At 55.5% G+C, this 57,671-nt stretch carries 41 protein-coding genes and 14 pseudogenes (1 of these 55 running past the window's edge); 29 read left to right on the top strand and 26 right to left on the bottom strand.

Annotation, left to right across the window (positions count from 1 at the left end; all coding sequences use genetic code 11):
- A pseudogene (gene glpD, locus GM30_RS00680) lies at positions 1-1,086 on the bottom strand (glycerol-3-phosphate dehydrogenase); it reaches 431 nt to the left of the window's first position.
- Positions 1,087-1,286: 200 nt separating this feature from the next.
- On the opposite strand from glpD, the gene glpE reads away from it, so the two are divergent.
- Genes glpE through GM30_RS25830 form a run of 3 tightly spaced genes read left to right on the top strand, consistent with a single transcriptional unit; the run spans position 1,287 to position 3,265 of the window.
- A complete protein-coding gene (glpE, locus tag GM30_RS00675) occupies positions 1,287-1,613 on the top strand; it encodes a thiosulfate sulfurtransferase GlpE (protein WP_049847086.1) in 327 nt (108 codons plus the stop codon).
- Between the two features lie 44 nt (positions 1,614-1,657).
- On the top strand, positions 1,658-2,488 hold the full coding sequence (glpG, locus tag GM30_RS25835) for a rhomboid family intramembrane serine protease GlpG (protein WP_049847090.1): 831 nt from the start codon (positions 1,658-1,660) through the stop codon (positions 2,486-2,488).
- An 18-nt stretch (positions 2,489-2,506) separates the two neighbouring features.
- A complete protein-coding gene (locus tag GM30_RS25830; RefSeq protein ID WP_049847085.1) occupies positions 2,507-3,265 on the top strand; it encodes a DeoR/GlpR family transcriptional regulator in 759 nt (252 codons plus the stop codon).
- A gap of 31 nt (positions 3,266-3,296) precedes the next feature.
- Here the strand turns inward: GM30_RS25830 and malT are convergent.
- The 7 genes and pseudogenes from malT to GM30_RS00625 form a co-directional block, all read right to left on the bottom strand.
- Positions 3,297-5,920 (bottom strand): annotated as a pseudogene (gene malT / locus GM30_RS00660) (HTH-type transcriptional regulator MalT).
- 408 nt (positions 5,921-6,328) lie between these two features.
- Entirely contained in the window at positions 6,329-6,745 is a 417-nt protein-coding gene (locus tag GM30_RS00655) for a DUF1240 domain-containing protein (RefSeq protein WP_162212964.1), read from the bottom strand.
- 16 nt (positions 6,746-6,761) lie between these two features.
- Positions 6,762-7,019, bottom strand: coding sequence for a hypothetical protein (locus tag GM30_RS25825; protein ID WP_049847083.1), 258 nt, complete (start codon positions 7,017-7,019; stop codon positions 6,762-6,764).
- 43 nt (positions 7,020-7,062) lie between these two features.
- Positions 7,063-7,377, bottom strand: a complete 315-nt coding sequence (locus GM30_RS27740; RefSeq protein WP_420802244.1) for a DUF1240 domain-containing protein — start codon at positions 7,375-7,377, stop codon at positions 7,063-7,065.
- Positions 7,378-7,495: 118 nt separating this feature from the next.
- A complete protein-coding gene (locus GM30_RS00640; protein WP_049847081.1) occupies positions 7,496-7,753 on the bottom strand; it encodes a hypothetical protein in 258 nt (85 codons plus the stop codon).
- Positions 7,754-8,229: 476 nt separating this feature from the next.
- Positions 8,230-9,060, bottom strand: a complete 831-nt coding sequence (locus tag GM30_RS00630) for a hypothetical protein (RefSeq protein ID WP_049847079.1) — start codon at positions 9,058-9,060, stop codon at positions 8,230-8,232.
- A 42-nt stretch (positions 9,061-9,102) separates the two neighbouring features.
- On the bottom strand, positions 9,103-9,582 hold the full coding sequence (locus tag GM30_RS00625) for an Hcp family type VI secretion system effector (protein WP_049847078.1): 480 nt from the start codon (positions 9,580-9,582) through the stop codon (positions 9,103-9,105).
- Between the two features lie 307 nt (positions 9,583-9,889).
- On the opposite strand from GM30_RS00625, the pseudogene GM30_RS00620 reads away from it, so the two are divergent.
- Both GM30_RS00620 and malQ read left to right on the top strand, forming a co-directional pair.
- Positions 9,890-12,148, top strand: a pseudogene (locus GM30_RS00620) (maltodextrin phosphorylase); the annotation flags it as partial.
- Positions 12,144-14,034: pseudogene (gene malQ, locus GM30_RS00615) on the top strand (4-alpha-glucanotransferase); the annotation flags it as partial. The pseudogenes GM30_RS00620 and malQ, both read left to right, overlap by 5 nt.
- Here malQ and GM30_RS00610 read toward each other — a convergent pair.
- The 3 genes and pseudogenes from GM30_RS00610 to GM30_RS00600 all read right to left on the bottom strand — a co-directional run bounded on the left by GM30_RS00610 (position 13,982) and on the right by GM30_RS00600 (position 16,669).
- Positions 13,982-15,236: pseudogene (locus GM30_RS00610) on the bottom strand (gluconate transporter). The pseudogenes malQ and GM30_RS00610 sit on opposite strands and share 53 nt — an antisense overlap.
- A gap of 315 nt (positions 15,237-15,551) precedes the next feature.
- Complete coding sequence (gene nfuA, locus GM30_RS00605; protein ID WP_049847077.1) at positions 15,552-16,127, bottom strand: Fe-S biogenesis protein NfuA; 576 nt, start codon at positions 16,125-16,127, stop codon at positions 15,552-15,554.
- 58 nt (positions 16,128-16,185) lie between these two features.
- A pseudogene (locus tag GM30_RS00600) lies at positions 16,186-16,669 on the bottom strand (hypothetical protein).
- A gap of 37 nt (positions 16,670-16,706) precedes the next feature.
- On the opposite strand from GM30_RS00600, the gene bioH reads away from it, so the two are divergent.
- Entirely contained in the window at positions 16,707-17,480 is a 774-nt protein-coding gene (gene bioH, locus GM30_RS00595) for a pimeloyl-ACP methyl ester esterase BioH (RefSeq protein WP_049847076.1), read from the top strand.
- Between the two features lie 123 nt (positions 17,481-17,603).
- The gene (locus GM30_RS00590) at positions 17,604-17,885 is read left to right on the top strand and encodes a YdgH/BhsA/McbA-like domain containing protein (RefSeq protein ID WP_038158800.1); all 282 of its coding nucleotides are present in this window, start codon (positions 17,604-17,606) and stop codon (positions 17,883-17,885) included.
- 34 nt (positions 17,886-17,919) lie between these two features.
- On the opposite strand, the pseudogene feoC reads toward GM30_RS00590, so the two are convergent.
- The 5 genes and pseudogenes from feoC to greB all read right to left on the bottom strand — a co-directional run bounded on the left by feoC (position 17,920) and on the right by greB (position 23,765).
- A pseudogene (gene feoC, locus GM30_RS00585) lies at positions 17,920-18,143 on the bottom strand ([Fe-S]-dependent transcriptional repressor FeoC).
- A 9-nt stretch (positions 18,144-18,152) separates the two neighbouring features.
- Positions 18,153-20,354 (bottom strand): annotated as a pseudogene (gene feoB / locus GM30_RS00580) (Fe(2+) transporter permease subunit FeoB).
- A 29-nt stretch (positions 20,355-20,383) separates the two neighbouring features.
- On the bottom strand, positions 20,384-20,611 hold the full coding sequence (gene feoA, locus GM30_RS00575) for a ferrous iron transporter A (protein WP_049847075.1): 228 nt from the start codon (positions 20,609-20,611) through the stop codon (positions 20,384-20,386).
- 354 nt (positions 20,612-20,965) lie between these two features.
- Positions 20,966-23,190, bottom strand: a pseudogene (locus tag GM30_RS00570) (Tex family protein).
- Positions 23,191-23,291: 101 nt separating this feature from the next.
- Positions 23,292-23,765: a transcription elongation factor GreB gene (gene greB / locus GM30_RS00565; protein ID WP_049847074.1), complete on the bottom strand. Its 474-nt coding sequence runs from the start codon at positions 23,763-23,765 to the stop codon at positions 23,292-23,294.
- A gap of 227 nt (positions 23,766-23,992) precedes the next feature.
- Between greB and ompR the strand changes: the two genes are divergently transcribed.
- Entirely contained in the window at positions 23,993-24,712 is a 720-nt protein-coding gene (gene ompR, locus GM30_RS00560; protein ID WP_001157751.1) for an osmolarity response regulator transcription factor OmpR, read from the top strand.
- Positions 24,709-26,052 (top strand): annotated as a pseudogene (gene envZ / locus GM30_RS00555) (two-component system sensor histidine kinase EnvZ). Before ompR ends, envZ begins: the two are co-directional and overlap by 4 nt.
- 57 nt (positions 26,053-26,109) lie before the next feature.
- On the opposite strand, the gene pckA reads toward envZ, so the two are convergent.
- From pckA to GM30_RS00530, 5 genes are all read right to left on the bottom strand, one after another.
- Positions 26,110-27,729, bottom strand: coding sequence for a phosphoenolpyruvate carboxykinase (ATP) (gene pckA / locus GM30_RS00550; RefSeq protein WP_049847073.1), 1,620 nt, complete (start codon positions 27,727-27,729; stop codon positions 26,110-26,112).
- 398 nt (positions 27,730-28,127) lie between these two features.
- Positions 28,128-29,006, bottom strand: coding sequence for an Hsp33 family molecular chaperone HslO (gene hslO / locus GM30_RS00545; protein ID WP_049847072.1), 879 nt, complete (start codon positions 29,004-29,006; stop codon positions 28,128-28,130).
- Between the two features lie 24 nt (positions 29,007-29,030).
- Positions 29,031-29,432: a ribosome-associated heat shock protein Hsp15 gene (gene hslR, locus GM30_RS00540; protein ID WP_049847071.1), complete on the bottom strand. Its 402-nt coding sequence runs from the start codon at positions 29,430-29,432 to the stop codon at positions 29,031-29,033.
- A gap of 2 nt (positions 29,433-29,434) precedes the next feature.
- The gene (gene yrfG, locus GM30_RS00535) at positions 29,435-30,112 is read right to left on the bottom strand and encodes a GMP/IMP nucleotidase (protein WP_049847070.1); all 678 of its coding nucleotides are present in this window, start codon (positions 30,110-30,112) and stop codon (positions 29,435-29,437) included.
- Positions 30,113-30,172: 60 nt separating this feature from the next.
- Positions 30,173-32,302, bottom strand: coding sequence for an intracellular growth attenuator family protein (locus tag GM30_RS00530; RefSeq protein ID WP_049847069.1), 2,130 nt, complete (start codon positions 32,300-32,302; stop codon positions 30,173-30,175).
- A gap of 322 nt (positions 32,303-32,624) precedes the next feature.
- Here GM30_RS00530 and nudE point away from each other — a divergent pair, with 322 nt between their 5' ends.
- Positions 32,625-33,185 (top strand): ADP compounds hydrolase NudE, encoded by a 561-nt coding sequence (nudE, locus tag GM30_RS00525; RefSeq protein ID WP_049847089.1) that lies wholly within the window; start codon positions 32,625-32,627, stop codon positions 33,183-33,185.
- A gap of 38 nt (positions 33,186-33,223) precedes the next feature.
- Here the strand turns inward: nudE and mrcA are convergent.
- Positions 33,224-35,751: pseudogene (mrcA, locus tag GM30_RS00520) on the bottom strand (peptidoglycan glycosyltransferase/peptidoglycan DD-transpeptidase MrcA).
- 117 nt (positions 35,752-35,868) lie between these two features.
- On the opposite strand from mrcA, the gene GM30_RS00515 reads away from it, so the two are divergent.
- The 11 genes and pseudogenes from GM30_RS00515 to trpS all read left to right on the top strand — a co-directional run bounded on the left by GM30_RS00515 (position 35,869) and on the right by trpS (position 45,289).
- Complete coding sequence (locus tag GM30_RS00515; RefSeq protein WP_049847068.1) at positions 35,869-36,657, top strand: type IV pilus biogenesis protein PilM; 789 nt, start codon at positions 35,869-35,871, stop codon at positions 36,655-36,657.
- Entirely contained in the window at positions 36,651-37,262 is a 612-nt protein-coding gene (locus GM30_RS00510; protein WP_049847067.1) for a PilN domain-containing protein, read from the top strand. Before GM30_RS00515 ends, GM30_RS00510 begins: the two co-directional genes overlap by 7 nt.
- Positions 37,241-37,630 (top strand): HofP DNA utilization family protein, encoded by a 390-nt coding sequence (locus GM30_RS00505; RefSeq protein WP_049847066.1) that lies wholly within the window; start codon positions 37,241-37,243, stop codon positions 37,628-37,630. The genes GM30_RS00510 and GM30_RS00505 overlap by 22 nt, the downstream gene beginning before the upstream one ends.
- Entirely contained in the window at positions 37,551-38,783 is a 1,233-nt protein-coding gene (gene hofQ, locus GM30_RS00500; protein ID WP_049847065.1) for a DNA uptake porin HofQ, read from the top strand. Before GM30_RS00505 ends, hofQ begins: the two co-directional genes overlap by 80 nt.
- Positions 38,784-39,074: 291 nt before the next feature.
- Entirely contained in the window at positions 39,075-39,596 is a 522-nt protein-coding gene (gene aroK / locus GM30_RS00495; protein WP_049847064.1) for a shikimate kinase AroK, read from the top strand.
- A 67-nt stretch (positions 39,597-39,663) separates the two neighbouring features.
- Positions 39,664-40,665, top strand: a complete 1,002-nt coding sequence (locus tag GM30_RS00490; RefSeq protein ID WP_072093981.1) for a 3-dehydroquinate synthase family protein — start codon at positions 39,664-39,666, stop codon at positions 40,663-40,665.
- A 61-nt stretch (positions 40,666-40,726) separates the two neighbouring features.
- Positions 40,727-41,906 (top strand): annotated as a pseudogene (damX, locus tag GM30_RS00485) (cell division protein DamX).
- Positions 41,907-41,985: 79 nt separating this feature from the next.
- Complete coding sequence (dam, locus tag GM30_RS00480) at positions 41,986-42,822, top strand: adenine-specific DNA-methyltransferase (RefSeq protein WP_049847062.1); 837 nt, start codon at positions 41,986-41,988, stop codon at positions 42,820-42,822.
- A gap of 38 nt (positions 42,823-42,860) precedes the next feature.
- On the top strand, positions 42,861-43,538 hold the full coding sequence (rpe, locus tag GM30_RS00475; RefSeq protein ID WP_049847061.1) for a ribulose-phosphate 3-epimerase: 678 nt from the start codon (positions 42,861-42,863) through the stop codon (positions 43,536-43,538).
- A complete protein-coding gene (gene gph, locus GM30_RS00470; RefSeq protein ID WP_049847060.1) occupies positions 43,531-44,292 on the top strand; it encodes a phosphoglycolate phosphatase in 762 nt (253 codons plus the stop codon). The genes rpe and gph overlap by 8 nt, the downstream gene beginning before the upstream one ends.
- Positions 44,285-45,289, top strand: coding sequence for a tryptophan--tRNA ligase (gene trpS, locus GM30_RS00465; RefSeq protein WP_049847059.1), 1,005 nt, complete (start codon positions 44,285-44,287; stop codon positions 45,287-45,289). The genes gph and trpS overlap by 8 nt, the downstream gene beginning before the upstream one ends.
- Positions 45,290-45,350: 61 nt before the next feature.
- On the opposite strand, the gene GM30_RS23390 is transcribed toward trpS, so the two are convergent.
- On the bottom strand, positions 45,351-45,521 hold the full coding sequence (locus tag GM30_RS23390) for a YhfL family protein (protein WP_038158705.1): 171 nt from the start codon (positions 45,519-45,521) through the stop codon (positions 45,351-45,353).
- Positions 45,522-45,842: 321 nt separating this feature from the next.
- Here GM30_RS23390 and yhfZ point away from each other — a divergent pair, with 321 nt between their 5' ends.
- The 8 genes and pseudogenes from yhfZ to GM30_RS00425 all read left to right on the top strand — a co-directional run bounded on the left by yhfZ (position 45,843) and on the right by GM30_RS00425 (position 53,180).
- A complete protein-coding gene (yhfZ, locus tag GM30_RS00460; protein ID WP_049847058.1) occupies positions 45,843-46,748 on the top strand; it encodes a GntR family transcriptional regulator YhfZ in 906 nt (301 codons plus the stop codon).
- A gap of 10 nt (positions 46,749-46,758) precedes the next feature.
- Positions 46,759-47,082: a hypothetical protein gene (locus GM30_RS00455; RefSeq protein WP_049847057.1), complete on the top strand. Its 324-nt coding sequence runs from the start codon at positions 46,759-46,761 to the stop codon at positions 47,080-47,082.
- An 80-nt stretch (positions 47,083-47,162) separates the two neighbouring features.
- Positions 47,163-48,326, top strand: a complete 1,164-nt coding sequence (locus GM30_RS00450; RefSeq protein WP_049847056.1) for a YhfX family PLP-dependent enzyme — start codon at positions 47,163-47,165, stop codon at positions 48,324-48,326.
- On the top strand, positions 48,326-49,555 hold the full coding sequence (locus tag GM30_RS00445; RefSeq protein WP_049847055.1) for a phosphopentomutase: 1,230 nt from the start codon (positions 48,326-48,328) through the stop codon (positions 49,553-49,555). The genes GM30_RS00450 and GM30_RS00445 overlap by 1 nt, the downstream gene beginning before the upstream one ends.
- Positions 49,548-50,423, top strand: coding sequence for a phosphotriesterase-related protein (locus tag GM30_RS00440; RefSeq protein WP_049847054.1), 876 nt, complete (start codon positions 49,548-49,550; stop codon positions 50,421-50,423). Before GM30_RS00445 ends, GM30_RS00440 begins: the two co-directional genes overlap by 8 nt.
- 10 nt (positions 50,424-50,433) lie before the next feature.
- Positions 50,434-50,787 carry a DUF2620 domain-containing protein gene (locus GM30_RS00435; protein WP_049847053.1) on the top strand — a complete coding sequence of 118 codons (354 nt, stop codon included), beginning with the start codon at positions 50,434-50,436 and terminating at the stop codon, positions 50,785-50,787.
- A gap of 12 nt (positions 50,788-50,799) precedes the next feature.
- Positions 50,800-52,069: pseudogene (locus tag GM30_RS00430) on the top strand (YhfT family protein).
- 15 nt (positions 52,070-52,084) lie between these two features.
- A pseudogene (locus tag GM30_RS00425) lies at positions 52,085-53,180 on the top strand (aminotransferase class I/II-fold pyridoxal phosphate-dependent enzyme).
- A 44-nt stretch (positions 53,181-53,224) separates the two neighbouring features.
- Here GM30_RS00425 and cysG read toward each other — a convergent pair.
- The 3 genes from cysG to nirB all read right to left on the bottom strand — a co-directional run bounded on the left by cysG (position 53,225) and on the right by nirB (position 57,611).
- Entirely contained in the window at positions 53,225-54,598 is a 1,374-nt protein-coding gene (gene cysG / locus GM30_RS00420; RefSeq protein WP_049847052.1) for a siroheme synthase CysG, read from the bottom strand.
- A gap of 146 nt (positions 54,599-54,744) precedes the next feature.
- Positions 54,745-55,071, bottom strand: coding sequence for a nitrite reductase small subunit NirD (gene nirD, locus GM30_RS00415; RefSeq protein ID WP_049847051.1), 327 nt, complete (start codon positions 55,069-55,071; stop codon positions 54,745-54,747).
- The gene (gene nirB, locus GM30_RS00410) at positions 55,068-57,611 is read right to left on the bottom strand and encodes a nitrite reductase large subunit NirB (protein ID WP_049847050.1); all 2,544 of its coding nucleotides are present in this window, start codon (positions 57,609-57,611) and stop codon (positions 55,068-55,070) included. The genes nirD and nirB overlap by 4 nt, the downstream gene beginning before the upstream one ends.
- Between the last annotated feature and the right edge of the window lie 60 nt (positions 57,612-57,671).

The following is a 57,671-nucleotide window of genomic DNA, read 5'->3' as shown; positions in this document are numbered from 1 at the left end:
TACGATAGGTCGTCAGCTTACCGCCAAACACTGACAGCAGCGGCGCCTGGCCCTGTTCGTCGTGGATATCCAGCGTGTAGTCGCGGGTCACCGCCTGCGGTGAATCGGACTCGTCATCACACAGCGGACGAACGCCGGAGTAGGTCCAGACGATGTCATTTCTGCCGAGCTGTTTCTTAAAGTGCGCGTTATACACTTTCAGCAGGTAGTTAATTTCGCCTTCGTCGATTTCGACTTGTTTCGGATCGCCGTGGTATTCCACATCGGTGGTGCCGATGATAGAAAACTCATCCATCCACGGGATCACAAAGACAATGCGCTTGTCTTCATTCTGCAGAATGTAGGCCTGTTTTTGCGTATGCACGCGCGGCACCACGATGTGGCTGCCTTTGATCAGACGAATACCGTACGGTGATGGCAGATGCATGCCGTCATCGAAGAACTGTTTCACCCACGGACCGGTGGCGTTGACCAGACCGCGCGCCTGCCAGCGGTATTTCTTGCCGGTATCGATGTCTTCAGCTTCGACGATCCACAGCCCGTTTTCACGTTTTGCGGAAGTTGCACGGGTGCGGGTCAGCACCTCGCCGCCTTTGCGCGTCACCATCTGAGCGTTCGCCAGCACCAGGCGGGCGTCGTCGACCCAGCAGTCAGAATATTCGAAACCGCGCACGATTTCCGGTTTCAGCACCGATTCTGCGCCAAAACGCAACCCTTTGGAGCCGGGCAGGCTGGCGCGTTTACCAAGGTGATCNGTTGATCGTATAAAAAGAGACCGGTGCGGATCATCCATGCCGGGCGCAAATGCGGCCGATGCGGCAGGCGAAAGCGCATCGGGAAAGCGATGTGCGGTGCCATTTTCAGCAATACTTCACGCTCGGCCAGCGCTTCGCTGACCAGGCGGAATTCGTAGTGTTCAAGGTAGCGCAGCCCGCCGTGGATCAGCTTCGAGCTGGCGCTGGATGTTGCGGAGGCTAAATCCTGCGCTTCCAGCATCAGCACGGATAAACCACGCCCGGCGGCGTCTGCCGCGATACCGGCACCGTTAATGCCTCCACCTATCACAATCAGATCTTTGGTTTCCATGCTGCAACCTCGTGTACTTTCGTTATAGCTCAAAAATGTTCGATATCGCTCATCATAGCAAACAAACGCGCTTTTGGTAACATCGAAAAAACATTTTGGAGTGATGCGTATAACAAATTAGTATTTCTTTGCCGTTTTGCGGTATAGCTGACGGTAGAATCTAAAGACCTGCCATATATAAATGAAATGAAGAGAACACCATGGATCACTTTGAATGTATTAACGTAGAAGAAGCCCATCAGAAACTGCATCAGGGCGCGGCGGTGCTGGTGGATATCCGTGATCCGCAAAGTTATGCGTTAGGCCACACCCCCGGCGCGTTCCACCTCACCAACGACACGCTGGGCGCGTTTATGCGCGAGAACGATTTTGAAACGCCAGTGATGGTGATGTGCTATCACGGCAACAGCAGCAAAGGCGCGGCGCAATATCTGTTGCAACAGGGCTATGACAACGTCTACAGCGTGGATGGCGGATTCGATGCCTGGCACCGACATTTCCCGGCCGAGGTAGCGCACGACGCCTGAGACGGTATACTGTCCCCTTTTGTGTGGAAAAAGCGGCCTCCCGTATGTTGATGATTACTTCGTTTACCAATCCGCGTGTTGCCCAGGCGTTTGTCGACTACATGGCAACGCAGGGGATCATTCTGACTATTCAGCAACATACGCAAACTGACGTCTGGCTGGCGGACGAAAGCCAGGCCGATCGCGTCCAGCGCGAACTGGCGCAGTTTCTGGAAAACCCGGCCGATCCGCGTTATCTCGCCGCCAGCTGGCAGGCCGGACATACCAACAGCGGGCTGCAGTATCACCGCTTTCCGTTTCTCGCGACGCTGCGCGGCAACGCCGGCCCCGTCACGCTCATCATCATGACGCTGTGCATCGTGATTTTTCTCATCATGAATGCGGTGGGTGACAGAATGATGATGGCGTGGCTCGCCTGGCCGTATGATCCCTCTCTTAAATTTGAACTCTGGCGTTACTTTACTCACGCTTTCATGCACTTCTCCGTTCTGCATATCCTCTTCAACCTGCTATGGTGGTGGTATCTTGGCGGAGCGGTTGAGAAGCGTCTTGGCAGCGGCAAGCTGATCGTCATCACGGTGGTGAGCGCGCTGTTGAGCGGGTTTATCCAGCAGAAATTCAGCGGTCCGTGGTTTGGCGGGTTATCCGGCGTGGTTTACGCCCTGATGGGCTACGTCTGGCTGCGCGGCGAACGTGATCCACAAAGCGGAATTTATCTGCAGCGCGGTCTGATAATCTTCTCATTAATCTGGCTGGTTGCCGGGTGGTTTGATCTTTTCGGCATGGCGATGGCGAATGGCGCTCACGTTGCGGGTCTGGCGGTGGGACTGGTCATGGCGTTTGCCGACACGATGAATGTGCGAAAACGAACATAAAATTTCCAGGGAATTTCCATGAAGCAGACACAGCGTCATGACGCGATAATCGAGCTGGTAAAAAAACAGGGTTACGTCAGTACCGAAGAGCTTGTCGAACAGTTTGCCGTCAGCCCGCAGACTATTCGCCGCGATCTGAACGATCTGGCTGAACAGAAAATGATTCTCCGCCACCACGGCGGCGCGGCGCTGCCGTCCAGCTCCGTCAACACCCCCTGGCATGACCGCAAGGCCACCCAGACCAATGAAAAAGAGCGAATTGCCCGCAAAGTTGCCAGTCAGATCCCTAACGGCGCTACGCTGTTTATCGACATCGGCACCACCCCGGAAGCGGTGGCGCACGCCCTGCTTGAGCACAGCGAGTTACGCGTGGTGACCAACAACCTGAACGTTGCCAATACGCTGATGGTGAAAGACGATTTCCGCGTGATCCTCGCTGGCGGTGAATTGCGCAGCCGCGATGGCGGCATCATTGGCGAAGCCACTCTCGATTTTATCTCTCAGTTCCGCCTGGATTTTGGCATTCTGGGCATCAGCGGCATCGACACCGACGGCTCGCTGCTGGAGTTCGACTACCACGAAGTACGCACCAAGCGGGCGATCATTGAAAACTCGCGCCACGTAATGCTGGTCGTGGATCACTCCAAATTTGGCCGTAACGCGATGGTGAATATGGGCAGCATCAGCATGGTGGACGCCGTATATACCGACGCGATGCCGCCCAACGGCATTATGCAGGTGATTGTGGATAACAACATTCAGCTGGAACTCTGTTAATCCCTTCGCCCTCTCCCGACCGGGGAGAGGGTTAAACGCCGTAGCCCATCATTTTCAACAGCTGCTGCGCGTGTTGCACGGCATCCTGGCGGTGCGCAACGCCCAGCTTCTGGTACAGATTACGGATATGCGTTTTGATGGTGGTGGCCGCCACGTCAAGCTCACCGGCAATCTGCTCGTTGCTGTAGCCAGAATAAATCAGCCCCAGCACCTGCCATTCGCGCTGGGTCAGTGGGCTGGTGCGGATAAGTTCCGGCACTTCCGGATGATTCAGCAACCGTTCGACGAAGTTCTCATCAAAATGGGCGAACTTGTGCCGGTGATGCTGGTTGATCTCACGCAGAATGCGCTGGGCGCGATGTTGCTCCAGTTCCGGCAGGGTGTTGAGCTGAATTAGCTGACGCAGTTGCTGCGCCATCGCTTCGCCTTCAATCACGAAATGGCTGATAAACCCGGTACGGTTGGCGAGGGTGAGCGCTTCCAGCAGCGCGCTCTGCGCCTCCGCTTTACGCCCTGCCTGCCAGTAAAGCTGATTGAGCAGCAGCAGGTTGCGGTTAAGATCGCTCATCAGGCGCAGCGCGCGGGCGTTCTCGTTCAGCTCTTCCAGCACCATTTCCGCCGGATCGTAGTCTCCAAGCAGGATTTGCGCGCGGGCGATGTTGCGCCACTGGCTTTGCAGGAAATGATNNGGCTCCTGCCGCAGCCAGTGGGTGGCGGACTTTTTATCGCCCGTCATCTGCCAGTAAATCACGCGTACTTTATCGGCGTTTGACACCCAGTCGCTATGATACTGACCGTTGCCGAGCAGGTTTTCCAGACGGTTGAGGTGGTTGCGGGCGTTGTCGAGATCGCCGCGCGCCAGCGACGATTGCACCAGCAGCGCCAGACACTGCAACTGTTGCTGCGGCTGGTAGGTTGACAGAACGTCCATCCCATTGCGGGCCGCCGCTTCGGCTTCATCAAGACGCGCCCACGCCCACAGCAGCTGCGAACGGATGCGCAGCAGGAATTCATGCATCGGCAACTGTTCGAGGTGTTGCTCGCGGATCAACTGGAACGCTTTTTCCTGCGATTCCCACGCCGCCTGCAAAAAGCCCTGGGCAAACAGAATTTCGCTCTGCTGGAGCAGGCTCCACAACGCGTAATGCCACACTTCGTAGCGGCGCGACATCTGTTCTGTCTGCTGCATCACCGCCAGCGATTTGTTCAGCNGAGTGGCAACTCTTCGAGCGCCACCATCGACAGGCGCTCGGCCTCTTCCTGATCGCCATCATTGATGGCCACCTGCGCTCGCAACGCATTGAAATCGCCGTGCAGGGTGACGTCCATCGCCACGGTCATCTCCTGCTCGGCACGCGCCAGCAGATTATTGACCTCGCTGTAGCGATGCTGACTTTGCATCAACCAGGCCTGCAGTAGCACCAGACGCGGATTTTCCAGCAGGCTTTCCCACGGCAGCGCCGCAAGCGACTCTTCCAGCAAGGCCAGTTCGCTATGGTTGAATAAACCCCACGCATGGTTGAGCAGGATATCGCGCAGCATGTTGGCGTCGCCAGCGGCCAGTGCGTGGTGGATAGCTTCGGTCGGGAAGCCCTGCGCCATCCAGCTTTCGGCGGCGGCGCGGTGTAACTCAGGCAGCTCGGCCGCCAGTTCCCACTGACAGCGCTGACGCAGGAAACTGCCAAACAGCGGGTGATAGCTGAACCATTCGCCGGAATCATCCATGCGCTGTAAAAAGAGCCCCTGACGCTCGATCTCTTCCAGCCGCATTTGGCCGTTGTCGACGCCGGTCACGCGGACGATCAGCGCATCGTTCATCGAGCGCAGTACCGCGCTTTTTAACAGGAAATTGCGCGTATCGGCTTCGACGTTATCCAGTACTTCATCGACCAGATAATCGGAGAGGTGGCTGGCATTAATGCCCGCCAGACGGCGCGCGGAATGCTGTGCGGCGCTGTTGCTCTGCCGTGCGGAGAGGGCGATCAACTGGAGAGCGGTGGCCCACCCGGCGACATCGTCGCACAGACGACTGGTTTCGGCGGCTTCGATCGGCGAGGTCAGACGGCAGTCGAAAAACTGCTTCGCTTCCTGATGGGTAAAGGCAAGCTGCTGGCTGCCAATCTCCAGCAACTGATCGCGCACGCGCAGGTTGGCGATGCCCAACTGCGGTAAATTGCGCGACAGCACCACCAGCGTCATGTTTTCAGGCTGATGGCGCAGGAAAAAACGCATCGCATCGTGAATGACCGGATTGGTGACCAGATGGTAATCATCAATCACCAGATACAGCGGCCGATCCCACTCGGCGAGTTCAATGAACAGCTGTGCGAAAAGCGATGTCAGGCTGGCGTACTGGCGCTTTTGCACCATCATCTCGCTCGCCGGGCAATGCCCGCCGGTGGCCTGTTGTAGCGCCGCGATCAGATAACTGGCAAAGCGTTCCTGCTGATTATCGCCCTCATCAAGCGAATACCAGCCCAGTTCATTCCTCCCTGCTGCCCACTGCGAAACGAGCGTTGTTTTTCCATATCCAGCAGGACTTGTGACCAGCGCAAGACGATAATTGTTCGCGCCGGAAAGCTTCGCCAGTAAACGTTCCCGCACCACGGTGTGGTCAAGACGAACCGGACGACTTAATTTTGACGGAATCAACATAGTTAGCACTTCACTGTGACCAATAAACGGAAAGGATTTTTTTTGCGCCTCGTAATTAATAGTTATAAAGTCGGCTATCAAAGAATATATTGCAAGTTATGTCGGGAATTGGATTGCCTTATTTTGCACTCTGTCACAAATCACATACATTACTGAAACAGGTTACAGAAACCGGTGCCAGTGCGCGTGGCGACTGGTTTCGCCGCATGTTTCATCAGGGTGATTATTTACAATTGGTCGCAAAATTCACGAGAAGGGCGTGACATCGTTTGTAGCAACCGCTTACTGGTGTGGAAGGTTTTGATACATGATAAAAAGGGAAACCTTTTCCCTTCAGTGAGCGGTGACTGTGTTAACAAGTGAAATGATACGATTTTGCCCTGACCAATAAATGTTATCTCCGTCACGTCAAAATAAATCGCGACGCTTTATTTTTTCACACAATGCGACGTCTTTTACATAATAGGAACTGAGATTCTCCTGAGGGCAGTTTGTGTAGGAGTTTGCCATCAGGATAAAAGGAATGATAATCGTACTTATATAGCCAACAGGAATTGGTATAATCATAAATAATATAAAATAGCTACTGTCCATTAGTTTTTGCAGATGCTTAAATATCTTTTCTGAAAATAAGTAAAAAAAAGTGAGTAATACGAAATAAGAAAGCATGGGTATGCCACTCATTAGCAAGCATGTTTTATTATAGGAGATAACGGCTTCCATTTTTATTAAGGAAATAAAATCATCCATTACTGGGCCAAATAATAACATCTCCAGAAACCAAAGCATAAGAAGGAAAACAAAAAAAGCACGTAATTTCTGCATTGGATATTTTCCCCGATCAGAATAAGTACGGTAGAGTGTATAAATTATTGTTAAGCATATTATCCCCATAACGAAGATAAAAATCTCGAATTTTTTCTTTTAAGGCTCCCGACAAGCCAAAATCCTCGTCATATTTATTTAGTTGATTGTTAAGTATCAGGCCAACAATCACAATAAGCCCTATGGTCAGTACAATGGGAACACTAAAAAGCGTCATGACCCCACCAATTGCCCCAATCACCACGCTCGACACCACAATTTTCGCCGTGTCCATCGTAATATCCACAAGAAAGTCCACCAGTTGATAACATGTGCAGTTAAAAAATGGTTCTTGGCTTTATTTTTTCACACAGTACAACATCCTTTACATAATAGGAGCTGAGATTCTCCTGAGGACAGTTTGTGTAGGAGTTTGACATCAAAACAAAAGGGACGATAATATTTGCAATAAACCCAAAGGGAATTGGAATAAGAATGAAAAGAAGAATGTAACTATTGCTCATGAATTTATGTCCGCGATGAAAAGCGTCTTTTTGAAAAAGAGCAAAAAGTAAAAAGAATAATAAGTAAAAAATTGTAGGTATACCGCTAATCAATATGCAGGTTTTGTCATAAGAGATAATATCTCCCATTTTTATCAAGGAAACAAAATCATGCATCACAGCGCCGAATAATAGAAATTCTAAAAAACCCAATATAAAAAGAATGGCAAAAACAAGATGTAGTTTAAACACTCATCACACTCCGAAATTAAAATAAATATTGCAATTCGTATGCGTTACTATTAACGATGCTTTTATCATGCAGATGATAAAATTCACGGATTTTTGCTTTTAACGTTGCTGAAAGGCTTAGCTGATCGTCAAGATGATTTAATCCACTATTCAGCCCAAGCCCGATAAGTACGAGTATCGCTATTGTTCCAACTACTGGAGCACTAAGTAATGTCAGTATCCCACCAATTACCCCAATCACCACGCTCGACACCAGAATTTTCGCCATGTCCATCGTAATATCCACAAGAAAGTCCACCAGTTGATAACATGTGCAGTTAAAAAATGGCTCTTGGCTTTATTTTTTCACACAGCACAACATCTTTTACATAATATTTACTAAGATTTTCCTGTGGACAGTGAATATAAGAGTTTGCCACCAGAATGAAAGGAACAATAATATTTCCAATAAACCCAAAAGGTATTGGGCCCAGAGTGATAAGGAGAACATAATTATTGGTCATAAATTCATGTTTCTTATGTGTACAATCTTTTTGGAAAAGGGAAAGGAGTACTATAAATAATATAAAAACAATCATAGGGATAGCGCTTATCAATATGCAGTTTCTATTGTAATATATAATGTCTTCCATTTTTATCAAGGAAATAAAATCCTGCATTATAGCGCCGAATAATAATACCTCTAAAAACACAGATAGAAAGAGGACAGTGAAAATAACGCGCAGCTTGAACACTTGACGAACTCCGAGATCAGAAGAGGTATTGTAATTCGCATGCATTACTGTTGAGTATATTCACGCCATGCAGGTGATAAAACTCCTGAATCTTCGCTTTTAATGCCGCTGATATATTAAATTGATCATCAAGGTAATTTAATCCAATGTTAAACACAATGCCAAGAAACACAATAAGCCCTATGGTCAGTACAATGGGAACGCTATAAAGCGTCAGTATCCCACCAATTGCCCCAATCACCACGCTCGACACCACAATCTTCGCCGTGTCCATCGTAATATCCACAAGAAAGTCCACCAGTTGATAATCCGATTTAAAGATCAGTTCCACTGCCCTCCAGGCAAGTGAAAAATAGATACAATATTTGGTGCCATTAATTATGCTGTAGGTCATACCGCGTCGGCCAATGGCCATTTCCAGCATTTGCGGATGACTGGTACCATAGCGGGTTCCGGTGAGAATGCGTCTGAGGCCAGCGTGTCCGGTAATTTTAATATAGGATTTCCCGCCGACGTTGTATTCAATCGCTCTGATTTTTAGCGCCTTAAAATTGAAGACCAGTTCTTGCGCGGGGGTGTACCATGTCGTGAGTTTTGACAGATTACGAAAGGCATCGAGCCCGTCTTTGATATTCCCTGGTGCGGCCTTATAGGAAAAAAATTTATCTACCCCGCCGAGAAGATCGTCCACGACCTGCTCAGCCTCTTCAAGCGTGAGTAACATAATAGAATGGCTTTGGGTAATGAAAGATCCATTCATGAACGCCATATCACGTTGTAATGGATTCATCGACGGCCAGGAACCCGTCCCCGACTCGGTATTAACTAATGCGTTACGTAAAAACATGTGTTCCCTTACATGAAATGATAACAACCATGATTTCGCTGATTAAAAGACGCGCTCATCCCACAAGCTGTAAGCACTGGTACTGGCCATACAGTGCTCCCAGCTTATAGATTCATAAACTAAAGAAATGCGTTCCTGTGCTTCGTTTCCAGTTTCGATAATATTATGTGGAACAATGGTGGAGATGTCAGATATGTGTGCTTTAAATAATTTTATTTTGTAATAGGTTTCCTGCAGTCCCATCGGGTTGACACGATAAAGTTCAATTTCGCATTCGAGCGTTTCGTTATCGTTAATCGCCTTGTTAAGCAGTGGGGATGCGCGATCTATTGGCTTAATGATTTGCATTTCATGGTGCGTAACATTTTGCTCTCGAGTGGTTCTGTGGTTAAGACCGTAAATCATTATTTGATCAAGATGATTTGTCTGCGACTTATTACCAATGGAATTTCGGGAGCCGCAATTTGCCGAAATAATGCCCTGGGATGTGCCTTTTAGCGTCATCCATGATAGATGTGCCATATTATTCCTTATGGTTTATTCATATAAGATATATATATTTTGACGGACAATTTAAGTGTGCGCTTGTTTATTTTCCGTTTCAATATTTTGTTGTGTACAACGGGAGCGGCACGCTCTGTGCAAAGGAAATCAATGCAACAATACGTGGTCAGAAACAGCTCAAACGGCTAACGTTATAGTGGTTACGATCACACTTTTTGCTCATCCCTGCTACTCCTCCCTGCCTAAACCCTGTCAGGATGAGGACGTCACACAGTAGGCCAGGCACACTAACGCTAATGTTTCTTACAAGGACCCGGATTCATTTATGTCTCAGCCTTCCTTCAACAAAACGCAATTTCAGGCTGCACTGACGCGTCAGTGGCAGCATTTTGGTTTACAGGCCGCCAGCGAGATGACGCAGCATCAGTGGTGGCAGGCCGTGAGCGGCGCGCTGGCAGAAATGCTCGCGGCGCAACCCGTAGCGAAGCCGGTAAAAGGGCAGCGCCACGTGAACTACATTTCGATGGAATTCCTCATCGGGCGTCTGACAGGCAACAATCTGCTCAACCTGGGTTGGTATCAGGAGGTCAGCGATGAGCTGGGCGCCTTTGACATTAATTTGAGCGACCTGCTTGAAGAAGAGATCGATCCGGCGCTGGGCAACGGCGGTTTAGGGCGTCTGGCGGCCTGTTTCCTGGATTCGATGGCGACGGTCGGCCAGTCGGCGACGGGCTATGGCCTGAACTATCAGTACGGCCTGTTCCGCCAGTCATTCGACGACGGGCAGCAAAAAGAAGCGCCTGACGACTGGCATCGTGGCTATCGTAACGGCATCGCGCAGCCGCTGCGTCTGTGGCAGGCTACGCACGCCCATCCGTTCAACCTGACGAAATTCAACGACGGCGATTTCCTGCGTGCTGAAAAGCAGGGCATCGACGCCGAAAAACTGACCAGGGTCCTCTATCCGAACGATAACCATCAGGCCGGAAAAAAGCTGCGCCTGATGCAGCAGTACTTCCAGTGCGCCTGCTCGGTGGCGGATATCCTGCGTCGTCATCACCTGGCGGGCCGTAAACTGGCACAGCTGGCGGAGTTTGAAGTTATTCAACTGAACGACACGCACCCGACAATTGCCATCCCGGAGCTGCTGCGCGTTCTGCTCGATGAACACCAGCTGAGCTGGGATGATGCCTGGGCGATCACCAGTAAAACCTTCGCCTACACTAACCACACCCTGATGCCGGAAGCGCTGGAAACCTGGGATGAGAAGCTGGTGAAGGCGCTGCTGCCGCGCCACATGCAGATCATCAATGAGATCAACACCCGTTTTAAGAAACAGGTCGAGAACACCTGGCCTGGCGATACAGCAGTGTGGGCGAAACTGGCGGTGGTGCACGATAAACAGGTGCGAATGGCGAACATGTGCGTGGTGAGCGGCTTTGCCGTCAACGGCGTGGCGGCGCTGCACTCTGACCTGGTGGTGAAGGATCTGTTCCCGGAATATCATCAGCTATGGCCGAACAAGTTCCATAACGTCACCAACGGCATTACTCCACGCCGCTGGATCAAACAATGCAACCCGGCGCTGGCGGCATTGCTTGATAAGACGCTGAAAAAAGAGTGGGCGAACGATCTCGATAAGCTGATTGCGCTGGAAAAACACGCCGACGACGCGAAATTCCGCAAACAGTACCGCGAGATCAAGCTGGCGAATAAAGTGCGACTCGCTGAATTCGTGAAGGCGCGCACCGGTATCGACATCAATCCGCAGGCAATTTTTGATATTCAGATCAAGCGCCTGCACGAGTACAAACGTCAGCACCTGAACCTGCTGCATATTCTGGCGCTGTACAAAGAGATCCGCGAGAACCCGAAGGCCGATCGCGTGCCGCGCGTGTTCCTGTTTGGCGCCAAAGCGGCACCGGGCTATTACCTGGCGAAGAACATTATCTTTGCTATCAATAAGGTCGCGGAAACGATCAATAACGATCCACAGGTCGGCAATAAGCTGAAAGTGGTGTTCCTGCCGGATTACTGCGTCTCGGCGGCGGAAATGATGATCCCGGCGGCGGATGTTTCCGAGCAGATTTCTACCGCGGGCAAAGAGGCGTCCGGCACCGGCAACATGAAACTGGCGCTGAACGGCGCGCTGACGGTCGGAACGCTGGATGGCGCGAACGTCGAAATCGCTGAGGTGGTAGGTGAAGAGAATATCTTTATCTTCGGCCACACGGTGGAAGAGGTGAAAGCGCTGAAGGCCAAAGGCTACGATCCGCTGAAATGGCGTAAGAAAGACAAGCTGCTCGATGCCGTGCTAAAAGAGCTGGAGAGCGGCAAGTACAGCGGCGGCGACAAGCACGCGTTCGATCAGATGCTGCACAGCCTCGGTAAACAGGGCCACGATCCATACCTGGTGCTGGCGGACTTTGACGCTTATGTGAAGGCGCAACGGCAGGTCGATGAACTCTATCGCGATCAGGAGGCCTGGACCCGTGCGGCGATCCTGAATACCGCCCGTTGCGGCATGTTCAGCTCTGACCGTTCAATCCGCGATTATCAGCAACGTATCTGGCAGGCANGTCGAAGGGAAAGGGGAGTTCGACTGGCTGCTGACCACCGAAATGGGAAAAACGTATCAGGGACTGGCGCAGGCCGGAAAATCCCTGACGCTGCCCGGTCGGCTGCCGGAAGGCTACCACACGCTGACGTTGATCCAGGACGACAGCCGCTGGCACTGCCGCATTATTATCGCCCCCGCGCGCTGCTATGAGCCGCAGCCGTTGAAGGACGGGAAAAAACTGTGGGGATCGTGCGTACAGCTTTACTCCCTGCGTTCAGAGCATAACTGGGGCATTGGTNNGGTCGTTTATCGGTCTCAACCCGATTCATGCGCTCTACCCGGCAAACCCGGAGAGCGCCAGCCCCTACAGCCCCTCGTCACGCCGCTGGCTGAACGTGATTTATATCGACGTGAACGCCGTTGAGGATTTCCATCTCAGCAAAGCGGCGCAGACCTGGTGGAAACGCCCGGCGACGCAAAAGGCGTGGAAAGCGGCACGTGAGTCAGAGTGGGTGGACTATACCGCGGTCACGGCGCTGAAAATGACGGCGCTGCGCATGGCGTGGGCGCATTTCACAACGCGAGATGATGAGCAAATGGCGGATTTCCGTCTGTTTGTCGGGCGCGAAGGGGAAAGCCTGTACTGGCAGGCGGCGTACGACGCGCTGCACGAGCAGCAGGCGAAAGAAGATCCGCTGCGCTGGGGCTGGCCTGCGTGGCCGGAAGCGCTGCGTAACGTTGATAATCCGCAGGTGAAGATATTCTGCCAGCAGCATGCTGACGACATCGATTTTTATCTCTGGCTGCAGTGGCTGGCGTACACGCAGTTTGCCGCCTGCTGGGCTGAATGCCAGCGCTTCGAGATGCCCATCGGGCTGTATCGCGATCTGGCCGTTGGCGTGGCGGAAGGGGGCGCGGAAACCTGGTGTGACCGCGAACTGTACTGCCTGAAGGCGTCGGTTGGCGCGCCGCCAGATATCCTCGGCCCGCTGGGGCAAAACTGGGGATTGCCGCCGATGGATCCGCACGTCATCGTCGCGCGGGCCTACGAGCCGTTTATCGAGCTGTTGCGGGCGAACATGCAAAACTGCGGCGCGCTGCGCATCGATCACGTGATGTCGGTGCTGCGCCTGTGGTGGATCCCTTACGGCGAGACGGCGGATTTCGGTGCTTACGTTCACTATCCGGTTGACGATCTGCTGTCGATTCTGGCGCTGGAGAGCAAGCGTCACCAGTGCATGGTGATCGGCGAAGATCTTGGTACGGTGCCGGTGGAGATTGTCGGTAAGCTGCGTAAAAGCGGCGTCTACTCCTACAAAGTGCTCTATTTCGAAAATGATTATCAGAAAGGCTTCCGCGCGCCGAAAGCGTATCCGGAACAGTCGATGGCTGTGGCGACGACACATGACCTGCCGACGCTACGCGGCTACTGGGAAAGTGGCGATCTGACGCTCGGCAACACGCTCGGGCTCTATCCTGACGAGGTTATTCTCAACGGCTTGTATCTGGATCGCGGGAAAGCAAAGCAGGCGCTGCTGGATGCGTTGCATAAGTACGGCTGCTTGCCGAAGCGCGCCGGGCATAACGCGTCGATGATGGCGATGTCCCCCACGCTCAACCGGGCCATGCAGCGCTATATCGCTGACAGCAACAGCGCGTTATTAGGATTGCAGCCGGAAGACTGGCTGGACATGGCGGAGCCGGTCAACATTCCGGGCACCAGCAATCAGTACCGTAACTGGCGACGCAAGTTGTCGTTGACGCTGGAAACGATGTTTGCCGATGCAGGGGTGAACAGGCTGATTAAAGAGCTGGATAAGCGCCGAAAAGCGGCCAGNGCTGCCCGACTTTTTACTGTTACACCACCGTTCCCAGCAGCAGACATCCCACCAGGCCACAGACAGAAATAATCGTTTCCAGCATCGACCATGACTTAATGGTTTCGCCGATAGTCAGGTTGAAATACTCTTTGAACAGCCAGAATCCTGGATCGTTCACGTGAGAGAAAATCACGCTACCAGAACCGACCGCGATAACCATCAGCTCCGGTAGCCGAACCCAGCGCGATACGCAGCACCGCGGCAATAGACCATGCCATCAGGATCGGCGACACGTTAGTTTCGTTCATGATAGAAGCGATGTATTTGTCCACGCCGCTATCGACCAGCACCTGCTTAAAGGCACCGCCGCCGCCGATGATCAACAGCATCATGGCGATGATTTTGATGGACGAGATCAGGGTGTCGTTGATGTCATCCATTGAACGACCACGGTTCAGGCCGAAGGTAAAGACAGCGATCAGCACCGCAATCATGGTTGCCATCACCGGGTCGCCGAAGAACTCGGCGTACGGCAGAATGGCATGGCCTTTCGGCAGGATCATTTCCGCAACCGCACGCAGCGCCATCAGAACCACCGGCACCAGTGCTGTCCAGACGCTGACACCGAAGCTCGGCATTTCGTCTTCACGGAAGGTTTTCGGGTTATGGAGACCTTCCGGGATCGGCTTATCGATACTTTTCAGGAAACGGGCATACACCGGGCCTGCCAGGATGACGGTCGGGATCGCCAACAGCGTACCGTACAGCAGGGTTTTACCCATATCAGCATGGAAAATGGTCGCGATAGCGGTCGGACCCGGGTGCGGCGGCAGGAAGCCGTGCGTTACGGAGAGCGCGGCGGCCATCGGCACACCGACGTACAGCAGAGGGATACGCGCAGACGCGGCGATGGTGAAGACCAGCGGCAGCATCAGCACGAAGCCGACTTCATAGAACAGGGCGAAACCGACGGTAAAACCGGTTAATACCACAGCCCATTGAATGTGTTTTTTACCGAATTTATCAATCAGCGTGGTAGCAATACGCTGAGCCCCGCCGCAGTCCGCCAGCAGCTTACCGAGCATAGCGCCGAAGCCCATGATCAGTGCAAGACTACCGAGCGTTCCGCCAACACCGGCTTTGATGGAGCCGATGACTTTATCCAGCGGCATGCCCTGCATTAAACCGACGGCAAGCGCCACCAGTACCAGCGCGATGAACCCGTTCAGCTTGAAGCGGATCATCAGCAATAATAACAAGACAACACCGATAGCAACGATGACTAATGGCATGATTTACCTGACCTTTAATTTGTTATGGGTAACGTCGTTGTTTCAATGACACTATCCAATTGTCCCACCGAGAAACAGAGTTCTTCCGGCGCTGCTTCAGATTTCGTCCCACCCGATTAGGATAGCTGGCTTTTTTTTCTTTCAGCAGAGCTTGAGATGAATGATACGGGTAACATCCCTCGGTTGAGAATTACCCTGGCGATCAAAATGTGAATTATGCGAAGCAGGTCATGTTCTGGCGGGGGTATCACTAGGGTCAGAAAGAGGGGCTAGTGCCCGGTAACATCGCGCTACCGGGCAATAAATGCGGGTTTCTTAGTAGTAAGAGTGCTCGCCGCGCTGGTGTTCGGTCAGGTCGCGAACGCCTTTCAGTTCCGGGAACTCGGTCAGCAACTGCTTTTCGATCCCTTCTTTCAGCGTGACGTCGACCATCGAACAGCCGTTACAGCCGCCGCCGAATTGCAGGATCGCGTAGCCTTCGTCGGTGATTTCCATCAGCGACACGCGACCGCCGTGACCGGCCAGCTGCGGGTTGATCTGCGACTGCAGCAGGTATTCCACGCGCTCCATCAGCGGGGCGTCGTCAGAGACTTTACGCATTTTAGCGTTCGGCGCCTTCAGCGTCAGCTGAGAACCCAGCTGATCGGTCACAAAATCGATCTCCGCATCTTCCAGATAAGGAGCGCTCAGCTCATCGACATACGCGGTCAGCTGTTCGAATTTAATGGCAGTGTCAGTTGCTTCCACCGCATCCGGCGGGCAGTAAGATACGCCGCATTCAGCGTTAGGAGTGCCGGGATTAATCACAAATACGCGGATTTGTGTCCCTTCTTCCTGATTTGCCAGCAATTTAGCAAAGTGCGCTTGTGCAGCATCGGAAATACGGATCATAGCGTTGGCCTAATAGTTGACTAATTTACCAGGGTATAATACCCCCCTTAGCAGGGGTCTACAAGGTGCGACACAGGCACCATACCTCAACACTCGCCGCGCCGTTTCGCAAAAGCAGGCGGGAAATCTNNCGGCTGGCAGAGCAGATCGCTCTGATTAAATCCGCGCCGCCACTGACGCCGCTGCCAGAGCGGAACGCTCATCAGCATATCCGGCATCGGGCCTGTCCCGCGTTGCCGTACGCGCAGCAGAAGCAACCGCGCCAGCGCCACAGCCAGTTCAGCGTTGCCGCTGAATTTAAAGCGATGGATCAACCGGCTTAACGGCGGCGCGTAATCATTCACTGCAATCAGCCGTTGCCACGGTGGCGGTTTCTGCAAACAGCGCCCGCAGGGCAGCACGGTGTTCGCCGCAGGCAGCCCGCACTGCGGGCACAGTGGCAGAGGGTAAAACAGTGTCCTGGCGCAGCGCGAACACACGCCCCAGTGCGCCAGCGCGAGCGGCATTTGGCATAGCCAGCATAAGCTGTGGGCTGTTAGCATAGTCCACCTCGTGGTTGTGAAGTGGGAACAGTAACTGATGAATGACATCTGGTGGCAAACCAAAGGCGAAGGAAATTGTCATCTTGTGCTGCTGCACGGATGGGGGCTGAATGCACAGGTCTGGGATTGCATTACGCCGGAACTGAGTACGCATTTCACGCTCCATCTGGTGGATTTGCCGGGTTTCGGGCGTAGCCAGGGATTTGGCGCAATGTCTCTCAACGACATGGCGCAACAGGTGCTCGCAAAAGCGCCAGAAAGGGCGTTCTGGCTTGGCTGGAGTCTCGGCGGGCTGGTGGCGAGCCAGGTGGCGTTAACGCACCCTGAGCGCGTGCTGGCGCTCATTACGGTGGCTTCATCGCCCCGTTTCAGCGCAGAAGGCGACTGGCCGGGCATCAAACCAGAGGTGCTGAGCGGGTTCCAGCAACAACTGCGGGACGATTTTCAGCGCACCGTTGAGCGTTTCCTTGCCCTGCAGACCATGGGCACGGAGAGCGCCCGTCAGGACGCGCGAAAGCTGAAGAGTGCTGTTCTTTCGCTGCCGATGCCGTCAGAAGTGGTGCTGGACGGCGGTCTGGAGATCCTCAAAACCGTCGATTTACGCGAGCCGCTCGCCGCATTGTCGCTGCCGTTCCTGCGTCTTTATGGCCGACTGGACGGGCTGGTGCCGCGCAAAATCGTGTCGCTGCTCGATGACGCGTGGCCGGACAGTCAGTCTTATATTTTTGCGAAGGCAGCACATGCGCCGTTTATTTCGCACCCGGACGAATTTTGTCGCGTGTTACTGGATTTAAAACAAAATGTTGCCTGAATGAGGGGTGACCTGGAAAATCTGTCACATTGCATTAATACTTTCCATGACGCTGAGATGACCCGTTGGGTGATAGCTGGACAGCGGCACAAAAATAACAAACCTTATGGAGAGTAAAAATCTATGAAACTGATTTCAGGTATTGTTGCATCTCTGGTTATTGGTTCTCTTTCCTTTGGCGCTTTCGCGGCACAGGAACTTGAAAAAGATAAAGCAAAAGAAACTATTGCGTCTGAGAATCTGACTAAGGTGGGGACGATCTCCACGTCAGATACCACGGCACCGATGGACGCGCGTAAAGAGCTGTCACAGAAAGCAGATGAGTTGGGCGGCAAGTATTTTGTAGTGACGTCAGCAGATAAAGGCGAGAAAAACGTTCGCGCCACGGCGGACGTTTATAAGTAATAAAAAAAACGCGGGTCCCGGGACCCGCATTTTGCTAGCGCAGCGCCCACCATTTACGCAGGCAGGCTTTCCCTTCCGGGCAGCTTTTACAACTCCCCGTTAAACATCCGTCAGGCTCTTCCTGAATGCGCTGAGCTTTGCCCATCGCTTCCAGTCGGCCCAGCATCGCATCGATCATCGCCTGTGGCGTGTGCAGACGGGCGCTGAGCTGTGAAGCCTCCATCCGCCCCTGTCACGAACGTCGATTAACGATGCCATATGTTCTCCTTAGTGGCAGTCGCCCGCCGGGCTTTCACAGCAGGACGCCACCGTCTTGCGGGTTGCCAGCAGGTTGACGTCCACCCGGCTACGCGCGCGGCGCAGGCCGCCAATCACCAGAATATTAAACAGGATCACCGCCAGAATGCAGACCAGGCTGTACTGCGGATGCTGGCTGAAACTGCTGACCTGATAAAACAGTGTTGCCAGCGAGTAGGCGATGTTCAGCCCCCACATAATGGAGAAGCCCATCCAGCCGCGACTGGATTCACGCGCGATGGCACCCATCACCGAAATGCACGGGATGTAGAGCAGAACGAAAATCAGGTAGCTGTACGCGGCCGCCGCGCTGCCGAATTTGCTGCTCATCACGCCCATTGCGCCCGTTGCCATTTCGCCGTCACCTTTGCTGGCTTCAATCGGGTTAGCCAGGACGCTCAGGCTGAAGGTATCTTTCAGGCTCTGCCAGGTTTCACCGACGGCACCGCCCAGCTCGTCGAACAGGCTAAATTCGGCCGGGTTAAACGCTTCCTGCTGAATATTTTCGGCGGTGTAGAGGGTATTCAGCGTACCGACGACCACTTCTTTTGCCATCGCGCCAGTGAACAGACCGACGGTCGCCTGCCAGTTGTCTTCGTGAACGCCAATCGGCTTGAACAACGGTGTGATTACGCGGCTGACGGAGGCGAGGGCGGAATCGTTGATATTCTCCGCCGCTTTGCCGCTCAGCGTGAAACTGTTCAATGCGCTGAGGAAAATACTGACCACGATAATGACTTTACCGGCGCGAACCACGAAGCCTTTCAGGCGCTGCCAGGTCTGAATGATGAGACTTTTCAGATGCGGCACGTGATATACCGGTAGTTCCATCACGAACGGCGAGGCTTCGCCACGCATAATGGTGTGCTTCAGCATCAGACCGGTGAGGATCGCCATCACAATCCCCAGCACATAAAGCGAGAACACCGCCAGCGCACCCTGCTGACCGAAGAAGGCCGCCGCGAACACCGCGAAAATCGCCAGACGCGCGCCGCAGGACATAAACGGTGCCATCATGATGGTCATCAGGCGTTCACGCGGCGACCCCCGACGGGACGTTACAGCCGAAACCGACGATCAGCGGCACGAAGGATTTGCCCGGCAGCCCTAACGACTGCATCAGACGGTCCATCACGAACGCGGCGCGGGCCATGTAGCCGGAATCCTCAAGGAAAGAGAGGAACAGATACATCATGCCGATTTGCGGCACCAGCGGCAGCACGGTGTTGATACCGCCGCCCAGCCCCTGGGCCAGGAAAATGGTCAACCATTCCGGGAAGTGCAGGGTCGCGCCAATCCACTGAATGCCATGAATAAAGAGGGCCACTGAACCCACATCGAACAGCGGTTGCNCGCCGCCGTGAAGCGGCTTGGCTCGGCGGTCAGTGTGTTACTCACGCTGTCGCACACTGCTGCGATGGTCTGGTAACGCGCATCGGCGATGTGCAATGCCGGATCGTCCATCGAATCATGAAGATGGGCAAGCGCGATGGGGAGTTTCTCTGCCGCATCACCGGCATACACACGGCTGTAGATATCGCCTTCCAGCATTTGCAGCGCCAGCCAGCGACGCTGTTTTTCCGGCATATCCGCAGCCATTTCCAGCGCCAGCTTGTTCGCTTCACGCGTCAGCGGCTCGGCGTAATGCACCAGTTCCAGTTCGGTATTGCCCTGATGGCGGTCAATGGCCATTTTCAGCGCTTCAATACCGCGACCGCGTGTGGAAACCAGCGGAACCACCGGGCAACCGAGGCGGGCGGCGAGGGCGTCGATATCAATGCGGATCTTTTGCTTTTCCGCGATATCAAGCATGTTCAGCGCCACGACGCAGGGGATGCCGAGTTCCAGCAGTTGCAGCGTCAGGTAAAGGTTACGCTCGAGGTTGGAGGCGTCGACCACGTTGATCAGCAGGTCAGCATCACCGCTGAGAATGTAGTGACAGGCGATCTGTTCGTCGAGTGATGTCTGTGAAGAGATAGTCGTCAGCGAATAGGTGCCCGGCAGGTCAACCAGCGTGACCTGATGGTCAGTGGTAGAGAAGGAGCCTTCTTTACGTTCGACGGTGACACCGGCCCAGTTACCCACACGCTGGCGCGCACCGGTCAACTGATTAAAGAGGGTGGTTTTACCCGAATTCGGGTTACCAATTAAGCCAATCGTGAGTTTTTTCATTCGCGAACTCGTTGTTTTTACAAACCGAATTAACGGGAAACTGCTTCCACTTCGAGGAAAGCTAAATCTTTTTTACGTAAAACTAAATTAACGCGGCGCGTTTCGATATGAATGGGGTCGCCTAATGGCGCCACGCGGACGACATTAAAAGATGAGCCGGGCAGCATGCCGAGTGAGAGCAGTTTCTGACGATAAGCCGGGCTGATGTCACGGGCGAAACCGGTAATTTTCCACGCACTGTCTGGGATGAATCGCATAGGGCCTACTTAATATTCGCAAACCAATACTTGTGCTTCCTGCCGCTTAAAGGTGCACGACGCTGGAGATTAGCTGACCGGGGAGGTCATTTTGTCATCAACACAATAATAATGAGAATGATTTTTATCTTCAATCGATAAAATGTGACGAGATGTGCTAAAGGGGAATAATTAACGCTAAGTTTGACATCGCTCAACCTTTCTCATGAAGGACGGTTGTTTAAATAATATTGCAGATGTTAATAGCGTGAAAAATATTCATGAGAGAAGAACAAAACTGAAATATATTCCTGGATAATACGGTTTGAAAATAATTAGCCCCCTTATTACCAAGAGGGCGTAATTATCATTTGTTTATTTCTTTTTACCCATTGCTGCGGCCAGCGCATCCATCATCGCGCTGTTACCGGCAGGCTGCGCGTCACGGCCACGCGGTTTTGCCGGGCGCGTCGCCGGGCGGTTACCCGGGTCACGCTGATTACCGCCGCCGCGACGCGCGTTGCTGTCGCCCGGCTGCTCATCAAGACGCATGGTCAGCGCGATACGCTTACGCGGCAGATCCACTTCCAGCACTTTTACCTTCACGATATCGCCCGCTTTGACCACCGTGTGCGGATCTTCGACAAACTTGTCAGAGAGCGAGGAGATATGTACCAGGCCGTCCTGATGAACGCCGATATCAACGAACGCGCCAAAATTGGTGACGTTGGTGACCGCGCCTTCCAGCACCATCCCCGGCAGCAGGTCGTTCATGGTTTCCACGCCGTCGGCAAACTGCGCGGTTTTGAACTCCGGACGCGGGTCACGACCCGGTTTTTCCAGCTCTTTGATGATGTCCGTCACGGTCGGCAGACCAAAACGCTCGTCGGTGAAATCCACCGCCTTGATGTTACGCAGCTCGCTGCTGTTGCCCATCAGATCTTTCAGCGCCTGTTGGGTGGCGGCGAGAATGCGCTCCACCACCGGATAGGCTTCCGGGTGAACCGTTGAGGCATCCAGCGGGTTATCGCCGTGGTTGATGCGCAGGAAGCCCGCGCACTGCTCAAATGCCTTCGGCCCTAAGCGGCTGACGTTCAGTAATTGCTGACGGTTCTGGAACTGGCCGTTCTCATCACGCCAGGCGACGATGTTCTGCGCCATCATGCGGGTCAGGCCAGCCACGCGGGTCAGCAATGGCACGGACGCGGTGTTGAGATCGACCCCCACGGCGTTCACGCAGTCTTCCACCACCGCATCCAGCTTGCGTGCCAGCTGCGACTGGCTGACGTCGTGCTGGTACTGGCCTACGCCGATAGATTTCGGATCGATTTTCACCAGCTCGGCCAGCGGATCCTGCAAACGACGGGCGATCGACACCGCTCCGCGCAGCGACACGTCGAGATCCGGGAACTCCAGCGCCGCCAGCTCAGACGCCGAATAAACGGACGCGCCCGCTTCGCTGACGATCACTTTTTGCCCTTTCACTTTCGGGAACTGTTTCTGCACGTCCAGGTAAAAACGTTCTGTTTCGCGGGAAGCGGTACCGTTGCCGATCGCCACCAGCTCAACGTTGTATTTTTCGCACAGCGCGGCAATCACCACCGCCGCTTTCGCCGCCTGACCGGTATGCGGATAAATAGTGTCGGTCGCTACCAGCTTGCCGGTGCCGTCCACCACCGCGACTTTCACGCCGGTACGCAGGCCCGGATCGAGACCCATGGTGGCGCGAAGCCCGGCCGGCGCGGCCATCAGCAGGTCATGCAGGTTACGGGCGAACACGTTGATCGCTTCGTCTTCCGCATGTTCACGAACCGTGCCCATCAGCTCCGTTTCCAGATGCATCAGCACCTTGATGCGCCACGTCCAGCTCACCACGCCTTTACGCCAGCTATCCGCCGGGGCGTTGTTCAGGCGCAGATTCAGGTGATCGGTGATGATCTGCTCGCAGTGGCTCTCTTTTGGCGGCTCGTCAAACTGCGGGTCGGCGTTGAGGGAAAGTTGCAGGACGCCTTCGTTGCGCCCGCGGAACATCGCCAGCGCGCGGTGTGACGGCACGGTGGAAATCGGTTCGTGATGATCGAAGTAGTCGCGGAATTTCGCGCCTTCCTCTTCTTTGCCGCTTACCACGGTGGAAACGAGATGGGCGTTTTTCCACAGGTAATCACGCACTTTCGCCAGCAGCGCGGCGTCTTCGGCAAAACGCTCCATCAGGATGTAGCGTGCGCCGTCCAGTGCCGCTTTGGTGTCGGCGACGCCGTTATCGGCATTGAGGTATTTCGCCGCTTCGGTTTCCGGATCGTGCGACGGCTCGTTCCATAGCAGGTCAGCNNGCCCCCCGCCAGTTCCGGCGTCAGTTTGCCCTGCTCATCAATGGATTTAAGAATGGCCTGACGACGGTCTTCCAGTTCACGAAGGTAGCCAAGACGCGTTTCCAGCTGACGCAGCTGAGTGTCATCCAGACCGCCGGTGACTTCCTTACGATAACGTGCAATAAACGGCACGGTGTTCCCTTCATCAAGCAGGCGAACGGCAGATTCTACCTGTTCGGCTCTGGCCTGAAGTTCACCCGCAATAATGCGGCACAGCGAATCATTCATCATGGCGTTGTCATCTGTAGCAATAAAAAATCAGGGGATAGTTATACGGACTGACACGGCAAAATGCCAGTCGCAGACGGCGCTCTCAGAGTGTTCCAGGCGGGTTATTTCACATATTCAATGGCGTTCACATACCAGCTGGCTTCTCCGGCTGGCGTATTGACCACCGCCAGGTCGCCCACCTCTTTTTTCAGCAGCGCGCGCGCCATCGGCGAGTCGATGGAGATGTAGTCCTTTTGTCCAAATATTTCATCGTAGCCGACGATGCGAAAACGCTTAACGTCGCCATCGTCGTTTTCGATTTCCACCCATGCGCCAAAGAAGACTTTGCCTTCCTGTTGTGGGGAATAATCGACAATTTTGAGATTTTCCAGACATTTAGTCAGATAGCGCACCCGGCGGTCAATTTCACGCAGGCGCTTCTTGTTGTACTGATAATCCGCGTTTTCACTGCGATCGCCGAGGCTGGCGGCCCAGGTCACTTTTTTGGTGACTTCAGGGCGTTCTTCACGCCAGAGATAATCCAGCTCTTTCTTCAGTTTTTCGTACCCTTCGCGGGTAATCAGGGGCGTTTTCATGGTCTTGCCTTACAGACGTTCTTGCTTACGTGGCGCACATAACGTATCACAAAGCATAACTGGCAGTATTAATAATGATTTATGTGATGGAATGTGCAGTTAAGCTGCTGTTAAATATGCTTTGTAACAATTTCGACTAGAATTTATACCAGATTTAACTGGTCGTGGACGTGCACTTTTTTAGAATACGGACTTTAAAGACTATCGAACCTTTGGGAGTAAGAACGATGCAAGAGAATTATAAGATTCTTGTAGTGGATGACGACATGCGCCTGCGTGCGCTGCTGGAGCGTTATCTGACCGAGCAAGGCTTCCAGGTTCGTAGCGTCGCCAACGCCGAACAGATGGACCGTTTGCTGACGCGTGAGTCCTTTCACCTGATGGTGCTGGATTTAATGCTGCCTGGAGAAGATGGCCTTTCTATCTGCCGTCGTCTTCGCAGCCAGAGCAACCCGATGCCGATCATTATGGTGACGGCGAAAGGGGAAGAAGTGGACCGCATCGTCGGGCTGGAAATTGGCGCTGACGATTACATTCCCAAACCGTTTAACCCGCGTGAACTACTGGCGCGCATCCGTGCGGTGCTGCGTCGTCAGGCGAACGAACTGCCGGGTGCGCCATCCCAGGAAGAGGCGGTTATCGCGTTTGGTAAATTTAAGCTCAACCTCGGCACCCGCGAAATGTTCCGTGAAGATGAGCCGATGCCGCTGACCAGCGGTGAATTTGCGGTGCTGAAAGCGCTGGTGAGCCACCCGCGTGAACCCCTCTCCCGCGATAAGCTGATGAACCTGGCGCGTGGCCGTGAATACTCGGCGATGGAGCGTTCCATCGACGTGCAAATCTCCCGCCTGCGCCGCATGGTGGAAGAAGATCCGGCACACCCACGCTACATTCAGACCGTCTGGGGTCTGGGCTACGTCTTCGTGCCGGACGGTTCTAAAGCATGAGGCGAATGCGCTTCTCGCCGCGAAGTTCTTTTGCCCGCACGCTGCTGTTGATCGTCACGCTGCTGTTCGTCAGCCTGGTGACGACTTACCTTGTGGTGCTGAACTTTGCCATTCTGCCGAGCCTTCAGCAGTTTAATAAGGTGCTGGCGTACGAAGTCCGTATGCTGATGACCGATAAACTGCAGCTGGAAGACGGCACGCAGCTCGTGGTGCCTCCCGCGTTCCGACGTGAGATCTACCGCGAGCTGGGCATTTCGCTTTATTCCGATGAAGCGGCGGAAGACGCAGGTCTGCGCTGGGCGCAGCATTATGAATTTTTAAGTCAGCAGATGGCGCAGCAGTTGGGCGGCCCGACGGAAGTGCGCGTTGAGGTCAACAAAAGCTCGCCGGTGGTGTGGCTGAAAACCTGGCTCTCTCCCAATATCTGGGTGCGCGTCCCCCTCACCGAAATCCATCAGGGCGATTTCTCACCGCTGTTCCGCTATACGCTGGCGATCATGTTACTGGCGATAGGCGGCGCCTGGCTGTTTATCCGAATACAGAACCGACCATTGGTCGATCTCGAACACGCGGCGTTGCAGGTGGGCAGGGGGATTATTCCGCCGCCGCTGCGTGAATATGGCGCCTCGGAGGTGCGTTCCGTGNCGCCTTCAACCACATGGCGGCTGGCGTGAAGCAACTGGCGGACGACCGTACGCTGCTGATGGCCGGTGTCAGCCACGACTTGCGCACGCCGCTGACGCGCATTCGTCTGGCGACGGAAATGATGGGCGAGCAGGACGGTTATCTGGCTGAATCCATCAACAAAGATATCGAAGAGTGCAACGCCATTATCGAGCAGTTTATCGACTATCTGCGCACCGGTCAGGAGATGCCGATGGAGCTGGCGGATCTCAACGCCGTGCTCGGCGAAGTGGTGGCGGCGGAAAGCGGTTATGAGCGCGAAATCGAGACCGACATGCAGGCCAGCGAGATCCCGGTGCGTATGCATCCACTCTCCATCAAACGGGCGGTCGCCAATATGGTGGTCAACGCGCTACGGCAACGGCTGGATCAAAGTCAGTAGCGGAAGCGAGCTGAACCGTGCGTGGTTTCAGGTGGAAGATGACGGCCCGGGGATTAAGCCTGAACAGCGCAAACACCTGTTCCAGCCGTTTGTACGCGGCGACAGCGCACGAAGCACCAGTGGTACCGGACTCGGTTTAGCGATTGTTCAGCGTATCGTCGACAACCATAACGGGATGCTGGAGATTGGCACCAGCGCGCGGGGCGGGTTGTTGATTCGCGCCTGGCTACCCATTCCGGTGACCAGAGCTATCGGTTCAACAAAAGAGAGCTAAAAAAAAAGCCGGGTAGCGGCTTCGCCTTACCCGGCTTACGTTTACTGCTTTACCGTTTTACAGTTTCGGCCCGGCACTGACCAGTGCCTCGCCTGCTGGGGTATCGGTATATTTCTCGAAGTTATCGATAAACAGCGTCGCCAGCGTTTCTGCTTTTTCCTGCCACTGCTCCGGTGAACCGTAGGTGTTGCGCGGATCGAGGATATGCGTATCCACGCCCGGCAGCTCGGTTGGGATCTGCAGGTCAAACATCGGCAACGTAAAGGTTTCCGCGTTATCGAGAGAACCATCCAGAATCGCATCGATAATGGCGCGTGTATCTTTGATTGAGATACGTTTGCCGGTACCGTTCCAGCCTGTGTTCACCAGATATGCTTTCGCGCCGGAAGCCTTCATGCGTTTCACCAGCACTTCAGCGTACTGCGTCGGGTGCAGCGACAGGAACGCGGCACCGAAGCAGGCGGAGAAGGTTGGGGTTGGCTCAGTCACTCCACGCTCGGTACCCGCCAGTTTGGCCGTAAAGCCAGAGAGGAAGTGGTACTGGGTCTGGTCGTCGGTCAGACGAGAGACCGGCGGCAGCACACCGAAAGCGTCAGCGGTCAGGAAGATCACTTTCGTTGCGTGACCGGCTTTTGACACGGGCTTAACGATGTTTTCAATGTGATAAATCGGGTACGAGACACGGGTGTTCTCGGTTTTAGATGCATCGTCGAAATCAATACTGCCATCCGCGAGAACGGTGACGTTTTCCAGCAGCGCATCGCGACGGATGGCGTGGAAAATGTCAGGCTCGGCCTCTTCGGAAAGGCGAATGGTTTTCGCGTAGCAACCGCCCTCAAAGTTGAAGACCCCGTCGTCATCCCAGCCGTGTTCGTCATCGCCAATCAGACGGCGTTTCGGATCGGTGGAAAGCGTGGTTTTGCCGGTGCCGGACAGACCGAAGAAGACCGCAACGTCGCCTTTTTCGCCCACGTTGGCAGAGCAGTGCATGGAGGCAATGCCCTTCAGCGGCAGCAGGTAGTTCATGATTGAGAACATACCTTTCTTCATTTCGCCACCGTACCAGGTTCCCCCGATGAGCTGAATGCGCTCGGTCAGGTTGAAGGCAACGAAGTTTTCAGAGTTGAGGCCCTGCTCTTTCCACTGCGGGTTGGTGCATTTGGCACCATTCATAACGATAAAATCAGGCTCGAAATTCGCCAGATCGTCATCGGTGGGGCGGATAAACATGTTCTTCACGAAGTGCGCCTGCCAGGCCACTTCAGTGATAAAGCGAACAGAAAGACGGGTGTCTTCATTCGCACCACAAAACGCATCAACCACAAACAAACGCTTGCCGGAAAGCTGGTGGGTGACCAGGCCTTTCAGGTGCTTCCACGTTTCCGGGGAGAGCGGTTTGTTGTCGTTCTTTCCTTTGCCTTTATCGGACCACCAGACGGTATCGCGGGTGGTTTCATCACGAACAATATACTTATCTTTCGGCGAACGTCCGGTAAAAATACCTGTGTCGACGGCGATAGCACCAAGATTCGTTAACACTCCACGCTCGTAACCTTCCAGGTTGGGATTGAGCTCTTCCTGATACAAAGTATCGTAGTCGGGATTGTAAACGATATCATTAACGTCGTTGATTCCGTAAGCCTTGAGATCCTGCGGGGTTAGACCTTTAACGCGCATTTCACTGCTCCTTAGCCAATATTTACTGCCAATGATTGTAGGGTTGTAGAGGGCTTTTGACCGCGACCAGGCTCATAGATTTGCGCATCCGGCCCCAGACTTTGTCTGGTTTTTTATAACGAAAAACCCTGTAACTCCTTTCACGAGGGTTACGGATTATGGCAGGAATCGCTATTTAATTGGGGGAAATGTTCTTAAATAGTTAAAAAATGGTGTAATTGTCTAAGTTAATGTGAAGGTAATCGCATTCATGAAAGAAATTGACGAAAGGCTTTCAATGAAAATCGATTCACTTCGCGATGGCTGAACGTCTTCACCGATAAGGGGGATTAATGAAAAAAGGAGAATCTCCTTCTCTCATAGTGAAAGAGAAGGAGAGAATGCTGCCGTTTCGGCTGTCAATGGATTTGTGGATCTGCCGGTGCGGAGTTATTCCGAATTTCAGCGATGTCCATAGCGTTAAAGACATAGTGGTTACCGCAGTAATCACAATGCATGTCGATCTCGCCTTCGTCCGCCAGGATGCTGTTAATTTCTTCGTCCGGCAACGTTTTCAACGCGCCCGCGCAGCGCTCGCGTGAACAGGTACATTTGAATTCCACGCCCTGCGGATCGTAGACCGTCACTTCTTCTTCGTGGTACAGACGCCACAGCACATCGTTGGCCGGCAGCGAGAACAGCTCTTCGGCTTTGATGGTATCGGTCAGCGCCACCAGATGCTCGAAATCTTCCGCCTGCGCGTTCTGCGCTGGCATCACCTGCAGCAACATGCCGCCCGCCGCCGGTTTGCCGTCGTGTTCACCGGTACGGATGATCAGGCGTGTAGGCAGCTGTTCAGAGCGCAGGAAGTAGTCTTCCAGGCATTCTGCCAGTGTCTCGCCTTCCAGACCGACAACGCCCTGATAGCGCTCACCCTCTTCCGGGGAGATGGTGATCACCAGATAACCGTTGCCCACCAGCGTTTTCAGCGACGCCTCTTCCGGGATCTCGCCCTGTACACGCGCCACGCCGCGCAGCTGTTGATTGTTATCGCCGTTAATCACCGCCAGCGTCATCGGGCCATCACCCTGCAACTGAACGGTGATATCGCCGGCAAATTTCAGGGTAGCGGTCAGCAGGCTGGTGGCGACCAGCAGCTCGGACAGCACATTTTTTACCGGCTGCGGGTAGTTATGGTTGGCGAGGATCTGATCCAGCGTTTCAGAAACGGTCACCAGTTCACCGCGTACGGCATAGTTTTCAAACAGATAGCGGTGTAGTTGATCGTGTTGCGTCATAATTTTCTCTCTTACGGGTGACAATTATTCATTCTCACCATGCTTAAATCTCATCAGGTCGCGGCGCTCTTTTTTGTCCGGTCGCCTGTCGGGATGCGGCATCGTCAGCGCATTCAGCTTTCGTGCCTGTGCCATTTTCTCGCGCTTTTCGATGCTCTCAGGTGTCTCTTCATATAACGCGACGGCCTCGCTGGCGGGGCGTCGCTGTTCGGTAATACCTTTAATCACCACGGTGCGCTCGTCATTGCCCTGGCGAAGCGTCAGGACGGCGTTGAGTTCCACCACTTTGCCCGGCTTGCTGCGCTGGCCGTTGTAGTGCACTTTGCCGCCGTCTACCATCTCTCGTGCCAGCGCCCGCGTTTTGTAAAAGCGGGCCGCCCAGAGCCACTTGTCGAGCCTGACGGCCTCGGTGGGTTTCTCTTTCATGGTCACTCCTTCACGGTGAGTGAGGGGATCAACCGACGATAATCATTTAACCCCGGATGGCGCAGATACTGCTTTTCCGCCAGCCCGGAATCGGGGTTGGTCACGCCCAGACAATAACGAATGCCAAACTGAGCAGCCGCGTCCAGAATGGGTTCACTGTCGTCGATAAACAGCGTTTTTTGCGCCGAAAGCCCCGTCTCTTCCGCCACCGCCTGCCACAACCGCTGATCCTCTTTCGGATAACCAAATGTGTGGGTGGAAAGTAATAAATCAAGGTGCGAGGCGAGACCGGTATGTTCGAGCTTCACCGCCAGATTGTGCGGATGCGCGTTGGTCAGCAAAATGCGGCGTTTACCGCTGGACTTCAGCGCATCCAGAAATGGCACGGTATCGTCACGCAGCACCGCCTGCGGTCCTTGCGCAGTGGTCATCGCACAAATGTCCAGACCGAGACGGTCGCTCCAGTAGTCCAGACAGTACCAGTTTAGCGTATGCTGAACCGCGTGATACTCCTTGCGGATCACCGCCTGGGCTTCCGTCGGGCTGATGCCATGCAGGGCGCCGTAGGTTTCAGGCACCAGTTTTTGCCAGAAGTGATTATCAAAGGCGAGGTCGAGCAGCGTGCCGTCCATATCTAACAGAACGGTATCAACCTCCTGCCAGGCGATGTCAAAATGCATGGTGAAACTCCAGCGAGAAGCAGTGCGCGACAGGGTATCACAACCTGCCGCGCCCTGGTGCTAGTCGTGTGCTTCCTGCGAAGGGAGGAGAACCGGATTATGGCAGCTCTCATAATATTTATGGATCTCTTCCAGGCGCGTGCGGTGGCGTTGATAGCGGCGGATGGCCTGAATACCGCTGTAGATGGCACAGGCCAGCATCGCCAGCATCAGCAGCGTGGTGCCGATGTAGCGCCACAGTCCGGCGCTGTCAGGGATGCGATGTAAATTCACATGGCGTGTGCCGTTGGCGTCGGTATAAATATTGGTGACGATGCCCTCGGCTTTAAACGGCGTATGCATCAGCATTTGCGCCAGCCGCTGGAATTCCCCCCACTGTTCATGGGCGGGGTAATCATAAAGCGCGACCGACGGATAGGGCTGAGAGACCAGATCGCTGCCTTCGTCGCTGCTGATGAGGAACCCACCAGGCGCCGGGCTGTTCAGCGCCTGCGCCGCACGCGCGGTTTCACGCATTACAAACGGTGCGGTAGACGAACTGACCAGGCTGTCCAGCGATTCAGCCTGAACCGGGCGCAGCAGCACGTTTACGCCATCGAGTTTGCCGGAACTGGCGCGACGATTCAGCGCCTCCCAGTCTTTGGTGTTTCCGAGGTTTACCAGCGCGGTTTTAAGGCGCACGCACTCGTCGTCACCCGAGCAGAGATCCTGTGTTTTCAGCACGATATCTGCGAAGTCATCCAACAACACCATGCCTGATTTTTGAATCGCTGAGCGCAGTGCCGGGCTGACGCGTGAGCTGTCGTCCGGCGACGGATGCAACTGGCGGTTCACTGCCTGTACCAGCGCCGTCGCCCGGGTGACGATTTCTGATTCCGGCAGCGGCAGCGGCGGTGCGTCGTTCCAGATGATTTGCGAGCAGTCAAACGGCATAAACGGCGAGTTTTCCTGCGCGGTCCAGCTCCCCGGTGAATGAATGTTACACATCCCGGTACCGCGAAGGCGCAGCGTATCGCCCACGCGCAGGCCAGACTCTTCCAGCTGATTGACCGTGGTGGCTTCAATGGTCTGCGCGCCTTTCAGCCACGACAGCGTAAATTTAAACGGCATGTTGAGCGGCACGCTGATCCACAACATCACCACCACTAACAGCGCGCCGCCTGCAATCACCGCGCTGCGCAGCCAGTGCTGCAACGGGAAGTTGCGCACTTCATCATGCAGCGACAAAAAGCGCCCCTGACGCACCACGTTGCGGTCGAGATAAATATCGATATCGGTTTGCTGGCCGAGATCATTGGCAATCCACGGCTGCCAGTGGCGCGGGTAAATCAGGTCAATAATGCCCAGCGAGATATTATTGAGCTGTTCCTGGTTATTTTCGCCAAACAGCCCCCAGCGTTTCGGCGTACCGCGCAGGCAGTGGATCTCGCGCAGCGTGGTTTTTGCCGGTGGCGCAAAAAGCCCCCACAGCCCTGCCGCCAGCAGCAGGATAGCGCCGCCGAGCAGCCACGGCACGAATACGTCCGGCGCCAGCAGGCAGAAATAGGCAAGCAGGAACGCGCCGACAATCAGCACCGCTTCGCGCAGCCCGTCGGGGCGGCTCAGGGCGTGTTCTTCGCGGGTCTCCTGGCGAATATTCAGCAGCTCAATCTGCTCGCTCTCTTCACCACGAATCGAGGCCTGCGTTGATGACGTTTTCTCCAGCGCATATTTATGGGCTTCGTGGCGGTAATCGCCGAGTGTATGGCCGTTGAGCGAAATAACCAGCGGCAGCGAGTCGGTATAAATCAGTTCAACGCTGTTTTCGTCATTGATGTACTGCTCCCAGAACGGGGGCAGGTGGACTTCAACCGCGTCGAGGAAATAGCGCCATTTGTTGGGATCGTCGGTGGTGATGCCGTAGCGGGTGATGGACTGGGTAACGGAGTAAACCGTACCGCTTTGCGCGTTAAGGGTCATCGCCACCGGCGCGACGCTGGCACCCGATGCCGGAACCTGCTGAACGCGGCTCAACCCCTCGAGGTAATTTTCAACCGCGGTGCGCTCTTCTTCGGTGAGCTTACGTGACGCTGCCCCGACAAACGCGTGTAGCCAGGGAAGGCGGCGGCGCTGCGGGCGGCGCAGGAAAAGCCATCCTGCCAACACGACACAGGCCACTAGCAGAGCGAAGAAGATTAAAATTGTGCCCATGCGTTTCCTATCTTACTTTTTCTTACAGGTTTCGTTGGTTGCAAAGTTACAGTTAACGTGAGCCCGTAGGTAGCTATCGGCACGTATCGCGTAGATCCTGAAAGGTTAATTGCACTTAATCGCAGTTCGCGAGCTTACCAGAGCAATCCCCGGGGGAATATCAGCAAATTCTCAATTCAATTTCAACCTCTTGACTTTTGTGTGTAAATAGGGGATTGATTATGCAGGTTACGAAAATGTAAATAAACGGCAATTCGGATTGCCGAAACCGTGCAGCCTGTCGCACAATGATGCCTGTCATCACTGCAAAGACCCCATCACAATGAGCAAATCATTACAAAAGCCCACCATACTTAATGTCGAAACCGTTGCACGCTCGCGTCTTTTTAATGTCGAAAGTGTGGATCTGGAGTTCAGCAATGGCGTGCGCCGCGTCTATGAACGCATGCGTCCGTCCAGCCGGGAAGCGGTAATGATCGTGCCAATTGTTGATGACCATCTGATCCTGATCCGTGAATATGCTGTTGGTACCGAATCCTACGAATTGGGGTTTTCAAAAGGGCTGATCGATCCGGGCGAAAGCGTCTTTGAAGCGGCGAACCGCGAACTGAAAGAAGAGGTGGGTTTCGGGGCGCAGGATCTAACGTTCCTGAAAAAGTTGAGCATGGCGCCGTCCTATTTCTCCAGCAAAATGAATATTGTGGTCGCGGAAAACCTCTATCCGGAATCGCTGCCCGGCGATGAACCCGAGCCGCTGCCACAGGTGCGCTGGCCGCTGGCGAATGTGATGGGGCTACTGGAAGAGCCGGATTTCAACGAAGCCCGCAACGTCAGCGCGCTGTTCCTCGTTCGGGAATGGCTGAAAGCGCAGGGGCGGTTGTAACAGAGAAAGAAAAAAGGCGCCAGCGGCGCCTTTTTTGATCAGAATAGTTCGTGGGTTTCACCGTTGTCGATAATGGTCGTTCCCACCTCACGCACCGCCTGATGGGTCGGCTGCGTGCCTGTTGCCGCCGCTGGCCAGTTGCCCGGTGTAGCGGTCAATATTCACGGTTACTACGCCTGGCGGTGGCGTCAGCGGTTGTTCCGGTACGCCATCCAGCACCACTTTCATGAAATCGTCCCACGCCGGTTGCGCGCTCTTGGCCCCACCTTCGTAACCGGAAATCTGATCTTTAATCGCCCCGGACGCGGTGGTGCGCCCCAGATCGCGGCGGTGATCGTCGAAGCCAATCCATACCGACGTCACGACATCCGGGCCGTAACCGGAGAACCAGGCATCTTTCGAGCTGTTGGTAGTGCCAGTTTTACCGCCGATGTCGTTGCGCTTCAGGTCACGACCTGCGCGCCAGCCGGTGCCCTGCCAGCCCGGCTCGCCAAAAATGTTGGTGTTCAGCGCGCTCTTGATCAGGAACGACAGCGGCGTGCTGATGACGTGCGGGGCATATTCCTGGCCGCCGCTCTGCGCGACCAGCGCCTGATTTGCCTGCTCAAGCTGCGGCTGCGGCACCGTCGAGTTTCGCGGCTCCAGAGACGTCGCCACGTCTTCAACGTCTTTGTTTTCCAGCACGTCAGATTTGGCGGTATCGCCGTAAATCACCGGCAAATTACACTCGGCGCAGGCAATTTTCGGCTTCGCCTCGAAAATCACGCCGCCCTGATCGTTTTCGATTTTGGCGATGAAGTACGGGTCCACCAGGAAGCCGCCGTTCGCCATCACCGAATAACCGCGCGCGACCTGCAGCGGCGTGAACGACGCGGAACCCAGCGCCAGCGATTCAGTATGCACAATGTTCTGCGCCGGGAAGCCGAAGCGCTGCAGATACTCAGCGGCATAATCGACGCCCATGGCGCGCATCGCGCGAACCATCACCACGTTTTTCGACTGGCCCAGACCCTGACGCAGACGAATCGGACCGGCATATTCCGCAGGCGAGTTTTTAGGTCGCCAGTCGGAGCCTGCCCCGGCGTCCCAGCGGGAAATCGGCACATCGTTGNNTGCTCGCCAGCGTCAGCCCTTTGTCCATCGCGGCGGTGTAGAGGAACGGCTTGATGTTCGAGCCGACCTGGCGCAGCGCCTGAGTGGCACGGTTAAACTTGCTCTGGTTGAAATCGAACCCGCCCACCAGCGCGATAATCGCGCCGTTTTGCGGATTGATGGAAACCAGCGCGGAGTTGACGTCCGGCACCTGCGCCAGCCACCAGCTGTCATTCACGCGACGCACCCAGATCTGCTGCCCCGCCTGCACGGCGTCCGTCACTTTACGCGGCGTGGTGCCCTGCAACGTATCCGAGCGGTACGGACGCGCCCAGCGGATGCCTTCCATACGTAATGAAATCGAGGTGCCGTCGGCCATCATCGCCGTCGCTTCCTGCGGATCCGCCGCCGTCACCACCGCCGCAGAGAGCGGCCCGTACGTCGGCAGGCTCTTCAACGAATCGATAATCCTTTTGCTGTCCCATGCGGCTTCACCCACTTTCCACAGCACGTTCGACGGGCCGCGATAGCCGTGGCGCATGTCGTAATCCATCACGTTTTTGCGCAGCGCATCCTGAGCGGCGAGCTGCGTTTTACGGGTAATGGTGGTGTAGATGCGATAGCCGTCTTCGTACGCTTGTTCACCATAGCGGGTGACCATCTCCTGACGCACCATTTCAGTCAGGTACGGCGCGGAAAAGGCGATTTCCGGGGTGTGGTAGCTGGCGTCGATAGGCTCGCGGAACGCCTGATCGTACTGCGTCTGGGTGATGTAGCCTTCGCTCAGCATGCGCGACAGCACCACGTTGCGGCGGGCGGTGGCGCGCTCCATCGAGTAGAGCGGGTTGAAGGTCGATGGCGCTTTTGGCAAACCGGCAATCATCGCCATTTCGCTGAGATTCAGTTGCTCAACGGACTTGCCAAAATAAACCTGCGCCGCCGCACCCACGCCATACGCACGATAGCCGAGATAGATTTTGTTCAAGTAGAGCTCGAGGATCTCATCTTTATTCAGCAGTTGCTCAATGCGGATGGCCAGGAACACTTCCTTAATTTTACGCATCAGCGTTTTTTCAGGGCTTAAGAAGAAGTTACGCGCCAACTGCTGCGTGATAGTACTCGCCCCTTGCGACGCATGCCCTGAGAACAACGCCACGCTGGCAGCACGGAAAATCCCCACCGGATCGACGCCGTGATGCTCGTAAAAGCGGCTGTCTTCGGTGGCGATAAACGCTTTCACCAGCTGTGGCGGCATCTGGCTCAGCGTGACCGGAATGCGGCGCTTCTCACCATACTGGGCAATTAACTCGCCGTCGGCGCTGTAGACCTGCATTGGAATTTGCAGGCGCACGTCTTTGAGCGTCGCAACATCAGGGAGTTGTGGCTCTACATATTTGTAGAGACCGTAGATCGAGCCTGCTCCCAGCAGAATGCAACAGACTGCAAGGATCAATAAATACTTTACGAACTTCACCGGAGAATTCCCATTAAGTTTCACTTGGGCAGTTTATAAGCAAACGCGCGGTAGTATAAAGGCAAGCCTGATGCATTGATAGCCGTTAAGGTGACGGCGGATAAGGAGATCGCAAATATGTCATTCAGGTGCTGGCAGGTGGGTTTGCATATTCAGCATGAGCGGATCGTAATTGTGGCGTTGCAGCGCGAGCGTGTGGGCTGGTCGCTGCGCCGCTGGTGGTCGGTTCCGTTACCCGATGGCGCGGTGGATCGCGGCATTGTTATCCAGCCCGACGGCATAGTTAACGTCCTGAGAGACTGGCGGTGCGAATTGCCGCTTCAGCATCAGGTGGCGATGGCATTTCCTGCGGCAAGGACGCTGCAAAAAGCGATTCCACGCCCCGCGCTGACGCTTCGCGAGCGGGACTCCACCCAATGGGTGGTGAGCAATACGGCGAAGCGGATGGAAATGGACGCCGCCGCGCTCTGTTTTGATTACACGCCCGACGAGACACAGCGTGAATATCGTGTGACGGTGGCCCAGCAGCGTGAAGTCGTCGCGCTGCAACAGGTAGCGCAAAAACTCAATCTGCAGGTGGCCGCCATTACGCCGGACGCCAGCGCCCTGCATTACTTCCTCCCTTATCTGGATCTACCGGAGCAGGGCGTGGTCTGGCGTGATGCCGACGCCTGGCTGTGGGCAACGGATAAAAGCTGGGGCGCGACAGGATTTTCACAGGCGGCATCGTTCGATGAGCTGCATTCGCAGGTTCAACAGCCGCTGACGCTCTGTACGGCGCAATCTGCGGCACAACCGCATATCGACCCGTGGAGCATTATCGTCAAACGTCAGCCGCCGCTACCGCCCGACGGTGATGCTTTCGCGGTCGCTATCGCGCTGGCGCTGGGAGCACATACATGGTGATGCATCAGGTGAATTTCCTTCCCTGGCGCGAGCGCCGACAACGACGTTGCTTGCGGTTCTGGGTGCTGATAATTGTCGGCAGTTTACTGGTGATGACGCTCGCCTGGCTGATGACCCACCTTACGCTGGAAAACGCGCACCGCATTGCGGCACTGCATGCGGCGGCAAACCGAGACCTGCAGCAGGTGCTGGCGCAGCGCGAAAAACCGCTCCGGCAGGCGTTACAGCAGGCCAACGACCGCCTGCAGTGGCAGGCACGGCACGCAAGAACGCAGGCATGGCAACCCCGGTTGCAGGCGGTCGCCGCGCGCTTCCCCGAACAGGCGTGGCTGACTGAATTGACGTGGCAAAACACTACCCTGACGCTAAACGGTCAGACGACCGCGTTTACCGCACTCGCCGACCTGAACGATGCGTTGCGGGAACTGCCAGGGCTGAAACCGGCGAAGGCCGGGAAAACCGGGCGTGATGCGCAGGGGCGCTGGCAATTCACCCTGCGGCTGGAGGGTGCGGANGGCCGCCGCGTTCAGTATTCGCCCGGCGAACGGCAGGCTGCGGCTGACGCTCCAGCTGGAGGTGATGGATGGCGAGTAAACCGGTCCTGATCGCCCTGCTGCCGTTGCTCATGGGGATGCGCGACCCGTTTGCGCCGCCGGTTGACCGCTGCCATACGCAGCAACTGACGCAGTGGCATTACCTGGGGAGCATCGGCCACATGCAACGACGCATCGGCCTGTTAAAAGACGGCGAGGGAAAATGGCATCGGGTGGAGTCGGGCATGCCGTTTGAAACCGGCTGGCGGGTGCTGGACATCACCGAAAAAAAGATAACCGTCAGGACCGGCGAAGGGTGCGACCCTGCCCTCTGGACATGGATCAAGGAAGGAAAAAACGATGAAAGTATGGATAAGCCTGTGGACCTGCCTGCTGGCACCGATGGCGCTGGCCGAAAAAAACGTCTCGCTGGTGGTTGATGAAGTCCCCGTCGCGCAGGTGCTGCAAAGCCTTGCCGCGCTGGATCAGCGCAATCTGGTGGTGGCACCGGAGGTCAGCGGGGTAATTTCGCTGCATCTGCAAAACCTCCCCTGGAAACAGGCGCTACAAACGGTGGTAAACAGCGCCGGTCTGGTGCTGTCGCAGGAGGGGCGGGTGCTCTACGTGCATTCGCAGTCATGGCAAAAAGAGAAGCAGGCGCAGCGCGAGGCGAAAAGCGCCAGGCAACAGCTCAGCGCGCCGCTGATGGGGCAGAGCGTTCCGCTGGAATACGCTGATGCCGCAGAGCTGGCAAAGGCCGGGGAAAAACTGCTCTCGCCACGCGGTAGCCTGACGGTGGATAAGCGCCTGAACCGGCTGGTGATCCGCGATGATAAAAGCCATGCTCAGGCGCTGATGGCGTGGGCAAAAGAGATGGATCTGCCGGTCGGCCAGGTGGAGCTGGCGGCGCATATCGTCACCATCAATGAAAAAAGCCTTCGGGAGTTGGGCGTTAAATGGAGCCTGGCGGAGGCGGAAGGCGCTGTTGGGAGCGGAAAGCTCACCACGCTTGGCAGCGATCTGTCCGTCGCCGATGCGCCCACCCGCGTGGGATTTAATATCGGCCATATTAATGGACGGCTGCTTGAGCTTGAGCTGTCCGCGCTGGAGCAAAAACAGAAGGTGGATATCATCGCCAGCCCGCGCTTGCTGGCCTCACACCTGCAGCCTGCCAGTATCAAGCAAGGTAGCGAAATTCCGTATCAGGTCTCCAGTGGCGAAAGCGGCGCTACCTCGGTGGAGTTCAAAGAGGCAGTGTTGGGGATGGAAGTGACGCCAACGGTGTTGCAGAACAACCGTGTGCGACTAAAGTTACGGATTAGCGAAAATATGCCAGGTCAGGTGCTTCAGCAGGCCGATGGCGAAGTGCTGGCGATTGATAAGCAGGAAATTGAAACGCAAGTGGAAGTGAAAAGTGGCGAAACGCTGGCATTGGGCGGCATATTCTCGCAAAAGAACAAATCCGCGCGCGACAGTATTCCGCTACTCGGTGACATCCCCTGGCTTGGGCAGCTCTTTCGTCACGACGAGAAAGATAATGAACGCCGCGAGCTGGTGGTCTTTATCACCCCGCGTATTGTTTCTGTTCAGTAAGCAGCAAGCCAGACGGCTTTTTTGCGCTGAACACGTTTCAGGTGTTTGACGTACGGATGGATTTAGCATACAAGGGGTACCGATTTTGAGCGTCAGTGGCGCGCCCATCCCTGAAGTGGGTATGCCCGTAGCCCGGTGATCTTTACTGTTGCCAAACCCGCCGGAGTATTGAGATAATTTTTAGTCTGACTCTCGCACTATCGCATATGAGGTTTCAGTTCATGTCCCACTGCGCAGGATGTAAGCGCCGTGGGTTTACCATTAACGAATAGTCTTAGTAGTACCGAAAAAATGGCAGAGAAACGCAATATCTTTCTGGTTGGGCCTATGGGTGCCGGCAAAAGCACTATTGGGCGCCAGTTAGCTCAACAACTCAACATGGAATTTTACGATTCTGATCAAGAGATTGAGAAACGCACTGGTGCAGATGTAGGCTGGGTCTTCGATGTAGAAGGCGAAGAAGGTTTCCGCGATCGTGAAGAAAAGATCATCAACGAACTCACGGAAAAACAGGGTATTGTGCTGGCCACTGGCGGCGGCTCTGTAAAATCCCGCGAAACCCGTAATCGTCTCTCCGCACGCGGTGTGGTCGTTTACCTGGAAACCACTATCGAAAAGCAACTGGCTCGCACTCAGCGCGATAAAAAACGCCCTCTGCTGCAGGTGGAAACGCCGCCGCGCGAGGTGCTTGAAGCGCTGGCTGACGAACGTAATCCGCTGTACGAAGAGATCGCTGACGTGACGATCCGTACTGACGATCAGAGCGCAAAAGTCGTCGCAAACCAGATCGTCCATATGCTGGAAAGCAACTGATTCTGGCAAAAGAAAACGCCAGCGAAAAACAAGCAAATAAGGTGGATGCGCGGAGCGTAGTTACCCGATCACCATCGCGGCGGGTTTGTTCGACGAACCCGCATCGTTCCTGCCACTGAAATCAGGCGATCAGGTCATGCTGGTCACCAATGAAACGCTGGCACCGCTGTATCTGGACCATCTCCGCTCCGTGCTTGAAAACGCGGGCGTGAAGGTTGACAGCGTCATCCTTCCTGATGGCGAGCAGTACAAAAGCCTGACCGTAATGGACCAGGTGTTTACCGCTCTCCTGCAAAAACCCCATGGCCGTGACACAACGCTGGTGGCGTTGGGTGGCGGCGTGGTGGGCGATCTGAGCGGTTTTGCAGCGGCCAGCTATCAGCGTGGCGTGCGCTTTATTCAGGTGCCAACCACGCTGCTGTCACAGGTCGATTCCTCTGTTGGCGGCAAAACGGCCGTTAACCATCCGCTCGGCAAAAACATGATTGGCGCCTTCTGGCAACCCGCGTCTGTGGTTATCGATCTGAACTGCCTGAAAACCTTGCCGCAGCGTGAACTCTCCTCAGGTCTTGCAGAAGTGATCAAGTACGGCATTATTCTTGATGGCGACTTTTTTGACTGGCTGGAACAGAATATTGATGCGCTGATGGCGCTGGATGAAAAAGCAATGGCGTACTGTATTCGCCGTTGTTGTGAACTGAAAGCCGAAGTTGTTGCGGCAGACGAGCGCGAAACCGGCTTACGTGCTTTACTGAATCTGGGGCAGGGCGAAGCCGGGGCAGCCGGTATGGTGATGGCGGCGCATGCTTCTGAACGTCTTGGGCAGTTTAACGCTCAGGATACGCAGCGTATCATTGCGTTGCTCAAGCGGGCAGGGCTTCCGGTAACGGGGCCGCGGGAGATGTCTGCGCAGGCGTATTTGCCTCACATGATGCGTGATAAAAAAGTACTGGCTGGCGAGCTGCGCCTGGTGTTGCCGCTGGCGATAGGGAAAAGTGAAGTACGCGGCGGAGTGTCGCACGAGGTGGTTTTAGACGCGATTGCTGATACTCAGCAGGAGCACGAATAAAAAAGTCAGTTTCAGGCGATGTGCGTTTGTTCCAGGCACACGCCTTTTAGTGGGGTGTTAAATGGATGAATTCAAACCAGAAGACGAGCTGAAACCCGATCCCAGCGATCGTCGTGCTGGTCGTTCTCGTCAGTCTTCCGACCGCGAAAACGAGCCACAGATCAACTTTGATGATGTGGACTTTGATGCGGACGATCGTCGTCCGACGCGCGCCCGCCGTGCGCGTGAAGAGGAAGAAGAATATTACGAATCTGACGACGAGTATGAAGAGCAGGACGCTCCCCTTGAGCGCCGCCCACGTCATCGTAAAAAAGCCGCTGCCAGCAAACCGGCCTCTCGCCAGTACATCATGATGGGTCTGGGGATCCTGGTTCTGTTGCTGCTGATTATCGGCATCGGCTCTGCGCTGAAAGCACCATCCTCCCCATCCTCAAACGAACAAACCGCGTCTACCGAGCGTAATATCGATCTTTCTGGTAGTAACGCCAGCAATGCGACCGATCAGGCGAACGGTGCGCAGCCAGCGCCGGGTGATGCCGCCGGTGGCCAGACGTCAGGCAATACGCCGCAGGACGTTTCCGTACCGCCAATCGCGTCTACCCCGACGCAGGGACAGGTGAACACCGCGCCGGAAGGCCAGCAGCGTGTGGAAGTGCAGGGCGACCTGAACAACGCGCTGACGCAGCAGCAAGGTCAGATTGACAACGCCGCGACGGCCTCCACGTTACCGACTGAACCGGCTACCGTGGCGCCAGTGCGTAACGGTACCGCGGGTACCACCGGTACTGCACCGCGCCAGACGGCAGCCACCGAACCGGCACCGCGTCAGACGACAACGCCTGCCCGCCCGGAACGCAAACAGGCCGTGATTGAAGCGAAGCCGCAAACGAAACCGCAGGCAACCGCGAAAACCACCACCAGCGAACCGAAACCGGTCGCGCAGCCGAAACCGACCAGCACCCCGGCGAAAACGCCAGCGGTGACGNTAAAGCCACTACACCCTGCAGCTCAGCAGTTCGTCGAACTACAACAACCTGAATGGTTGGGCGAAGAAAGAGAACCTGAAAAATTACGTCGTCTACGAGACTACCCGTAACGGTCAGCCGTGGTATGTGCTGGTGAGTGGTGTTTATGCTTCGAAAGATGACGCGAAACGTGCGGTCGCCACGCTGCCTGCCGATGTTCAGGCAAAAAATCCGTGGGCAAAACCACTGCATCAGGTCCAGGCCGATCTGAAATAATGCGGGCCAAAAGCCTGAAGCGCAGGATGCTGTCGGAGCCCTTCTCCACAGCCGGAGAATGTGTAAGTAGCCAGACAGCATGAAAAAAAATCGCGCTTTTTTGAAATGGGCAGGGGGAAAATACCCTCTGCTCGACGACATCAAAAAGCATTTGCCGAAAGGCGAGTGCCTGATTGAGCCTTTTGTGGGCGCCGGGTCGGTGTTTCTCAACACCGACTTTTCTCGTTATATCCTTGCGGATATCAACAGCGATCTGATCAGTCTCTATAACATCGTTAAGACGCAAACGGAAACGTACGTCACGGCCGCGCGTGAAATGTTTACGCCAGTGACCAACACCTCCGAGGTGTACTATCAGTTTCGTGAAGAATTTAATCAATGTCAGGATCCGCTTCGACGCGCGGTGCTGTTTTTGTATCTGAACCGGCATGGTTACAATGGTTTGTGCCGTTACAACCTGAAGGGTGAGTTTAACGTGCCGTTTGGCCGTTATAAAAAACCTTACTTCCCGGAAGCTGAGTTGTACCATTTTGCGCAAAAGGCGCAGAATGCCTTTTTCTATTGCGAGTCCTACGCCGACAGCCTGGCTCGCGCCGACAACAAAACCGTTGTCTATTGCGATCCGCCGTACGCGCCGCTTTCCGCGACCGCTAACTTTACGGCGTATCACACAAACAGCTTTAGCCTGGAGCAGCAGGCGCATCTGGCGCGGCTCGCGGAAGGGCTGGTGAATAATCACATTCCGGTGTTGATTTCTAACCATGATACGGCGCTGACGCGCGAATGGTATCAACTGGCCAAACTGCACGTCGTGAAGGTACGACGCAGTATCAGCAGTAATGGTGGCACACGTAAAAAGGTGGACGAACTGCTGGCGCTGTACCGCCCAGCCAACGTATCGGCCGCTAAAAAATAACGCTTGCGCCGGCCTGCCCGGCGCGCAAGGAGATGCGGATGAAACAGTATTTGATTGCCCCCTCAATTCTGTCGGCTGATTTTGCCCGCCTGGGTGAAGACACCGCGAAAGCCCTGGCCGCCGGTGCGGATGTCGTTCATTTCGACGTTATGGATAACCACTACGTTCCGAACCTGACCTTCGGCCCGACGGTGCTGAAATCGCTGCGCAAATACGGCATCACCGCCCCGGTTGACGTGCATCTGATGGTCAAACCGGTCGATCGCATTATTCCTGATTTTGCCGCAGCGGGCGCCAGTATTATTACTTTCCACCCGGAAGCCTCCGAACATGTCGACCGCTCCCTGCAATTGATCAAAGAAAACGGCTGTAAAGCGGGGCTGGTGTTTAACCCGGCCACGCCGCTGACCTATCTTGATCACGTGATGGATAAGCTCGACGTCATCCTGCTGATGTCGGTTAACCCGGGCTTTGGCGGTCAGTCGTTTATCCCCCATACGCTGGAAAAACTGCGCGAAGTACGCCGCCGCATTGATGCGTCAGGTTATGACATTCGTCTCGAAGTGGACGGTGGTGTTAAGGTAAGCAATATCGCGGAAATCGCCGCAGCAGGCGCCGATATGTTTGTGGCCGGTTCCGCTATCTTCGATCAGCCAGACTACAAAAAAGTGGTTGATGAAATGCGTAGTGAACTGGCAAAGGTACGTCATGATTGATATGCAGTTGATAAAAGGCGTTGCGTTCGATCTGGACGGGACGCTGGTGGATAGTGCTCCGGGGCTCACTGCCGCTGTTGACAGCGCGCTGTATGCGCTGGAGTTGCCGGTGGCAGGTGAAGAACGCGTCATTACCTGGATCGGCAACGGTGCCGACGTGCTGATGCAACGCGCCCTGACCTGGGCGCGGCAGGAACGCGCGACGCTGCGCGCCACGATGGGAAAACCGTCGGTGGATGGCAGTGATATCCCCGAAGAAGAGCAGATTCGTATTCTGCGTAAGCTGTTTGACCGCTACTATGCAGAGCATGCCGAAGCGGGCAGTTTCCTGTTCCCGGCCGTCGCCGAAACGCTTGGCGCGTTACATGCCCACGGGCTGCCGCTGGCGCTGGTGACCAACAAACCGACGCCGTTCGTCGCGCCCATCCTTGACGCGCTGGGCATCGCGCATCTCTTTGACGTGATCATTGGCGGCGACGATGTGCAGAACAAGAAACCGCACCCCGAACCGCTGCTGCTGGTGGCTGAGCGTTTACGTCTCGCGCCGGAAGCATTGCTTTTTGTCGGCGATTCCCGCAATGATATTCTTGCGGCGAAGGCCGCCGGTTGCCGTTCCGTCGGACTGACCTATGGCTACAACTATGGCGAATCGATCGAGCTCAGCGAACCCGATGTAATTTTCGATCGTTTCGATGAACTACTGCCCGTATTCGGGCTTCCGTACAGTGAACATCAGGAAATGAAAAATGACTAAGCCCGTTGTTTTTAGTGGCGCACAGCCCTCAGGTGAATTGACCATTGGCAACTATATGGGTGCGCTGCGTCAGTGGGTGAACATGCAGGACGACTATCACTGTATTTACTGCATCGTTGACCAGCACGCTATCACCGTGCGTCAGGATCCACAGCAGTTGCGGAAAGCAACGCTGGACACCCTGGCGCTGTATCTGGCCTGTGGCATTGACCCGGAAAAAAGCACGATTTTCGTGCAGTCTCACGTCCCGGAACATGCGCAACTGAGCTGGGCGCTGAACTGCTACACCTATTTCGGTGAGCTGAGCCGCATGACGCAGTTTAAGGATAAATCAGCCCGTTACGCGGAAAACATCAACGCCGGTCTGTTTGACTACCCGGTGCTGATGGCGGCAGACATTCTGCTGTACCAGACCAATATGGTGCCGGTGGGTGAAGATCAGAAACAGCATCTGGAACTGAGCCGCGATGTCGCCCAGCGCTTTAACGCCATCTATGGCGATATCTTCAAAGTGCCTGAGCCGTTTATTCCGAAATCCGGCGCGCGCGTGATGTCGCTGCTGGAGCCGACCAAAAAAATGTCCAAGTCGGACGATAACCGCAACAACGTGATCGGCCTGTTGGAAGATCCGAAATCGGTAGTGAAGAAAATCAAACGTGCGGTCACAGACTCCGACGAGCCGCCGGTGGTGCGTTATGACCTGCAGAACAAAGCCGGGGTTTCCAACCTGCTGGATATTCTCTCTGCGGTCACCGGGCAGAGTATTCCTGAGCTGGAGCAGCACTTCGAAGGCAAAATGTACGGTCACCTCAAAACGGAAGTGGCCGATGCCGTCGCCGGTATGCTGGGCGAGCTGCAGGAGCGTTATCACCGCTACCGCAACGACGAAGCTTTCCTGCAACAGGTGATGAAAGCCGGTGCTGAGAAAGCGCGCGAGCGGGCGTCTGCCACGCTGAAATCGGTGTACGACGCCATTGGTTTTGTCGCGCATCCGTAAGTAATGACAGTAAAAAAACCGGGGAAACCCGGTTTTTTTATATCCTGCGCTGGCGACGTGATTATTGATCCGCTGCCGGACCGCAACCGCCGATGATTTTCGAAATAGAAATGGCGGGGTGTAAGAGGTAATCGTAGCTGCAGTTTTTGCTTTTATTGTCGATGTGGCCGGTACAGGCGGTCAGCGTTGACAGCGCGCCAAGTAGCGCAATGATTTTAATGGTTTTTCCCATCATGATATCCCTGCTGGTCATTTATTGAATATCCACAACGCGTGGTGAGCGCGATAGGGTTTAAAGGATTAATCCGTTAATAATTCACGATGAATCCAGCCGGGGAATTTAAGCAATTATTCCAGACGCGACAATGGCTGATCGGGTAGCTATCCGGACTTGAAATAACGATAGTATTGATGCCTGTTACCATTCCCAATGTATACAGCGCCAACCATTGCATTTTGTTATGTGACAAGATTCGCTGTTTACACTTTTCATGCTTGTGCTTTATCTTCAGTTTAATGAATATAAAAATATTCAATTTACTGAAGATTTGTAATGCGCAGAACATTCATTAAGAAAGAGGGCATGACGTTAACCACGCTTGCGCGCTACCTGCTGGGGCAGCGATGTGGTAACCGATTGAAAACCATCGAAGAACTGGCCGCAGAGTGTGGCTCATCGGTGGGGTTAACCCAGGCGGCACTGAAAACGCTGGAGTCAGAAGGGGCGATTCGTATTGAGCGACGCGGGCGCAACGGAAGCTTCCTGGCCGACATGGATCATAAGGCGCTGTTGTCGCATGTGGATATCCGCAACGTGGTCTGTGCTATGCCGTTGCCCTATACCCGGTTATACGAAGGGTTAGCCAGCGGTCTGAAATCACAATTTGAGGGGATACCCTTTTATTTTGCCCACATGCGGGGTGCCGACGTTCGCGTGGAATGTTTGCTCAACGGCGTTTACGACATGGCGGTGGTGTCCCGGCTGGCGGCTGAAAACTATCTCAACAGCAACGCGCTTTGCATGGTGCTGGAACTGGGTGCGCAAACGTACGTTGGCGAACACCAGCTTATTTGCCGAAAAGGCGACGCCAAAAACGTGCGCCGCGTAGGGATCGACAACCGGTCTGCTGACCAGAAAATCATGACCAGCCTCTGGTTTGGCGATCGTGACATTGAGCGGGTCGATGTGCCCTACCACGAAAGCCTGCACCGTATCGTGAAAGGCGATATCGACGGCGTTATCTGGAACGTGGCGGTTGAATCGGAGCTGGTGGTTCTGGGGTTAGAGGCGATACCGCTGAAAGGCGATCCGCGTTTTGCTCAGGCGACAGAAGCGGTGGTGCTGACGCGAGCGGATGATTATCCGATGCAGCATCTGATTGAAACGGTAGTGAATAAGCCTGAGCTGTTAGCGCATCAGCGGCGGGTGGTGAATGAAGAACAGGACCCGAGCTATTAAGGAGTGCGGGATGGAAAATCGACTCAATCTGCTGTGTCAGGCGGGCGTGATCGACCAGGATATTTGTGACGGCATGTTGCAGGTGGTACGGCAGATGGACGCCGAGTTATCACTTCCGGTGTTCAGCGAACAGGGCGAGATGGCGGTGACGCACATGGCGAACGCGCTGATGCGCAGCCGCCGGGGCGAAGTCATTGCGCCGCTGGACGCGGAACTGCTGGAAGAAATTCAGCAATCGGCGTTGTGGCCGCACGTGCTGACTGCGCACCAGGCGTTATTGAAAGGATTTACGGNGTATGGATTATGGCTGGCGGCAAACGAAGGTCACTCATGATGACGCAGCGTGTTTTATCACAACTTAAATATTCAAAAAAATGAATATTTGGCATTCAGGGAACAGAAACTGAGGCTTACATGTTTATAAACGCATTGAAACGTCAGAATCCCGCGCTGATTCGCGCGGCACTCCGGCTCTGGCAGCAGGGCAGCATCGCGCCAGACAGCTGGGTGATTGATGTCGATCAGGTGCTGGAAAACGGCAAACGTCTGCTGAGCGTTGCCAGCCAGCACGGCATCTCGCTGTATCTGATGACCAAGCAGATCGGGCGCAATCCCTGGCTGGCGGAAAAGCTGCTGGCGCTTGGCTATCAGGGCATTGTCGCCGTCGATTTTAAAGAGAGCCGGGTCATGCGCCGCGCCGGGCTGAAGGTCGCGCATCAGGGGCATCTGGTGCAAATTCCGCACGATCAGATAGCAGAAGCCGTCGGACAGGGCACCGATGTCATCACCCTCTTCACCCTGGAAAAGGCGCGTGAAGTGTCGAAGGCTGCGGTGGATGCAGGTCGGACGCAGGCGGTGATGCTGAAAGTGTATGGCGAAAATGATTTTCTCTATCCCGGGCAGGAGAGCGGTTTTGCGCTGGTGGAACTGGAACGCGTCGTCGCCGAACTGCGCCAGTTACCGGGGCTGCAACTGACCGGCCTGACGCACTTCCCTTGCCTGCTGTGGGACGATGCAGTGGGTGAAACGGTGCCGACGCCGAATCTGCTGTCGCTGGTGAATGCGCGTAACAGCCTGAAAAAAGCGGGCGTGGAGATTACGCAGCTGAATGCGCCGTCGGCGACAAGCTGTGCGACGTTGCCGCTGCTGGCGTCGTTCGGCGTGACCCACGGTGAACCCGGCCATGCGCTGACCGGCACTATTCCGGCAAACCAGCAGGGCGATCAACCTGAACGCATTGCCATGCTGTGGCTGAGTGAAATTTCACACGACTTTCAGGGTCGCAGCTTTTGTTATGGTGGCGGTTACTATCGCCGGGGTCACGCCCGCAATGCGCTGGTTTTTCCGCGCGGCAGCGACACGCCAGTGGAGACATCCCTGAAGCCATTTGACGACAGCAGTATCGATTATCACCTGGCGCTCAACGACCGTTTCCCGGTCAGCAGCGCCGTTATCTGCTGTTTCCGTACACAAATCTTTGTCACCCGTAGCGATGTGGTGCTGGTGGAAGGTATCCAGCGCGGTGAACCGCACATCGCTGCCCGCTATGACAGTCTGGGAAATCTTCTGGAGGCGTAATGGCGCGTTTCGTCGTGTTGGTGATCGACAGTTTTGGGGTGGGTGCAATGGACGATGTCCCCCGGGTCAGGCCGCAGGATCTCGGCGCGAACACATGCGGCCATATTCTTGAGCATCTGCCGACGCTGCGGCTTCCTACGCTGGAAAAACTCGGCCTGATGAATGCGCTGGGTGCGACACCCGGCGTGATGCGACCGTCATCCACGGCGACCTGGGGCGTGGCGGAGCTGATGCACGAAGGCGGCGATACGTTTATGGGGCATCAGGAAATTCTCGGTACTCTGCCGCGCACGCCGCTGCGGATGCCGTTTAGCCAGGTGATCGACAAGGTTGATGCCGCACTCCGTGCAGAAGGCTGGAAAACGCAGCGCTGCGGCGATGGCCCGCACTGGCTGCTGGTGGATGATGCCGTGGCGATTGGCGATAACCTCGAAGCCGATTTAGGGCAGGTCTACAACATTACCGGCAACCTCAGCGAGAAATCGTTCGATGAGGTGAAAGCGATTGGTCGGATCGTTCGCCAGCAGGTGGAGGTCGGCCGGGTGATTGCGTTCGGTGGGCTGCTCGCCAGCACGCAGCAGCTCTGGGATGCCGTGGAAATTCGCGACGGCGTGTACATCGGCATCAACGCGCCGCGTTCCGGTGCTTATCAGAACGGATTCCAGGTCGTGCATATGGGTTACGGCGTTGATGACAGCGTTCAGGTGCCCGCCCGGTTGCATGCCGTCGGCGTCACGACCGTGCTGGTCGGTAAAGTGGCCGATATTGTTAATAATTCTCATGGTGAGAGCTGGCAAAACCTGGTGGATAGCCAGCAGATCATGGAGATCACCCTTGATGCGCTGAACCAACGGGAAAGCGTGTTTATTTGCACCAACATCCAGGAAACCGATCTGGCGGGTCATGCCGAAGACGTTGCGCGTTACGCTGACCGCCTGCAACTGGTGGACCGGCATCTGGCCTTGCTGATGGCGGCGATGCGCCCGGACGACTGTCTGGTGGTGATGGCCGACCACGGCAACGACCCGACCATTGGCCACAGCCGACACACCCGCGAGAAGGTGCCGGTACTGGTCTGGCAGCCAGATTTACCGCCCGCAGAGCTCGGCGTACGCGCCTCGCTATCGGATATCGGCGCCACCGTCTGCGATTTCTTTGGCGCCCGCGCGCCAGAGAATGGCCGCTCTTTCCTTCCACTCCTGAGAACCGCGAGGAACCGACATGATTAACAGCACCGGTTACACCTATGCGCACGAACACCTTCATATCGATTTATCGGGTTTTAAGGGTGATATCGATTGTCGGCTGGATCAGTACGCGCTGATTTGCGATGAGATGCGGGCGCTAATGAACCTTGGCGTGCGCAATATCATCGAAATGACCAACCGCTACATGGGCCGCAATCCGCAGTTTATGCAGGATCTGATGCGCGATACCGGCATCAACGTGGTGGCCTGCACCGGCTATTATCAGCACGATTTTTACCCTGAACACGTCGCGAGGCGCAGCACCCGGGAGCTGGCGCAGGAGATGATCGATGAGATTGAAAAGGGTATCGAAGGCAGCGAGCTGAAAGCGGGCATTATTGCCGAAATCGGCTCCAGCAAAGGGATAATCACTGAGCTGGAGAAAAAGGTCTTTAACGCTGCGGCTATCGCCCATCTCGAGACCGGTCGCCCGCTTTCCACCCACACGTCGTTCAGTACGATGGGGCTGGAACAGCTGGCGCTGCTGTCCGGCTACGGTGTGGATCTCTCCCGCGTGGTCATCGGCCATTGCGATCTGAAAGACAATCTCGACGACATTCTGCGGATGATCGATTTCGGCGCGTACGTGCAGTTCGATACCATCGGCAAGAACAACTATTACCCCGATGCGAAACGCATCGACATGCTCCATGCCTTGCGCGACAGGGGACTGCTCCACCGCGTGATGCTCTCTATGGATATTACCCGACGCTCCCATTTGAAGGCCAACGGCGGCAATGGCTATAGCTATTTGCTCACCACCTTTGTGCCGCTGTTGCGTCAGTCCGGCTTTAGCCAGGCGGAGGTGGATGTGATGTTACGTGACAACCCTTCGCAATTTTTCCAGTAAGGACAGAGACATGAAAAAGATCGGTGTTGCTGGTTTACAGCGTGAACTTATCAAAAAGACCATCGAAACGTCTGCGCCTGGCTGTTTTGAGGTGTTTATTTACAACGACATGGAAGCCGCGATGAAGGTCAAGGCAGGGCAACTGGATTACTACATCGGAGCCTGTAATACCGGGGCGGGCGCGGCGTTGTCGATAGCCATCGCCATTATTGGATTTAACAAGAGTTGTACCATCGCCAAACCCGGCATCAAGGCAAAAGAGGATCACGTCGCGAAGATGGTGGCAGAAGGGAAAGTGGCATTTGGCCTTTCTGTTGAGCACATTGAGCACGCGATTCCAATGCTTATCAACTACTTAAAATAAAAAGGCACGTCTATGGCCCTTTACATACAAATAATAGTGGTCGCTTTGCTTACCGGAATGACGGCGCTGCTGGCGCATCGTTCTGCCGCTGTTTTTCACGACGGGATCCGCCCGATTCTGCCGCAGCTGATCGAAGGCTATATGAAACGCCGTGAGGCGGCCAGTATCGCGTTCGGTTTGAGCATCGGCTTTGTCGCTTCGGTGGGGATCTCATTCACATTGAAAACCGGGCTGCTTAACGCCTGGCTGCTTTTCCTGCCTACCGATATCCTCGGGGTACTGGCGGTAAACAGTGTTCTGGCTTTTGGGCTGGGCGCCATCTGGGGCGTGCTGATCCTTACCTGTCTGCTGCCGGTTAACCATCTGCTCACCGCGCTGCCGGTGGACGTACTCGGGTCGCTGGGCGAACTGAGTTCTAGCGATTTTCTACCAGTTTGGCTGGAAAAACAGTCTGGTGGCCGCCGTCGTTGTGCTGGCGACGCGCGTGCTGGTCGTGCGTTTCTTCCCGCATCTGAACCCGGAGTCAATTGAGATCTTTATCGGGATGGTGATGCTGCTGGGGATCGCTATTTCTCACGATCTGCGCCACCGCGACGAGCAGGACATGGACATGAGCGGCATTTCGGTATTTGAAGAGCGAACCTCCCGCATCATCAAAAACCTGCCCTACATTGCCATCGTCGGGGCGCTGATTGCCGCCGTCGCCTGCATGAAGATTTTTGCCGGGAGCGAGGTGTCGATTTTCACCCTTGAAAAAGCCTATGCCGCAGGTATTACGCCGGAAGCATCGCAGACGCTGGTGCATCAGGCGGCGCTGGCCGAATTTATGCGCGGCCTCGGCTTTGTTCCGCTGATTGCCACCACCGCGCTGGCGACCGGGGTGTACGCTGTTGCGGGCTTCACTTTTGTCTATGCGGTGGGGTATCTGGCGCCGAATCCGTGGATTGCCGCCCTTCTCGGCGCGATGGTCATTTCCGCAGAGGTGCTGCTGCTGCGCTCCATCGGCAAATGGCTCGGGCGCTATCCGTCGGTGCGCAACGCGTCGGATAACATCCGTAACGCCATGAATATGCTGATGGAAATGGCGCTGCTGGTGGGCTCCATCTTCGCCGCCATCAAAATGGCAGGCTACACCGGTTTCTCGATCGCCACCGCGCTCTATTTCCTCAACGAGTCGTTGGGACGGCCAATCCAGCGTATGGCGGCACCGGTGGTGGCGGTAATGATCGCCGGGATTGTGCTCAATATTCTTTACTGGTGCGGGTTGTTTATTCCTGCGTAACGCTGAGGTCGTGTGATGAAGACGTTTCCCCTCAAAAGCATGTCGCTGGTTGAGGCGCAACAAAAGCAGTTTGCGCTGGTGGACGCCATTTGCCGTCACTTCCCTGGCGCGTCGTTCCTGAACGGGGGCGATTTGGGCCTGGTGCCGGGGCNNGCGGGGTCTTACCCAGCCGCAGACGACGCAGCGCGTGGAAGCGGTGCTGGCGGATTTTTTCCACGCCGACGCCGCGGTGCTGGTGCAGGGCGCGGGAACCGGAGCGATCCGCGCCGGGCTGGCGGCGTTGATCAAACCTGGGGGACGGTTGCTGGTTCATGATGCGCCGATCTATCCGACCAGCGCCACGCTCATCGAACAAATGGGACTGTCGCTGATTCGGGTGGATTTCAATAACGAGCGGGCGCTGGCGATGGCGCTCGCCCGTCAGCAGCCTGATGCGGCGTTAGTGCAGCATACCCGGCAGCGACCCGAGGACAGCTATGTTCTCGGGGAGGTACTGGCACAGCTGGCGCAGGCGAAGATCCCCACGATCACCGACGATAACTACGCGACGCTGAAAGTGGCGCAGATTGGCTGTGAATGCGGCGCTACGCTGTCGACATTCTCCTGCTTCAAACTGTTCGGTCCGGAAGGCGTCGGCGCGGTGGTTGGTGACGCGCAGGCGGTGTCCCGCATTCGCGCAATGATGTACTCCGGCGGCAGTCAGATTCAGGGCCCGCAGGCGCTGGCGGTATTGCGTGGGCTGGCGTTCGCGCCAGTGACGCATGCCGTGCAGTCGGAGGTGACGGAACGCCTGATGCTGGCGCTGAACCGTGGGGCGATCCCGCAGGTGAAGCAGGCGACAATTGCCAATGCACAGTCCAAAGTGCTGCTGGTCACTTTTCATCAGCCGATTGCGGAGCAGGTGCTGGAGAACGCCAGCCAGTTCGGCGCGCTGCCGAGGCCGGTGGGGGCGGAATCGAAATACGAAATCCCGCCGCTGTTTTACCGGCTTTCCGGGACGTTCCGTGAGGCGAATCCGGGGATGGAACGCACCACGATTCGCATCAACCCCAACCTGTGCGGTGACGAGACGATCCTGCGGATTTTGCGCGACAGCTGCGAAGGGTTGTAACCCGAAGTGCCCGCCCGGCAACGGTGACTGCCGGGCGCGGTAAGTTAGTGATTCGAGAACCAGTTCAGTTTTTCACGCAGGCTGACCACGCGACCGACGATAATCAGCGACGGGCTGACGACCTGTTGTGCCAGCTCACCGAGCTGCGCCAGCGTGCCATCCACTACGCGTTGTTTGATGGCGGTGCCGTTTTCAACCAGCGCGATCGGCATGTCTGCCGCCATTCCGTGCTCTATCAGTTTTTGCTGAATAGTCGCGGCCTGATTCAGCCCCATGTAGAACACCAGCGTCTGTTTTTCGGCAGCCAGATTATGCCAGTCAAGCTCGCTGCCGGTTTTCAGGTGGCCGGTAACCAGACGGACACTCTGGGCGTAATCGCGGTGCGTCAACGGGATCCCCGCATAGGCCGAACAGCCGGACGCTGCGGTAATGCCAGGTACGACGGAGAACGGAATACCGGCATTGCATAGCGTCTCCAGCTCTTCGCCGCCGCGGCCAAAGATAAAGGGGTCGCCGCCTTTCAGACGCACCACGCGTTTCCCTTTTTGCGCCTCGCGGAGCAGGATTTGGTTGATCTCCTCCTGCGGCACGCAGTGATAACCGGCGCGTTTGCCAACAAACACGCGGTCGGCGTCACGGCGCACCAGATTCATGATGTCATCCGAAACCAGACGGTCGTAAACCACGATATCCGCCTGCTGAATTTGTTGCAGCCCTTTCAGCGTCAGCAGCCCGGCGTCGCCCGGTCCGGCACCCACCAGCACCACTTCGCCACGGTGATCCAGATCTTCACTCAGCAACCGCTCGGTGGTTTCGCTAATCGCTAACTGATCCTGATTTGCCAGCGACTGCGCCAGACGGTCGTTCACAAACAGTTTTTCCCAGAAGCGGCGACGCTCGCTCATGGTAGCAAACTGTTTTTTCACTCGTGCGCGCAGCTGCCCGGCGTAGTGCGCCACCTGGCCCAGATGTTGCGGCAGAATCGCTTCCAGTTTTTCACGCAGCAGACGCGCCAGCACCGGTGAGGTGCCACCGGACGAGACGGCGACCATCAGCGGCGAACGGTCAATGATCGACGGCATGATAAAACTGGCCTGCTTCGGCGCATCGACCACGTTACAGAAAATACGTCGCGCTTCCGCCGCCTGGCTGACCCGCTCGTTTACCTGTTCATCGTCAGTTGCGGCAATCACCAGCCAGCAGGTGTTGAGCAGGGATTCATTAAAGTCGCCCTTCACCAGCGTCACCTGGCCGTTGTCGGCCCAGACGGTGAACTGCGGGACCACGTCGAGGGCATTGACGGTCAGTCGTGCGCCTGCATCCAGCAGCAATCTGGCTTTACGCTCGGCAACATCGCCGCCGCCGACCAGTAAACAGTCGCGATCGCGCAACTGGCAGAATATGGGCAGGTGATCCACGGAATAACCTCACGGAGTGAAAACAGAAATGCGGGGATGCGTCATGAGAGTAAGGATAACAGCAGTCATCGTCCGGAATACACGATTTTTCCTGCCGTTATCCCTCTTCATTAATAAGTTTTTGGCATGACTTATGCCAAAAACGATCAGCCCTTCAACTGCACCTGGCCATCTTTGACGCGTGCGTCAAAATGGGCGATGGAGTGGTTTTCGTCTTCCATACACAGGCCGTCGCGCAGACGGAAACGCTGTTTTTTCAGCGGGCTGGCGACCCACAGATCGCCGTCATGTTCGGCAATCAGACCGCGGGACAGCACGCTGGCGTCGAAGAACGGGTCGATGTTGCTGATGGCGAACACCTGCTCGTCATGGCGCGGGCGGAAAATCGCTACCTGTTGCTGACCCAGCAGGGCGCAGACGCCGGTTTGCGGCAGGATATCGTCGATACTGCAGATGTTTATCCACTGGCTCATGCGTTTTCCTCCACCAGAGTAACCGGAATGCGCTCATACGGTGTTGCAGGGCGATGCTGTGCTCGCTCAGGCACGACCTGCACGTTCGGGTCGCGTTGTGCGCTGTTGATAAAGTGTTTGAATCGACCCTGCGCCGCCGGGTTGTTGACGGTTTCGGTCCATTCGCAGGCGAACGCCGCGCGCAGACGATCCAGCTCGGCCTCCAGTTGCTCGTTCAGACCCAGTTTGTCGTCGATGATCACGCTGCGCAGATACTCAATGCCGCCTTCCATTGCGTCCAGCCACGGCGCGGTACGCGTCAGCTTATCGGCGGTGCGGATGTAAAACATCATGAAACGGTCGAGGTATGTGATCAGCGTATCGCGATCGAGATCGGCGGCCAGCAGATCGGCGTGGCGCGGTTTCATGCCGCCGTTTCCGCAGACGTACAGGTTCCAGCCTTTCTCGGTGGCGATAATACCGACGTCTTTCCCCTGTGCTTCCGCACATTCACGGGTACAGCCGGAGACGCCGAACTTCATTTTGTGCGGGGTGCGAATGCCTTTGTAGCGGTTTTCCAGCTCAACGCCGAAGCCGACGCTGTCGCCCACGCCGTAACGACACCAGGTGCTGCCGACGCAGGTTTTCGCCATGCGTAACGCTTTGGCGTAGGCGTGACCGGTTTCGAAGCCTGCGTCAATCAGCTGACGCCAGATTTCCGGCAGGTCATCTTTTTGCGCGCCAAACAGGCCGATACGCTGGGAGCCGGTGATTTTGGTGTACAGGTTAAATTCCGCCGCGATGCGACCCACCGCCATCAGCCCTTCCGGGGTGATTTCACCGCCCGCCGAGCGCGGAATGACCGAGTACGTCCCGTCTTTCTGGATGTTCGCCAGGAAGTTGTCGTTGGTGTCCTGCAGCGGTGTCAGCGCCGGTTTCAGGATGTACTCATTCCAGCAGGAGGCCAGCAGCGAACCGACGGTCGGTTTACACACTTCACAGCCGTAGCCCTGACCGTGTTTTTCCAGCAGTTCGTCGAAGGTTTTGATGCCTTCCACACGAATGAGGTGATACAGCTCCTGACGCGAGTAGGCAAAGTGTTCGCACAGGTTGTGGTTCACTTCGATACCCTGTTTCGCCAGTTCGGCGTTCAGCACCTGCGTCACCAGCGGAATACAGCCACCGCAACCGGTCCCGGCTTTGGTTTCGGCTTTCAGCGCCGCCACGGTGTGGCAGCCTTTGTTGATGGCGGCGATCAGCGCGCCTTTGGTGACGTCAAAACAGGAGCAAATCTGCGCGCTGTCTGGCAACTTATCAACGCCGATCGCCGGTTTGCCGCCTGCGGCGTGCGCGGGCAGGATCAGCGAGTCCGGGTTTTCCGGCAGTTCGATGGCGTTCAGCACCAGTTGCAGCAGGTTGCCGTAGTCGCTGGTATCGCCCACCAGTACGGCACCGAGCAGCGTTTTGTTGTCGGCGCTGACGATCAGGCGTTTATAAACTTCTTTGCTTTCGTCGAGGTAGACGTAGCTGCGGCAGTCCGGCGTGCGGCCATGCGCGTCGCCAATGCCGCCGACGTCAACGCCCAGCAGTTTCAGCTTGGCGCTGAGATCCGCGCCTTCAAAGCTATTCTCGCGACCGATGATATGGTCAACCGCCACCTGCGCCATTTTGTAGCCCGGCGCGACCAGTCCATACACGCGGTTGTTCCAGCTGGCGCATTCGCCGATGGCGTAGATATCCGGATCGGAGGTCTGGCAGCTGTCGTTGATCATTATGCCGCCGCGCTGCGCCACCGCCAGACCGCACTGGTTGGCGAGTTTGTCGCGCGGGCGAATACCGGTGGAGAAGACGATAAAATCCACTTCCAGTTCGCTGCCGTCGGCAAAGCGCATGGTTTTACGCGCTTCGGTGCCTTCCTGAACGATCTCTTTGGTATTTTTGCTGGTGTGCACGCGCACGCCCATGCTTTCGATTTTACGTTTTAACTGCTCGCCGCCCATCTGATCGAGCTGTTCCGCCATCAGCATGGGCGCGAATTCGATGACGTGGGTTTCAACGCCGAGGTTTTTCAGTGCNCCAGCGGCTTCCAGACCGAGCAGGCCGCCGCCCACCACTGCGCCGCGCTTGCTACGACGGACGCAGGATTCAATAGCGTTGAGATCTTCAATGGTGCGATAAACGAAGGTGTCCTGGGTTTCAGACCCTTTGATCGGTGGGATCCACGGATAAGAGCCGGTCGCCATAATCAGTTTGTCGTAGAACACGGTGCGGCCCGCGCTGGAGTGGATCACTTTCTCCTGACGGTTGATGGTGATCGCACGCTCACCGACCAGCACGTTAATGCCATGCTTCTCATAAAATCCTTCGCGGACCAGCGAAAGTTCTTCCGCTGTGTGGTGAGAGAAGTAAGATGACAGGTGGACGCGGTCGTAGGCGATGCGGGGTTCTTCACAGAACACGGTAATGTCGAACTGGTCGGCAGGGGCTTTATCAAGGAGATCCTCAATAAAGCGGTGACCGACCATGCCGTTACCGATGATAGCGAGTCTGACTTTGCTCATTTTTGCCTCGATTTCTTTTCTATTACCGCCTACCTTAACGATTCAGCAACCCCACTTATT

The sequence above is a fragment of the Trabulsiella odontotermitis genome (genome assembly GCF_001188485.1).
Taxonomy (GTDB): Bacteria; Pseudomonadota; Gammaproteobacteria; order Enterobacterales; family Enterobacteriaceae; genus Trabulsiella; species Trabulsiella odontotermitis_A.
The sequence above is the reverse complement of the archived record's forward strand: the minus strand, read 5'-3'. Positions and strand labels throughout refer to the sequence as shown.

What these genes read in the sequence shown, in the direction of transcription:
- GM30_RS00435 (WP_049847053.1), top strand. Translation starts at nt 50,434, where the DNA reads ATGAAAAAGATCGGTGTTGCTGGTTTACAGCGTGAACTTATCAAAAAG.
- GM30_RS25825 (WP_049847083.1), bottom strand. Translation starts at nt 7,019, where the DNA reads ATGGACACGGCGAAAATTGTGGTGTCGAGCGTGGTGATTGGGGCAATT.
- GM30_RS27740 (WP_420802244.1), bottom strand. Translation starts at nt 7,377, where the DNA reads ATGGGAGATATTATCTCTTATGACAAAACCTGCATATTGATTAGCGGT.
- GM30_RS00445 (WP_049847055.1), top strand. Translation starts at nt 48,326, where the DNA reads ATGGCGCGTTTCGTCGTGTTGGTGATCGACAGTTTTGGGGTGGGTGCA.
- GM30_RS00530 (WP_049847069.1), bottom strand. Translation starts at nt 32,302, where the DNA reads ATGGGCACAATTTTAATCTTCTTCGCTCTGCTAGTGGCCTGTGTCGTG.
- greB (WP_049847074.1), bottom strand. Translation starts at nt 23,765, where the DNA reads ATGAAAACGCCCCTGATTACCCGCGAAGGGTACGAAAAACTGAAGAAA.
- GM30_RS00440 (WP_049847054.1), top strand. Translation starts at nt 49,548, where the DNA reads ATGATTAACAGCACCGGTTACACCTATGCGCACGAACACCTTCATATC.
- pckA (WP_049847073.1), bottom strand. Translation starts at nt 27,729, where the DNA reads ATGCGCGTTAAAGGTCTAACCCCGCAGGATCTCAAGGCTTACGGAATC.
- GM30_RS00630 (WP_049847079.1), bottom strand. Translation starts at nt 9,060, where the DNA reads ATGTTTTTACGTAACGCATTAGTTAATACCGAGTCGGGGACGGGTTCC.
- GM30_RS00625 (WP_049847078.1), bottom strand. Translation starts at nt 9,582, where the DNA reads ATGGCACATCTATCATGGATGACGCTAAAAGGCACATCCCAGGGCATT.
- nudE (WP_049847089.1), top strand. Translation starts at nt 32,625, where the DNA reads ATGAGCAAATCATTACAAAAGCCCACCATACTTAATGTCGAAACCGTT.
- aroK (WP_049847064.1), top strand. Translation starts at nt 39,075, where the DNA reads ATGGCAGAGAAACGCAATATCTTTCTGGTTGGGCCTATGGGTGCCGGC.
- GM30_RS00640 (WP_049847081.1), bottom strand. Translation starts at nt 7,753, where the DNA reads ATGGACATGGCGAAAATTCTGGTGTCGAGCGTGGTGATTGGGGTAATT.
- GM30_RS00590 (WP_038158800.1), top strand. Translation starts at nt 17,604, where the DNA reads ATGAAACTGATTTCAGGTATTGTTGCATCTCTGGTTATTGGTTCTCTT.
- feoA (WP_049847075.1), bottom strand. Translation starts at nt 20,611, where the DNA reads ATGCGATTCATCCCAGACAGTGCGTGGAAAATTACCGGTTTCGCCCGT.
- GM30_RS00450 (WP_049847056.1), top strand. Translation starts at nt 47,163, where the DNA reads ATGTTTATAAACGCATTGAAACGTCAGAATCCCGCGCTGATTCGCGCG.
- hofQ (WP_049847065.1), top strand. Translation starts at nt 37,551, where the DNA reads ATGAAAGTATGGATAAGCCTGTGGACCTGCCTGCTGGCACCGATGGCG.
- GM30_RS00505 (WP_049847066.1), top strand. Translation starts at nt 37,241, where the DNA reads ATGGCGAGTAAACCGGTCCTGATCGCCCTGCTGCCGTTGCTCATGGGG.
- nfuA (WP_049847077.1), bottom strand. Translation starts at nt 16,127, where the DNA reads ATGATCCGTATTTCCGATGCTGCACAAGCGCACTTTGCTAAATTGCTG.
- GM30_RS00655 (WP_162212964.1), bottom strand. Translation starts at nt 6,745, where the DNA reads ATGCAGAAATTACGTGCTTTTTTTGTTTTCCTTCTTATGCTTTGGTTT.
- GM30_RS25830 (WP_049847085.1), top strand. Translation starts at nt 2,507, where the DNA reads ATGAAGCAGACACAGCGTCATGACGCGATAATCGAGCTGGTAAAAAAA.
- trpS (WP_049847059.1), top strand. Translation starts at nt 44,285, where the DNA reads ATGACTAAGCCCGTTGTTTTTAGTGGCGCACAGCCCTCAGGTGAATTG.
- ompR (WP_001157751.1), top strand. Translation starts at nt 23,993, where the DNA reads ATGCAAGAGAATTATAAGATTCTTGTAGTGGATGACGACATGCGCCTG.
- GM30_RS00515 (WP_049847068.1), top strand. Translation starts at nt 35,869, where the DNA reads ATGTCATTCAGGTGCTGGCAGGTGGGTTTGCATATTCAGCATGAGCGG.
- bioH (WP_049847076.1), top strand. Translation starts at nt 16,707, where the DNA reads ATGAATGACATCTGGTGGCAAACCAAAGGCGAAGGAAATTGTCATCTT.
- dam (WP_049847062.1), top strand. Translation starts at nt 41,986, where the DNA reads ATGAAAAAAAATCGCGCTTTTTTGAAATGGGCAGGGGGAAAATACCCT.
- GM30_RS23390 (WP_038158705.1), bottom strand. Translation starts at nt 45,521, where the DNA reads ATGGGAAAAACCATTAAAATCATTGCGCTACTTGGCGCGCTGTCAACG.
- hslO (WP_049847072.1), bottom strand. Translation starts at nt 29,006, where the DNA reads ATGACGCAACACGATCAACTACACCGCTATCTGTTTGAAAACTATGCC.
- nirD (WP_049847051.1), bottom strand. Translation starts at nt 55,071, where the DNA reads ATGAGCCAGTGGATAAACATCTGCAGTATCGACGATATCCTGCCGCAA.
- yrfG (WP_049847070.1), bottom strand. Translation starts at nt 30,112, where the DNA reads ATGCATTTTGACATCGCCTGGCAGGAGGTTGATACCGTTCTGTTAGAT.
- yhfZ (WP_049847058.1), top strand. Translation starts at nt 45,843, where the DNA reads ATGCGCAGAACATTCATTAAGAAAGAGGGCATGACGTTAACCACGCTT.
- gph (WP_049847060.1), top strand. Translation starts at nt 43,531, where the DNA reads ATGATTGATATGCAGTTGATAAAAGGCGTTGCGTTCGATCTGGACGGG.
- hslR (WP_049847071.1), bottom strand. Translation starts at nt 29,432, where the DNA reads ATGAAAGAGAAACCCACCGAGGCCGTCAGGCTCGACAAGTGGCTCTGG.
- rpe (WP_049847061.1), top strand. Translation starts at nt 42,861, where the DNA reads ATGAAACAGTATTTGATTGCCCCCTCAATTCTGTCGGCTGATTTTGCC.
- glpE (WP_049847086.1), top strand. Translation starts at nt 1,287, where the DNA reads ATGGATCACTTTGAATGTATTAACGTAGAAGAAGCCCATCAGAAACTG.
- glpG (WP_049847090.1), top strand. Translation starts at nt 1,658, where the DNA reads ATGTTGATGATTACTTCGTTTACCAATCCGCGTGTTGCCCAGGCGTTT.